Annotated in this window: 41 protein-coding genes (1 of these 41 cut by a window edge); 1 reads left to right on the top strand and 40 read right to left on the bottom strand. The window is 44.2% G+C overall.

Annotated elements, in window-relative coordinates:
• Nucleotides 1-144 precede the first annotated feature (144 nt).
• The 17 genes from ACJ28U_RS12310 to ACJ28U_RS12230 form a co-directional block, all read right to left on the bottom strand.
• Nucleotides 145-1,869 (bottom strand): hypothetical protein, encoded by a 1,725-nt coding sequence (locus tag ACJ28U_RS12310; protein ID WP_407619479.1) that lies wholly within the window; start codon nucleotides 1,867-1,869, stop codon nucleotides 145-147.
• A 19-nt stretch (nucleotides 1,870-1,888) separates the two neighbouring features.
• The gene (locus tag ACJ28U_RS12305) at nucleotides 1,889-3,448 is read right to left on the bottom strand and encodes a hypothetical protein (RefSeq protein WP_407619478.1); all 1,560 of its coding nucleotides are present in this window, start codon (nucleotides 3,446-3,448) and stop codon (nucleotides 1,889-1,891) included.
• Nucleotides 3,449-3,590: 142 nt separating this feature from the next.
• Nucleotides 3,591-4,163: a potassium channel family protein gene (locus ACJ28U_RS12300; protein WP_407619477.1), complete on the bottom strand. Its 573-nt coding sequence runs from the start codon at nucleotides 4,161-4,163 to the stop codon at nucleotides 3,591-3,593.
• 138 nt (nucleotides 4,164-4,301) lie between these two features.
• The gene (locus tag ACJ28U_RS12295) at nucleotides 4,302-5,093 is read right to left on the bottom strand and encodes a 1,4-beta-N-acetylmuramidase (protein ID WP_407619476.1); all 792 of its coding nucleotides are present in this window, start codon (nucleotides 5,091-5,093) and stop codon (nucleotides 4,302-4,304) included.
• Between the two features lie 158 nt (nucleotides 5,094-5,251).
• Nucleotides 5,252-6,214, bottom strand: coding sequence for an ADP-ribosyltransferase (locus ACJ28U_RS12290; protein ID WP_407619475.1), 963 nt, complete (start codon nucleotides 6,212-6,214; stop codon nucleotides 5,252-5,254).
• Nucleotides 6,215-6,350: 136 nt separating this feature from the next.
• Complete coding sequence (locus ACJ28U_RS12285; RefSeq protein WP_407619474.1) at nucleotides 6,351-8,201, bottom strand: hypothetical protein; 1,851 nt, start codon at nucleotides 8,199-8,201, stop codon at nucleotides 6,351-6,353.
• Nucleotides 8,202-8,344: 143 nt separating this feature from the next.
• The gene (locus ACJ28U_RS12280) at nucleotides 8,345-10,267 is read right to left on the bottom strand and encodes a hypothetical protein (protein ID WP_407619473.1); all 1,923 of its coding nucleotides are present in this window, start codon (nucleotides 10,265-10,267) and stop codon (nucleotides 8,345-8,347) included.
• A 149-nt stretch (nucleotides 10,268-10,416) separates the two neighbouring features.
• Nucleotides 10,417-11,976 carry a hypothetical protein gene (locus ACJ28U_RS12275; protein WP_407619472.1) on the bottom strand — a complete coding sequence of 520 codons (1,560 nt, stop codon included), beginning with the start codon at nucleotides 11,974-11,976 and terminating at the stop codon, nucleotides 10,417-10,419.
• 156 nt (nucleotides 11,977-12,132) lie between these two features.
• A complete protein-coding gene (locus ACJ28U_RS12270) occupies nucleotides 12,133-13,878 on the bottom strand; it encodes a hypothetical protein (protein ID WP_407619471.1) in 1,746 nt (581 codons plus the stop codon).
• Between the two features lie 174 nt (nucleotides 13,879-14,052).
• Nucleotides 14,053-14,802, bottom strand: coding sequence for a 1,4-beta-N-acetylmuramidase (locus tag ACJ28U_RS12265; RefSeq protein WP_407619470.1), 750 nt, complete (start codon nucleotides 14,800-14,802; stop codon nucleotides 14,053-14,055).
• A 33-nt stretch (nucleotides 14,803-14,835) separates the two neighbouring features.
• Nucleotides 14,836-17,115 carry an NlpC/P60 family protein gene (locus ACJ28U_RS12260; protein ID WP_407619469.1) on the bottom strand — a complete coding sequence of 760 codons (2,280 nt, stop codon included), beginning with the start codon at nucleotides 17,113-17,115 and terminating at the stop codon, nucleotides 14,836-14,838.
• Between the two features lie 102 nt (nucleotides 17,116-17,217).
• Nucleotides 17,218-19,659 carry a CAP domain-containing protein gene (locus tag ACJ28U_RS12255; protein WP_407619468.1) on the bottom strand — a complete coding sequence of 814 codons (2,442 nt, stop codon included), beginning with the start codon at nucleotides 19,657-19,659 and terminating at the stop codon, nucleotides 17,218-17,220.
• A 276-nt stretch (nucleotides 19,660-19,935) separates the two neighbouring features.
• A complete protein-coding gene (locus ACJ28U_RS12250; RefSeq protein ID WP_407619467.1) occupies nucleotides 19,936-20,580 on the bottom strand; it encodes a hypothetical protein in 645 nt (214 codons plus the stop codon).
• 156 nt (nucleotides 20,581-20,736) lie between these two features.
• Nucleotides 20,737-21,606 carry a hypothetical protein gene (locus ACJ28U_RS12245; protein ID WP_407619466.1) on the bottom strand — a complete coding sequence of 290 codons (870 nt, stop codon included), beginning with the start codon at nucleotides 21,604-21,606 and terminating at the stop codon, nucleotides 20,737-20,739.
• 127 nt (nucleotides 21,607-21,733) lie between these two features.
• Nucleotides 21,734-22,459 (bottom strand): PucR family transcriptional regulator, encoded by a 726-nt coding sequence (locus ACJ28U_RS12240; RefSeq protein ID WP_407619465.1) that lies wholly within the window; start codon nucleotides 22,457-22,459, stop codon nucleotides 21,734-21,736.
• Nucleotides 22,460-22,913: 454 nt separating this feature from the next.
• On the bottom strand, nucleotides 22,914-24,392 hold the full coding sequence (locus tag ACJ28U_RS12235) for a helix-turn-helix domain-containing protein (protein WP_407619464.1): 1,479 nt from the start codon (nucleotides 24,390-24,392) through the stop codon (nucleotides 22,914-22,916).
• A 560-nt stretch (nucleotides 24,393-24,952) separates the two neighbouring features.
• Nucleotides 24,953-26,749, bottom strand: coding sequence for a helix-turn-helix domain-containing protein (locus tag ACJ28U_RS12230; RefSeq protein WP_407619463.1), 1,797 nt, complete (start codon nucleotides 26,747-26,749; stop codon nucleotides 24,953-24,955).
• A gap of 210 nt (nucleotides 26,750-26,959) precedes the next feature.
• Between ACJ28U_RS12230 and ACJ28U_RS12225 the strand changes: the two genes are divergently transcribed.
• A complete protein-coding gene (locus tag ACJ28U_RS12225) occupies nucleotides 26,960-28,198 on the top strand; it encodes an aminopeptidase (RefSeq protein ID WP_407619462.1) in 1,239 nt (412 codons plus the stop codon).
• 59 nt (nucleotides 28,199-28,257) lie between these two features.
• Here ACJ28U_RS12225 and ACJ28U_RS12220 read toward each other — a convergent pair whose 3' ends face one another.
• From ACJ28U_RS12220 to ACJ28U_RS12110, 23 genes are all read right to left on the bottom strand, one after another.
• A complete protein-coding gene (locus ACJ28U_RS12220) occupies nucleotides 28,258-29,379 on the bottom strand; it encodes a CAP domain-containing protein (protein WP_407619461.1) in 1,122 nt (373 codons plus the stop codon).
• A 171-nt stretch (nucleotides 29,380-29,550) separates the two neighbouring features.
• Nucleotides 29,551-29,874 (bottom strand): DUF1828 domain-containing protein, encoded by a 324-nt coding sequence (locus ACJ28U_RS12215; protein WP_128735734.1) that lies wholly within the window; start codon nucleotides 29,872-29,874, stop codon nucleotides 29,551-29,553.
• Between the two features lie 158 nt (nucleotides 29,875-30,032).
• Entirely contained in the window at nucleotides 30,033-30,929 is an 897-nt protein-coding gene (locus ACJ28U_RS12210) for an RluA family pseudouridine synthase (protein ID WP_407619460.1), read from the bottom strand.
• Nucleotides 30,930-31,003: 74 nt separating this feature from the next.
• On the bottom strand, nucleotides 31,004-31,204 hold the full coding sequence (locus tag ACJ28U_RS12205; RefSeq protein ID WP_003610350.1) for a cold-shock protein: 201 nt from the start codon (nucleotides 31,202-31,204) through the stop codon (nucleotides 31,004-31,006).
• A gap of 252 nt (nucleotides 31,205-31,456) precedes the next feature.
• Nucleotides 31,457-32,209 (bottom strand): DUF4811 domain-containing protein, encoded by a 753-nt coding sequence (locus tag ACJ28U_RS12200; protein WP_407619459.1) that lies wholly within the window; start codon nucleotides 32,207-32,209, stop codon nucleotides 31,457-31,459.
• Nucleotide 32,210: 1 nt separating this feature from the next.
• Nucleotides 32,211-33,764, bottom strand: coding sequence for an MDR family MFS transporter (locus ACJ28U_RS12195; protein WP_407619458.1), 1,554 nt, complete (start codon nucleotides 33,762-33,764; stop codon nucleotides 32,211-32,213).
• A gap of 214 nt (nucleotides 33,765-33,978) precedes the next feature.
• Nucleotides 33,979-34,758 (bottom strand): LysM peptidoglycan-binding domain-containing protein, encoded by a 780-nt coding sequence (locus ACJ28U_RS12190; RefSeq protein WP_407619457.1) that lies wholly within the window; start codon nucleotides 34,756-34,758, stop codon nucleotides 33,979-33,981.
• A 375-nt stretch (nucleotides 34,759-35,133) separates the two neighbouring features.
• Nucleotides 35,134-36,078 (bottom strand): type I pantothenate kinase, encoded by a 945-nt coding sequence (coaA, locus tag ACJ28U_RS12185; protein WP_407619456.1) that lies wholly within the window; start codon nucleotides 36,076-36,078, stop codon nucleotides 35,134-35,136.
• 5 nt (nucleotides 36,079-36,083) lie between these two features.
• Nucleotides 36,084-38,366, bottom strand: coding sequence for an RNA polymerase recycling motor HelD (gene helD / locus ACJ28U_RS12180; RefSeq protein ID WP_407619455.1), 2,283 nt, complete (start codon nucleotides 38,364-38,366; stop codon nucleotides 36,084-36,086).
• 182 nt (nucleotides 38,367-38,548) lie between these two features.
• The gene (locus ACJ28U_RS12175) at nucleotides 38,549-38,803 is read right to left on the bottom strand and encodes a hypothetical protein (RefSeq protein WP_043708253.1); all 255 of its coding nucleotides are present in this window, start codon (nucleotides 38,801-38,803) and stop codon (nucleotides 38,549-38,551) included.
• 230 nt (nucleotides 38,804-39,033) lie between these two features.
• On the bottom strand, nucleotides 39,034-40,185 hold the full coding sequence (recA, locus tag ACJ28U_RS12170) for a recombinase RecA (protein ID WP_407619454.1): 1,152 nt from the start codon (nucleotides 40,183-40,185) through the stop codon (nucleotides 39,034-39,036).
• A gap of 84 nt (nucleotides 40,186-40,269) precedes the next feature.
• Nucleotides 40,270-40,746 (bottom strand): nicotinamide-nucleotide amidohydrolase family protein, encoded by a 477-nt coding sequence (locus ACJ28U_RS12165; RefSeq protein WP_407619453.1) that lies wholly within the window; start codon nucleotides 40,744-40,746, stop codon nucleotides 40,270-40,272.
• A gap of 135 nt (nucleotides 40,747-40,881) precedes the next feature.
• Entirely contained in the window at nucleotides 40,882-41,466 is a 585-nt protein-coding gene (gene pgsA / locus ACJ28U_RS12160; protein WP_010370489.1) for a CDP-diacylglycerol--glycerol-3-phosphate 3-phosphatidyltransferase, read from the bottom strand.
• A 25-nt stretch (nucleotides 41,467-41,491) separates the two neighbouring features.
• The gene (locus tag ACJ28U_RS12155; protein WP_043711292.1) at nucleotides 41,492-42,403 is read right to left on the bottom strand and encodes a helix-turn-helix domain-containing protein; all 912 of its coding nucleotides are present in this window, start codon (nucleotides 42,401-42,403) and stop codon (nucleotides 41,492-41,494) included.
• 56 nt (nucleotides 42,404-42,459) lie between these two features.
• Entirely contained in the window at nucleotides 42,460-43,746 is a 1,287-nt protein-coding gene (gene yfmH / locus ACJ28U_RS12150; protein WP_407619452.1) for an EF-P 5-aminopentanol modification-associated protein YfmH, read from the bottom strand.
• Complete coding sequence (gene yfmF / locus ACJ28U_RS12145) at nucleotides 43,739-45,001, bottom strand: EF-P 5-aminopentanol modification-associated protein YfmF (RefSeq protein ID WP_407619451.1); 1,263 nt, start codon at nucleotides 44,999-45,001, stop codon at nucleotides 43,739-43,741. Before yfmF ends, yfmH begins: the two co-directional genes overlap by 8 nt.
• Before the next feature lie 135 nt (nucleotides 45,002-45,136).
• Nucleotides 45,137-45,367, bottom strand: a complete 231-nt coding sequence (locus tag ACJ28U_RS12140) for a hypothetical protein (protein ID WP_407619450.1) — start codon at nucleotides 45,365-45,367, stop codon at nucleotides 45,137-45,139.
• Nucleotides 45,368-45,472: 105 nt separating this feature from the next.
• Nucleotides 45,473-46,975: a gluconate:H+ symporter gene (locus ACJ28U_RS12135; protein WP_407619449.1), complete on the bottom strand. Its 1,503-nt coding sequence runs from the start codon at nucleotides 46,973-46,975 to the stop codon at nucleotides 45,473-45,475.
• Between the two features lie 765 nt (nucleotides 46,976-47,740).
• A complete protein-coding gene (gene spxB, locus ACJ28U_RS12130) occupies nucleotides 47,741-49,570 on the bottom strand; it encodes a pyruvate oxidase (RefSeq protein ID WP_407619448.1) in 1,830 nt (609 codons plus the stop codon).
• 201 nt (nucleotides 49,571-49,771) lie between these two features.
• Nucleotides 49,772-51,151, bottom strand: a complete 1,380-nt coding sequence (locus ACJ28U_RS12125; RefSeq protein WP_010370468.1) for a gluconate:H+ symporter — start codon at nucleotides 51,149-51,151, stop codon at nucleotides 49,772-49,774.
• A gap of 123 nt (nucleotides 51,152-51,274) precedes the next feature.
• A complete protein-coding gene (gntK, locus tag ACJ28U_RS12120; RefSeq protein WP_407619447.1) occupies nucleotides 51,275-52,816 on the bottom strand; it encodes a gluconokinase in 1,542 nt (513 codons plus the stop codon).
• A 182-nt stretch (nucleotides 52,817-52,998) separates the two neighbouring features.
• Nucleotides 52,999-53,952: a 3'-5' exoribonuclease YhaM family protein gene (locus ACJ28U_RS12115; RefSeq protein WP_407619446.1), complete on the bottom strand. Its 954-nt coding sequence runs from the start codon at nucleotides 53,950-53,952 to the stop codon at nucleotides 52,999-53,001.
• A gap of 1 nt (nucleotide 53,953) precedes the next feature.
• Nucleotides 53,954-54,048 carry the 3' portion of an ATP-binding protein gene (locus tag ACJ28U_RS12110; protein WP_407619445.1) on the bottom strand. Its footprint extends 2,230 nt past the window's final position, so the window shows 95 of its 2,325 coding nt (coding positions 2,231-2,325); its start codon lies off the right edge, out of view; the stop codon is at nucleotides 53,954-53,956.

Genomic DNA, 54,048 nt, shown 5'->3' with positions numbered 1-54,048 from the left:
TGGCCATGAATATGACGAAAATGGCCATCATGGCGGGATAAAATCCCGTTATTTTTGGATAAAAAGAAAGAAGGAGAAGAAAATCCGTCGGATTTTCTTCTCCTTCTTCATTTTCAGCTAGAACTGTTCTGTCCCAGCCTCATCTCATTTCTTCATAAGCCAAATGGCAACATTTAAAAACACTGCAATCCACGCTATCAAACTTGCTACAATTCCCGCCATCGTCCCAAACATCGGAACGTAAGATATCGTAAGCTTATTAATTCCTTTTTTGTCCGGAATAAACAACGCGCCCACAACGTTTCTTCCAAGCATTCCTTCATTGACAGTTTTACCATTCATTTTCAAACGAGTCTGTTCATAAGCAACAACCGGAATTAGTCTCTTTTTGTTAGCAACATTGCTCTTCCACTGTAATGTCATCGTCCCATCACCATTAACAATGTGTTGGTAGGGACGCCATTGCTTTGAAAATGAGTTCATGTAGGCATCATAGGTTGGCTGGTGCGTTTCAGTTGTCGAATCAACCGGCACATAATCCGGTGTCGTACGATCAACATGATAAATCAACTTACCCATATCACCATCATGGAATAGCGGTTGAAGCTGCACAAACGTATGAATGTCTGGCGAGTACACATTGCGAGGCGTTGCCTGCAATCCCGCGTACAGTGGTGTCTTCTCGTTTTGAACATAGTAGACATTGTTCGCAACCTTCTGAGTCAGAAGTAGCACGGATACTACTGCAAGAATTACCGGCGTAAGGTGACGCACAACGTTATTATCCGGACGCACTTCCATAAACACCTTACCAACTACAACAATAGTTAGTGCATATCCCGTCAAGCTAATTCGACGCGGCATCTGCAAGAATGATCGTAATCCTGGGTAATTAGTTTCCAACAAGTGCCACGGTACAAGTGAAGTCCCCACCACCAAATAAACAATGGCGACAATAGCCATAAATCGAGTTACCACACTCAATTTTTTCCAAAAAGCAATTGTCATACCTAGCAATAGAAAGGCCATGACAGAAATCACGATGTCACTATTCGAATTAACCCCCGTATACATCGGCTGAAAAATTGGGCTTGTTTGTGGCACCATGTTCATCGCCACAGGAGAAATCAAAGTATTTCGATATACCTCAGCTAACGGCATAATCGTGTTCAAACTTAACACAATCGCCAATATCGCAGATAATACTATACGTCCCAATAATCGCAACTTAGCTTTTGTGAACCAGATACCGTGAACAAAGAAAGGCAACAACATTGGTAAGACAATCGCTACTGTTAACACTTGGAATTGTGCCAGCAAAGCAACGACAACACCCAAGTACACCGTTCGACGCCAATTAAAACGACCTTCAAACAAGTGCACCAAACTTGGAATAACCAGTGGCACAATCGCTAAAGCAATTGACTTCCAGGTCGCTCCAAAAACAAAACCATACACAGCAGCGGACGATGTGTATACGACACCCAAGCCTAATGCCCAACGTTTTGTTAATCCAATCTTTGTGGCCGCAAAATACATCGTCAAAATCCCCAATGCGTAGACAATGTATAACGTTAAAATTTGAAATTTATACCAAGTTCCTGCAACCAACAGTAACGCGCCGAAGAAATAAGTTACAAGCGGACTATAAACCTGGTTGACAATACGACCAGTTTGCTGAAATGTATATAAATTCAAAAAACTCAAATTACGATCTCGCAGCTGCATTGCTGCTTCAAAAATACGATTGTAATGAAAATAACCATCCACACCTAATAGTGCCGTACCATTAAATAAAATGGGACTCATAATCACCAATGGCACAATCAGTACCACAAGCATTAACTGCCAATTAACCTTTTTAAACATAACCCCTACTCCTAATGCCTTATTGGCCCTTCATTAACTCTGCACCACGATTAACAACTAAGTATGACTGATGCGTTGGACCCCAGTCCATCGCTTCAAATTCGCGTGTACCACCATCCTGCGTCGCATAAACACCCATATCAAAATCTGGATAAGTTAGACTGCCGACTAGCCATTTCGTCATTGGAATAGCTAAGTAAGCACCATCTGTAATGTAGTACAACTTCTGGTCCTTTTCATTAAACGACAAGAACTGTGTATAATACCCAGGCTTGCTGCGAATAACCGTCGGCGTTACCGAAAACTTAGGTTTGCCGTCAACCATCCTACCGTGATACAGCATCACATCCCCATTCTGTAGATTAGTATCTTTTTTTGTCTTATTTGTGACGACAGATACAATATACATGTTTCCGGTGTTATCAATCGAAAAATTACGTTCACTATTTATTTTGTCATGCGACCGTGGATCAGTAAAAGTAAAATCTGCAATTTCTACAGGTGCAAGTGTCTTCAAATCAACTTGTGTCAATGATTGCTTATAGGCGTCGTCCCCTTCAGCCATTAACCACAACCGCTTGGACTTGGCATCAAATGACAACGCCTGACCATGACCTGTATAAAATTCAGGTCCGACCTGCACCGAATCAAGTGCCTGTACCATCTTAGTTGAAATAAACGTTTGACTATTAACTAACTTTTCTAGTTCACGCAATCTATTTTTGCCACCACCAATTATGCCTGCTTGGCTTAATTTCTTTAAGTCAAACATCACTACACGGCCATACCTTTTTTTGGCGTTACTCTCGTAAACAATATATAATTTGTCGCCATGAATCATACTACCTTGCGGATTAGCCCAATTAACCAAATTCGTTGTTTCGGTCGGTAACAATAAATTGGTTTCAAACTTTGTAATTGGTCGAATTGAATTAGGCCGTGCAGTAATAACATTTGTTTCATCATTATCAGAACGATTCATTTGCATTGGCAATGTCGTTTGATACGCAATTTTATTTGTAAACGACAAGCCCGTCTTAGGGGTATTTACAATTTTGAAATTCTTAATTTCAAGCCGACTATTACCAAATGATATATCACCAAAGTTCTTTTTTATTGGTTGCGATACTGATGTCAGAACGTGCCATGCTGCAAGCTGAAAATCACTCGATTTATTTAAAATGTTTCCGTGTCGATCTAATAATTCAAACTTTATTCGAGCATCCTTATTTAGTTTCTCAGGTAAATTGAACTTAAAGTTCTGATTGATACGAATACTGTGCTTAAAAATAAGTCGTTCAGCATTAAAAACTGCCAAATCAACTGGTGAGTCCAAATGATAGCCCTTCGCACCAATTGCACCAGAAATAACGTTGCTATTATTTTTCATTGTTACATTGTCATAACTCACAGCGGTATATTCAGGCGTTGCTTCAAGCCTAATGTAGGTAATCCGCATATCCGGTAGAATTTTCACCTGATCAGGTGCTGTTACTTTCCCCGCAAAAAACACGTTTAATAATACCAACCAAATAACCGTCATTAAGGCAGCGATAATGCCCTCTATTTTGCGGTCCATAGTTCCTCCGTTCCAGATTAAAGAAAAAAGCAAGGCAATCGGCCTTGCTTTACCGTTTATTAGCGTCTATCAAATATTTTTCGATTCGATTCAGTTGTTGCTTCATCTCAGCAACTTCTTCTTGGAGTGCCTCATTCTCTTCCTAGAAATAACTGGTAATTGAAGATGTCAGCACACCAAACATTCCAACGCCACCAAGCGCCATCAGAATGGACAATAATTTGCCGAGCGTCGTATGCGCGGAAACGTCGCCGTATCCAACGGTTGACACGGTAATAATTGCCCAATAAAAACTATTCATATAGCTTTGATGCTCAACGAAATGGAAGGACACCGCCACCGCGATAACAATCGCAGCAACGACATAAAAAACGTTTGCAATATTAGTTTTCCGGAAAATCTTATTTAAGATATTGCCAATCAACGTTAGCACTTTCAATAAACGAAGCACCTTCAAAAATCGCAATGATTTGAACGGCGTCAATGCAATCAAATCGATTAGATGTGTTGCAAAATAACGTTTCTTGTCACGTGCCCGCTGCATGCCTCGAATATAAACAATACCAAAGTACACCCACAAAATATGGTCAATCCAGAACACCCAGGCCGGCACATGCATGATCATCTCAAAAATAGTCACTGCAATATAGGTCGTACTCAACACAATATTTAGATAAAACGTTGTCTTTTGTGGCAACCAAGTCGGCCGTACCATCTGTCTCACTCTCCCATTTCGAATAGCTAGACATATAGTACACTTATTCTTTATGCGTTTCAACGAAAGTTACCGCGAAAAGGACAAAAAAAAAGAACAGCTTCCCACTGTTCTTACTGACACAAATTGAATTTTTAATTAATACTCTGAAGGCCGGTATCCGGCATTACGCGCATCTTGTTCCGTCCAGAACCATTGCACGACATTCTTTGTGCGGTTGTAATAGCGACCACCTGGCACGTGGTAAATGTGATCAACCGATCCCTTAATCTGTCCATGTGCTGCTGGCGCCACTGGAGCAGTTGGTGCTGGTCGTTGGAAGAAAGTACCGTTATCACCGAAGTAATAACTCTTACCACCAATCGTTTGGTAGCCTTGTACCGTGCGACCGTCAGCACCAACGTAATACGTCATACCCCAAGCGTTTTCCCACTTGTTTTGTTGGCGCATACCATTTTGGAACCAGTAATAAGCGCCCATATAGTTACGGAAACCTGTGAAACGTTGTCCACCTTCGTACCACAGCCAACCTTGGCCAGCATCCATGTAACCAGATGCCTTACCACGCAAGAAGAATGTACCGTTATCACCAAAGTAATATGACACTCCGTCAATTACACGATTACCTTGAACTGCGCGTCCTTGATTATCCGTGTAATAAGTCATACCCCAAGCATGACGCCAACCTGAATCTTGACGGACACCATTAATAAACCAGTAGTACGTGCCCATGTAGTAACGGAATCCCGTATACTTTTGCCCATTTTCGAACCAGAACCACCCTTGTGGCGTACCCAAGTAGCCCGACTTGTGTTGCGCTTGAATCGTTTGCAATTCATCTGCATGCGTTTGTTGTACCGTACCTGATGCAACGTTAAACCCAACGACAGCTGCCACTGTAAGCATCACTGTCTTAAAAAACTTACCCATACCACGTCTCCTAGTGTAAAAATACGTACAAAAAATTAATACTTGTTTATTATAGACACATTTTCTTGGATAGTCATCTTCCATTTCAGAATAGAATTATATTCCAAACAAATAGCGAGGACATCTTCTTAGATAGCCTCGCCATTTCATTTAAATATTTACTTAACCATCGTCATTTCAACAACGTGGTACTTCTGGTTATAATTACCAGTCAATGTTGAAAAACCAGTCACTTTAAATTCTGAGTGATCCTTCACCAAGTATTCTGATTCCAAACCATATTCTTTTGACAACGGTGCGATATAGGCACCGTGACCTGTACCAGCTGGAATTGTCATTTGCAGTACGTAACTATCTGATGGATCCTTTGCAAAATCAAACGCGACACCCTTGTCAAACGACGTACTCATAAAGGCATTATCGCTGTACAATGCGCCGACTTGCAATGGTGCATTGTGCAATGAAATCTGCAGCCCCTTCGCACTAACCCCACGATAAACCACTGTAGTCTTTGGGTTGTTGTAAGTCGTCACCGCATTGTGAATGGCCGCTGTTGCAGCTGTTGTTTGTGCATCCGCAGTTGTCGTAATACCACGCAAGTAGTTATTAATCTTTACATAGCCATCATTTCCTGCATACCACGTAATCGCAGCTGTACTTGCAGCTGGAACAGTTGTCTTCCAGGTTTGAGAAACCTTTGCGAAAGTTGGTTCATCGACCGACATCCAAGGGTTTGCGTTAACTTTTGTAGCCGGCGTTACAGGCGCTGGCTTTTTGACAACCTTCGTACTCGTTGCTGGCTTCACACTTGATGTGGCATGACTAACGACGCTCGTCTTTGTAGAAGACTTTGCGACCGAAACCTTTACAGAAGAAGCCTTCACTGGCACAACTTTTTTAGGTGCAACGGACACCTTGTGTGCCTGAACTGCCTTTTTTGTAGTTGCTTTCTTAACAACTTGCTTAGACACAATCTTCTTGTGCGTTGTCTTCTTGACAGTCTTCTTTGCTGAAACATGATTATGTTGTGTTGTTTGCGCTGCAGATACTTCTACTGATGAACCTGCCAAGCTACCTAACACAGCAACTGTCGCTAATACAGAACCCAACTTAAACATCATAACCACCTCGAAAATATGTTTCAATTAATTTACAAATGTTATATTAACATGTCATTCGAAACGTGGTTAGAAAAAGGGAACTTAAAAACAGCAGTCTGACTACGCGTGTCAAACTGCTGTTCCTACTAATTATTTCTTAAACTGATGTACTGTAATCACCTGAATTTTCACCAGGCAAATTAAACGCATGTGGCTTTTCACCTAAATCAGATACCGAACCATATCCAACATAGCCACCATCCTCAATTAGCTCATCTGCATCATCCGCGCTAATTGAGAATGTCACTGAGTAGACTTGTTGATTCGTCCAATCCGTGGCCTGGCTGTCAGCCATGATTGGATGATCACTGTCACCCACAAACAAAGACGCCTTCTCCATCGTAAAATCACCCGCCTTAACAGGTACGTTCACATCTTTGTTAAAAGTAAACTTAACCACGGCATCATCGTAGATACCATTAATACCATATTGAATCGTATAACTATCAAGTGTACCGGTAACATCATTGCCCACGTAAACGTATGATCCCGTTAAATCAGATTTTTTCTCAACCTTATACGTGTAGGCATCTCCATCACGCATGCCTACACCGTCAGTAGTCAAAAGACTTTGCTTAATCCAACCAGCTTGCTTGGTTGTCTGGTCAACTACCCAATCATAATCACCTGACGCAAAATACGCGATGTAAACGTCGTTTGATCCGTCAGCCATCGTAATGTCCGAAGCTCCCATCTTCTTACCCGCAATAATATCATTTGAATTGTATGAATCTACAATCCGCATCGCTTGACCACCTAATGACTTTAACGTCATGGTACCCATGACTTGTTGCGCAGCTTGATAAGATGCCAACGCCGTGGCCTTATTATAGTCTGCTTTGTACGCAGCAAGTGCCGACTTCGCTTGAACTTGATTATCCACACCAGCAATTAATTTGTTGTACGCGTCATCTTGATGAGTTCGATCAATTTGGTAGACAAATGATACCGTCGTTGACTGATTAACAGTTCGGGATGTCGGTGTCACATAACCTTCGTAAGAGCCTGGTGTTACCTTTACGCCTTGCCCCGCTTGTCCTTGCATTGAACGAGTTGCCAGAACTGTCCCATCAGCAGCTTTTTCAGCGACATTAACCGTATAAAATTTTGGATACGTCAATGTCACTCTCATATCTTTAGTTGGTGTAACCTTTTGACTGACCGGCGTCGCGTAACCGTTATGTTTTTCCGGTACTAGCATAACCGATTCTCCGCTTTTGACTTTTTTGTTAATAGATTGCCACTTAGTACCATCAGAGCCAATTGCATCAACCACCACGTTGTAGTACAACGGTTGATAATTAAATGTGGCTGTTATATCTTTATTAACCTGAACCTTTTGCACAGCTGGCGTCACGTAATTTGCGACTGGATTTGGTGTTAACGTAACTGTTTGACCTCGTTTTACAGTCTGACTACTCGTACCAAGTGACTTTTTAGTATCCATAGCGACCGAATTTTGCGTCACCTTAAACAATTTGTCATACGTAAACGTTACTGTGCTATCTAACTTAACATTTGCCAATTTCTTAGTTGCTTTACTGGTTACTTGGTAGCCAGTAACACTTACTGGTGTAAATGTTGCTGTCTTACCAACCGGCACCATTTCAATCTTAGCTGGTTTGATGGTTGCATTATTATAACGATCAACATACTTAACTGTCACTTTGCGAGAAGTGGCCTTCACTTTCAACGTGATTGTACTTGATTTTGTTACCTTATAAGACAACTTCGCCGGTGTTGCGTAGTGCTTAATCGCCACCGGCTTGTAAGTATAAGTTTTATTCTTTGAGCCAGTTGTTTTAACCGTCTTCAACGTTTTATTCGTCGTTGCATCGACATATTTAAAAGTGGTTGTATAACTTGCAGTCGCTGCATGTGCTTGACCAACGGTTACCAAACCAAATGACGTTGCTGCCAACAACGTCAGGACCATAGTCTTCCTCATCTCATTCTCCATTATTTCTCTTTACAGAAAATAAGTATACTCGTATTTAGGACTAATTTATATGAGATTTGCGGTGTTTATCGGCCATTCCCAGAATCGAGACAAAAATCCCGACACTTACGCATCTGCCTTCAACAAATTATTTAGTTCAGTGACATCGACTTTTGACCATATCCCTTATTTGCATACTGTGGTAACCACCAATAGGTTGCATTAGCAATATCATCATCTGTGTATTGGCCAGGAATTACAAACCAGCTTGCCCAATCACCGTTTTCGGTTGCTGACCAGCTGTCCTGCACCATCAAGTCATTATAGTAACGGCCATCTAATTGAAGTTGCGTACTTGATGACTGCAAAACCTTCATACGTGTTGCATTAGCACCAAGAACATTTGGCGTTCCGACGCTCTTATACGTCATGTACACAATATTATTACCCGATCCAAACACATTATGATAAATCGTGTAACCTGCAATATAAGCGTGGAAACCACTATCAGATGCCAACATCTTTTGGCGCGTGGTTAAGTCAACCGTTGTCTTAGCCTCGTAGGCAATCATCGACGTTGCCCGCAAAGCATGCATTGACGTATCCGCATCTGTAATTGATGTTGATACCGGCACATTTTCAACCGTACCTTCAGTGATTTTAGCTGGATCAATCCACCCTGAACCAGCCTTAGCACCGCTTACCCATACTTTACGATTTGCACCATTGTACATCAGCCAAGCATGCAACTGTGTCTGCCACAAATTAGATTGTGTAAATTGGTTATCATTCGTGACTGACTTAGCCAACGTTACCCGATCAGAAAGTTGTGGGCGTCCGTCACTTTCGCGCGCATTCATATCATACACGTTCAAATTCATCACCGTGACATGTTGCATCACATCATTAAAGTTGTTCCATGCCTTCTTAAGGGCTGATGCACTCGTGGCTGACTTCATTTGCGTGTAATAAATATCGGTAGCAGCCTTCAACTGCGTCGTGTGCGCTGCATCAAAATGCTTATTCGTAATCGCTTGATTGTACTTGTTCAAATATCCTTGCTTATTCAACTGATAGTTCAAAACAATTGTCCGGTTACCCGTTACAGTGATGTCTTGTGCTGCTGGCATAATGTAATCACCATTCTGAACTGGCGCAATATGTAACTGCTTACCAATCACACTCGTATAGGTCTTCGCATTCGCAATATCCGTCCACTTTGGATTCAACTGCGTCCCTTCGTTCGCTTGGTACTTCACCGTAATCGTGGCAGCCTTGCGATAGGTCATTGACATGGTTTGATCCAAGTTAACCCGCTTTGCATACTTGGCGGCTGAATAAGCTTGGTACCCCTTCACGGTTCCCGGCTTAACCAGTGGCGTCGTGCCAACCTTAACCATCTTCGTCTGCGTTGAAATTAACTTACCGGTATCGAAATCGTAGTTCTTGATGGTCAATTTACGATAAGTTGCCTTGTAGTAAATTTTGAAAGTCCGATTGCTATTCAGCTTATAATTAACACGCTTCGAGCCTTGCAACTGATAATATTGGTACCCGTTACCTGGCTCAAACCACCAATTTTCCGCAGCTGGCGACTTCACATGCCAGTCCGTACCAATCTTCTTTTTTGTCGTGACATCGATGTGTTGCACCGTCGCCGTGAAATACTTTCCTAAGGCTGCATCCTTTGACCGATAAAAAATCGTTGTGCCTGTATCTTGACCCGCCAACAATTTCAATGTCGTAAAGTTACCATTCAACCCTAAATACATTGACTGGAATGATAGATTGCCGACACCTAAATAATAGCCGTGCTCATTGGCGTTCCAAAATGCTGTATACTTTGGATTCAAATTGAATGTATGATTCCGTCCGTAATCTGTATATCCCGTACCCGTCACATGATTCTTTGTCACGTTAACGTGGTACCAACGCCCATTTTGGTGCGCATACCAATTACCTTGATATTGTGTCTTGATTGAATCTGCTGAAACTGATGCATTACTTTGCCCAAAAGCAATTGCACCAACCATCGTCAAACCCATAATCGCTAACTTACTCAAACGATTCTTCAACCTTCTTCATCTCCCGTAAAATATTTAACTTAAAAAGTTTACGCCTATTTTTTTGATAAATGGTTAGCAAAAGTTCCAACACACAAAAATATCTGTTGCGAAAGTGCAACAAAAAAGCACGAGCGAATCATTCTCTCGTGCTTTTTAAACTATTTCAATTCAAACAACGCCCAATTCTTGGGCTTACCTGCCAACAATTGATAGCCAGTATCAATCAATCGGTAATTTTTCACCAATGGTGCCTTGTTGTACGGGTGAACGCCATTCAAAGCATTCCGCATATCAATCGCCAATGGCTGATTACCAGGTACAAATACCACAACATATTGGACACGTCGATGCGTCATTGTATCTGAAAATGAATGATACATTTCAGGGAACTCATCATACGTCATGTTCATTAAGTGGAAGTACCGTATCACCGGATGCGTATCCGCCGCCAAGAAGAACCCGGAATCTAATGAATTAACCATCAAGATACTTGGGTGCTTTGATTTTTTATGCATATCCGCTGCAAAACGTTCTTGTACGCTTTGATCAGTCGGCTGACCATGGCGTGCCAAAAATGGCTGATGGGCATCGCGCGGAGTTGCCGTTTTAATATAAGAATTTCCATAAAACGGTATGACAAATATGCCAATCATAACCAACAACATAACTGGCCGCAATAATTCTTTCTGCCAATTAATCAACCAGGCAAATACTTGGAATAACGCAACCACAAAGAATGGCATCAACAATAGGACGTAGTACTCTCGCACAAAATGCGTTAAGACTAACATCGCCACCGTACCGAAAAACATCATAAACAACATGCTTCGTTGGCGACCAATCTTTGTCAGAACCAAGCCAACTGCTGTAATTGCTGTAATGAGCCAGTGTTGATTAATCGGTTCCGCAAACAAGCCCAGCGAATTCACCAACTGTGAGATCATGCCATTTTGATTTTCGCCATACGCCATCATATTCATTTTGAAATATACATCAATCAACGATTGCAAGGCATGGTGTTGGTAAAAGACACCCAGCATCACCGCCGATGGCACAAGGAAGCCAATTAACGACAGACCAACTGCCATGAATAGGCCACGCCAATTTCGATCAGCTAACAAACCAAAGCCTACGTATAGGAAGAAAATAATCAATGCACCAATCATGGCGTACTTGACCCAAAAGACATAAAACAAACCAAAGCCGGCAATCAGGTACAGCCATGGGCGCAATTGCTTGTTTTGGCGTTGCCATAAGAACGCTAAATAAATGAAGCCCATGATAACCGGGAAGGCAAACTCTTCGGGAGCGCCACCTAATTCAAAGGCGTGCGTACCCACCATCACCCCTGGTCCTAACAAGCCCAGTACGCTAGCAACGTTCTTATTATCAAAATAAAACGCAGCGATTTTGCTTGCAAAGAAGTACACAATCAAAGCGTTAATCACTTCGATAACAAACACGCCGATAAAGCTCGTTTTTGAAATAAATGATGCGATAGCAAACAAACCAAACATCAACGGACCACGTTGCTCAACAATGTCGCGATACGGCACCATCCCCGAAGCCAACGCCCGGCCCATTGAAAACATTGCATTCGTATCCACCCACTGATTGGTGCGATACAGTGGCGAGGCCGACATCGTTACCAACGACAAGCCAATCACCAACATTATCATTACCACAATCAGAATGATACGTCCGATTTTTTTAGTCACGTTTCTCTTCTCTCCTGAATAAAACTAACTCTAAAATTTTGCACTTTCACTGAGATTTAGTCAACTGATTGTGACACTTGGGCAAAGATTGCACTGCTATTGCGCATGAAAAAACTCCGGAAGATTAATTTTCCGGAGCCTTAATCTATTAAATTTTTACTTACCACCCAAATAATAGTAGCCGAATGCGCCACCCTTAAATCCTGTTGATAGATATGACAACGGTACATATCCAGTAACCAGCTTTGTTTTTGTTATTTTATAATGTTCATCACTAGTCTGGAAGATCACGGTTGTCTTAAAGTAAATCTTGCCATGATACTTAATTGGCGCCGCTGTACGCTCAGTCAGAATTGTACCACCAGTTACTGGCCAGCGACCGTTTTGATTTGTTTGGTACTTAGCATGCCAATTAATCAACTTCTGACCAGCTTTAATTTTAATTGTGTCAATTCCGTATTGACCATGCATCGCGGCAATCGCAACGTGAGTCTTTTGTTGCGTTTTTAGATTTTTAATAACATCGAATTGAACCAATCGGTCGTCAACTGCCATCAAGTACAGGTCATGTACCGGTGCCTCTGGATAATAAAATGTTGAAACAACATTCGGTCCAAAATCACCTACCGTTTTTAGACCCGTATATCCATCCTCTGCATAACCCAATCGCTTACCCGCCATTGTCGTTACTAACATGCCATGTTGCGAACCAGAATAGATGATTACTGACGTACCGGCCTTCAAAGTACCAATTTGCTTGCCTGCTACGTTGGTTAGTACGGTATTTTTAACTGGAAATGCCTTACGACTAACCAGCGTCAACTTTTGACCTGCTTCGTACATGCTCTTATGGTACGTACCTGTAAACAAACTGCCATTACGGAACAGCTTTGATGCATAGTTAACGGTAGCAAAATGATAACCCGCATACTTCCGGCCAGCCTTGTAGAGCTTATTATTCAAGACCCCCGAAAACGCCTTACCACTCTTGTAGTAAACGCCATTGCGCGTACCCGAGAACAAGCGGCCATCTTTAAATAGTGTTATCACGTTATTAAATTTCGATGTATGGTAACCCGTGTATCGACGACCGTTGTGATAAAGCACGTTACTCATCACCCCGGAGAAAGGCTTACCGGCTTTATAATAGACACCACCGCGATTCCCAGTGAACTTCAAACCATCCTTGTAGATGACACCGTTCAAATTACCCGTGAACAACGTCCCCATTTCGTAATGGCGACCATTCAAATCGCCATAGAACGAAACACCGTTCTTGAAAAGAAAACCGTTACGCGTTAGGCCAGTCACCTTAACGCCGTTTTCGTAGTAATAACCGTTGAAGTAACCACCATCCACAAATTCACCGTGTTCGTCGTATTGCTTACCTTCGTAAACGCCTTGCGACAATTTTCCACCAACGTAATACTTGCCATTCACTAACTGCTTATTTGCAAGTCTCCCTGCAACATACATCAAATTTTTCTGAGTCCCATTAAATGGCTTACCATCAGTACCATATACTACCCCTCGATAAGTACCAGCTGCTGGCTTATCGTTCAAATAATACACACCCGCCACGACCACATTATTTTTGACCGGTGCAACTTTTGTTGGCGTCGTTGCAGCCGGCTTAGACGATACGGTTGTAGTCGCAGTCGCACTTACCGAACTAACTGAACTAACTGAACTAACTGACGCATTTTGCTTGACGGTCACTTGCTCAGACGAACTACTCTCACTCGATGAAGTAGTCTGCACACGATCACTTGTCGATACTGACTGGCTACTTGTTGACACTTGCTCAATGACCGTTGCACTGTCATCAGCAGACGTAACCGGCACTGCAGCAACTAACCCAGCTAAAACACTTGCTGCAATCAACCACGATTGCTTCTTCATAACTCATTACCTCTCTCTTGTGGCTAACTAAAAATACAACAAAATAGTATAGTCCTATTTTCATTATCGTGGTGAAATATCCTTTATATACGACAAAACGGCATCGCAGAATTGGATGCCGTTTTGTTTGCTATTCAAATTTAGCTTGGGGCCTAATTGATTAAAATTGGTTAACTAGTTATCCCAATAAGCCGTTCCTGGTATTGGGTGCCCGTTTTTATCATAGTCAAATTCCAGATTTGTCACAGGCTGCATGAACCGACGCGGATCATCCCCTGGGTTTGCACTCACACCATCAAAGTAACGGAGATAGAAGGTATTATCGTCACCAAAATTTAGGGTTTGACCGTCAATTGTTTGTTCGCCTTGCAATGCCCGACCATCCTTACCGGTATAGTAAGCGAAGCCCCACGCAAAGTGCCAACCATTGTCCGCGCGTACACCGTTTTCAAACCAGTAGTACGTGCCCATATAATGACGGAAGCCACTGAACATCTGACCATTATTTACCCAGCGCCAACCAACACCAGGAACATTAACATACGCGTCCTTAACAATACCGCGCGAAAAGAACGTGCCATTATTACCGAAGTCATACACCTTGCCATTAATTTGTTGGACGCCTTGCACAGCACGCCCTTCAGCGTCTGTATAATACGTCATCCCCCAAGCATGGCGCCAACCTGAATCTTGACGGACGCCATTAATGAACCAGTAGTACGTTCCCATGTAATGACGGAAACCTGTATAACGTTGACCATTTTCGAACCACAGCCATTGACCATCCGCATTAAGATAACCTGATTTGTGTTGCTTTTGAATGGCTTTGACAGTATCAGCGTGGACAGCCTCTGAATTAACGGCAAAGGCAGTCGCACTAATCACTGCTACTAACATTAAAAGTGATAATTTTAATTTTTTCATGACTTACTCCTGATTAAAAGAACAGTTGTTCATTTATCCAACCACGCGACGCACGATATTATCTGAAATATTTCGCCAAGAATCCTTGTACACTAAGTTCCAACGATCGACAACATCATCTAGATTAGATACGCCAACACCACCCGTTGGTGAATTGGGAGAATCGTGCAAGAAATACCCGCCACCGAGGTAGATACCAACGTGGTCAACGTTATCCATGAAGAAGATATCCCCACGCTTAATGTTGTTCCAATTAATTCCCCGGCCTAAATTCACTTCTGAGTACGTAACGGCCGTGCGATAATCTCCTAGCTCAACGCCTGCACTTGCATATGCCCAGTGCACAAATGATGAGCAATCAAATTGACGTAGCGCAATTGATTGCGGTGTGCGGCCACCACCCCAGTTATACGGTGACTTACCAATAATGGTTGAACCGGTCGCAATCGCCGTTTCAATTTGGGCATTACCTGATGTCACGACACCATTTTTATCGGCCCAGTAACGGTTACCATTTTCATAAACGTACTGGTTCGTTGCTTTCTCGTACGTCCCCGGCTTGAAGTAGTACAACTGACCATACCAATACTTGTAACCACTAAAGACCTTACCATCCCCGCCAAACATGTACCATGTGCCCCAACGCGACTTATCATACGTGTTCTTGTGCATCAAATACGTTTTGTGATCGAAATAGTAGTAAGTACCATTCATCTTAACCACGTCAGTGCCGATTTTTCCGTCAGCCCCAAAGAAATAGTAGTTACCCCATTGCGACTTAACATACTTATTCTTGACCATCGCCCCACTGTTCAGATTAAACATATAGTACGTGCCATTGACCTTTTGGACGCCCCTTTGTTTAGTCCCGTTATGGAACAAATACGTTGTCTGACCAACCGTCATCTTACCATTGGCTTTTCGGCCCTTCGCGTAGTATGTCGCACCAACATACCCCGTTTTCACACCGCCGTTATTGTACAAAATACCCTTATATGAACCCGAGAATCTTTGGCCATCACGGTAAAGCTTACCACCCATTTGACCGTTAAACGTCTTACCACCGGTATAGTAGCGTTTTGCTTGCCAGCCATTAAATGCCTGGCCATTTTTATAGAGGCGACCAGCTAGCGTCCGATTTGCCAATTTCCCATGATCATACATTTTACCGGCCTTCAAGCCACTGAACACGATGCCGTTTTTATATAGTGTGCCTTTAACTGTCGTGTTAGCTAACTTACCAGCTACATAAGTCTTCTTATTGGTGGGATTTTGCCCTGTAAACGCAACGCCGTTTTTATAGAGCACCCCATTCACCGTTGCATTCGCTAATTTACCAGCCACATAGGTTTTCTTGCTCTGCTTATCAACGCCATTCAACACAATACCGTTTTGGTAGCGCACGCCCTGCACACTTGTATTGGCCAACTTACCGGCGACGTACATTTTCTTGTTCGTTTTATTCACACCTGAAAATGCCAGCCCGTTTTGATACAAGACACCGTTTACCGTCGTGTTTGCCGGCACACCTTTGACATAAGTCTTGTTGGTTTTACTATCAAAGCCAGTCACTGGCTTACCATCTTGACCGTACAGCACATTTTGAAATAACCCAGCGGACGGTTTGCCATCAGTGTAATGAACACCGTTGTCAACACCATTCAATCCACTCTGATTGGCTGGGGCTGGTTGTGCCACAATAGCTTGATCTGATGCGGGCTGTTGTGCATCAGCTGAAGTACTAGCAGCTACTTCAGCCAAGGCATACGCCTTATTTTTCGTACCATCTGGTTTAACTTCATCTGTCACTTTCACAGCGTCAGATGGCACTTGCGCGTTACTAGCATCACTTGACTTAACGCTTACGGATGACGTGACTGATGAATTGGCATCTGCTACAACACTTGAACTGACGATAGACGCCGATGTAGACGTAGATGCACTCGCCACGCTACTCGTGCCAACCAAGTTACTTGATTCAGCTGTGATAGTCAGTGCCGAACTGCTGGCCACCGATACGGATTCACTCACGACACTAGCCGATGTGGCCACACTGTCGCCTTCACTACTAGCCACCACATTCGTATACTCATCTTGGCTGATCGTTGCCACCGAAGCAACCGGTGTCTGACTAATTGACGTGACCGCTTCTGCTTCAACTTGCTCAGTCGTAACAGCTGGCGCAACGCCGCCATCGGCTGAAGCAATTGTTGTTAAGCCCGCCGTCATACCGAAGAAGGCAATCCCTGCTACGACCCAATGTTTACCCGACTTATACAACTTTTTCCGTAATTTCACTTTCTGTTCACTCATAATTCCTACTCATCTCTCTATTTCTTGTTCTTATTAATTGTAAACGAATTTCAAACCAAAAGGACCAGCGTCCAAGATACCAGACACCAGCCCTTTTACTAACTATTTATGGTAACCAATTTCCATAACGGCGATTGTCGTGCCGTTAGCTGTCTTGGCATAGCCAAAACCAACCTTGTTTGCCAATGGCGACACTTCAGTTAAGTAGTGACCGTAGCCTTGTGCCCCATCCTGTAACTCACTCGCCCACATGCTAATTGGGTTTTGCGTGCTACCTGACCAACTAGCCAGTGCTTCAGGTCCATTAATGTAACTTCCCATTACATAAGCCGGTGATGCGAATAAGCCACCATCAACCTGATCGCCATTCACCGCCCATGTTGGCGCACCATTCTTCATATCCGTGTGCGAAATTGACCCTTGCGCAGCCAACTCTTCGGCACGTGTTTGCGCCCACTTCGTCAGCTCAGCATCTTGCGTCAATGCGTCAAGTGACTTACCTTCATCAGAACCTGCTCCACCCTTTTCTGACACCATATCAGAAGTCAAAGGTGTACGTTCCTTCGCACGCAACGCATTCAAGTCATTCAACCATTGGCTAGTAACAGCTGAACTGTCGGATGCACTTGAAGAAGCGACTGAACTTGATGACGTCACTGATGAACTAGCCACTGCGCTTAAAGATACACTTGAAGACGTCACTGAACTTGAAGATACCGCAGACGAACTACTTGATGGCTTCACACTAGCACTCGACGCTACTGATGAACTTGCTACACTGCTGTGGCTAGATGACACATTATATTGTGACTCCCAAGCTGCCTGACTTGATGTAACGTAGCTACTGTACGCTGATTGTGTCTTGTTGGCTTGGTTAGAAGCTGATGATGCCAACGACTTAAACTGTGAACGCTGGGTTGCCGTGTATGACATGTACGAATTTGTCGCCGCATCAGACATAACTGACGCGAAGCCCGTTTCAGCTTCAATTTCAGCTCGATAAGCATCTGACTTCGTTGCACCATACCACAAGTACCCTTGTGAACCGGCACTTGCGACTGTAGTAATTGTATTATTTGTCTGCCCTATACCACCTCGTGAATAAACCCCGTTACTAGTTGGCAACTTAACATCTGCCTTCTTATAAAGACCATTCGTCGTTGGCAAATAGATAATATCCATCGTCGAAGCGCCCTTGGTATAGTTGAAGTAAACAGTATTCTTCTGCGTACTCAAATCTAACTGGTTATTATACTTCACAACAGTAAAGTATCCTGCCTTCGCTGGTATCGTGAAGTTAAGCCGATCTGCATAATACAGTGACTTCTTCACATCTGCACCAGCCGACTTGCCATTTGCATACATGTATCGAATCGTTACCGGGTACTTTTTCGCGTTGGCTAATAATGACTTTACCTTGCTGACAGCAGTGGTTGTCTGCGTCTTCGAAGCGCTAATTGCTTTTGTATAGCTTGAAATATTTTGTCCATTCTTTTTAGCCATTGAAACCGCATAGGTATAGTCTGTGTTTTTACCAGTCAAACTATTCGCATATGACGTATAGCTATCTGCCCAAGCACCATAACTTGCAGGGTGCTCACCGTTCTTCACAGCGCTCGAAACATACGACACCATTGAAGTAGCTGCCTTCGCATAGCTAGCCGCTTGTGACTGCATATACGACATGGTTGCATTAACCGATTCTTTTGCAACTGTTTTGGAAGTTTTCAATACCAGCTTGGAACTTGGTACCAATGCGTACTTATAAACATTCCCCGTTTTGTATGTCAAACCATAATATGCCTCTAATTGCCATTTTCCTTTAGCAATTGGCGTGTAGTACTTTCCAACTGCATTCGCATAAACAGCTGGCGACTTCCCGTATACATAAGAATATGACCGATAAGTTTTACCAGCAAAACTAGTTAGTTTACTTGCAACACCACCATTGTATGAATTATAAATTGTCGCATTCTTGGCACTAGCTTTAACAGTCAGCGTGCTTTCGTTCAAACGCCATTGACCACTGCGATCTGTTGCATCGTAGTATGCGCCTTGCTTGTAAGCCAATGCACTAAGCGTCTTAATATTTGGCTTCGTGGTAGTCATTTGACCATTGATAACGACTAACTTGCCGTTATATCCCTTTGTAACACCGCGATACACAGCTACCTTCTTGCCAGCCACCGTTACATAACCACGTTGAACATACACTTTGTGGCCATTTGCATCTGTTCGTGATGCGACATTGCTAAAGGTCACATTAATATATTTACTTCCTGTGGTCTTGTATGTCTTTTGATTATAGATCGACAAATACATCCGACTACCAGCGTATTGGAAAGTGTCATACTTACCGTCCTGTTGCAATGACACGCTAGTATTACCTACTGTCCAATGTGTGTTCGGGAAAATCATTGGGCCAGCCGATGCATCGGCACTTTGCGGTACAGCCAATAAAGCACCGCCTGCTACCAAAGCCGCCGCAACCCACATCTTGCCGGACTTATACAACTTTTTGTGAACTTTAACTTGATCACCCATATTAAAACTCCTCTTACATGTTATAACCTACTCGTGATACGTGATGATTTTAGCAAAGTAACCCGCTAATTCAGGATTTCGTCTTAAAATTGAGTAATTCAGCATAGTTTTCGACAAAAAGTAAGTAAAAACCGCAAAAGTATGCTTGTTCAGCTCATTATTGGGAATAATCTTGCTTTCCGGACAAAAAATAGCGTGACCACGATGTTAAACATCACGGACACGCTATCTGACAATTTAATTTATTTTTCGTATTACACCCGATTTGACACATACTTAAGACTCCTGTTTCTCTTTAGCAAAATAATTATAAACCTCGCTCCGTAAAGGATCGCCAGACCACACGATTTGTTCGCCATGTTCACGTAGAAACGATGCGAAAGTTCGACCAAAAACAACAATCGTTTGCGCATCATTTTCGTTACCGTTAACATTATTAACCGTGGTTTTTACTGCCATGGGCCAAGTTCGAAAACGTTCAGGTACTTTTGAATGCAATTCGTGTTGGTGGATATCAGCGTGATATAGCTCAAGTTCATTGGCTAAGTACTCCACACTATGTTCCTCCGCAATCAAATGACCAACTTGAACCACATGTTCAAAATACGCCGTCCAAAAATCGCCAATTTCATTTTTAATAAATCGTTGAATGGCTGTATTCGCAACAGTGGTCCAATATGGATTAAACTCCTCTTGCCCATGGGACGTTGTCGTATAGATTCCTGTAAGCATGCGCACTGGTCCTTCAGTGAGGGTTAATGATAACCCCACAAACCATCGAAACGACTCACCCGAGCGTAAAACAATGGTATCAACACCGATTTTAGGGCCATAACTGCCAATCCGAAACGACATTTTAAAATTTTGATAGCCTTCCGCTAGCAAGTCCTGTACAACGGCTACCGCTTTATCAATGATCATTTTTGCTCCTATTCTATTTCCAGCAAGAGACATACCCTTGTTATTCTACATCATCATTATTGCGACATAAAAACATTTCAAAAAGTGTCCGATTTACAGGATACAAAAAGCACTTTGTGCGCCGCATACAATCGATCACAAAGTGCTTTTCAAGGACTAGTCGCCCCAACTGTCTGACATGGCATTGAAAGCGTATTGCAGTACCATTGCCGTCAACATTTTTTCTAACTGTTTCTCTGTTTTAACATGCTTGGCGGCTGGCATCGCCACCGTTTGACCCGCTTGACGTGTACCAACAACTGTGGCTCGGACATAACTTGTTTGATCCGATGTGGCACGCAAAGATAACTTATGGGCATCCTTCGCGACACTCACAATTACTTCCGGCTTTTTCATATCATCGATTTCATCACGGAGCTTGTCCCAACCGTCAGCCTTTAACTGTTTAGCAGTTTCCGTTTGACCAACAACTGTTACCAAACGCTTCAAGTCTGCCCGATTGAGCTTAACTTGATAACCCGCACCAACTTTACTGAATTTTTTCCCATCTAAGTCGGTAAACCACTTAGCAACTTGCTTAGCGTCAGTCTGAACCTGTTCTGATTCAACCTTTGAGTACCCCTTATTGTCCGCTTTCATCCACACATTTTGTAGGACCGTTGAAAAATCAGGAACATCCTTGACATCAGCCGATTGGAACATATCACTCAGGAATCCTGCTGACACATAGGTTGTTTTGCCATTCTTCTTGATATCGTATGTTAATTTGTGGTCGTCATCAGCGACCGTTGTTGATACCATCACTTTTTGACGATCCTTAGCATCTAATTTAGCCAATCCGTTAATGCGATACTGACTGTTGTCTGGCATCGATGCGTTATATTGATACCGATTATCGTCCGCTTTGACCATTGCCAATAGATGCGTCCCAAATTGAGCCTTTGGCGTGTGCAATACAGTATAGCCAACACCGCCAGCCACGACAACAACTGCTACAACGCCCCCAACAATTACTTTCTTATTCATCCCCATCACCTTTCCTTTGCTTCCAGTGTATCAGACGAATTTACAAATTGGTATTTTCACAACGCAATTAAAGACAGTCACCTAGTTGGGTAACTGTCTTTAACTGCGTTTTTATTTAATTAGCTCATTAACTTGTCGCAACACCCTGATTCTGTCGCTGAAAGTCCGACATTATCCGTTGCAATTGCGCGGTTAACGCCGGTACTATCACCGCTGTCTTCAGGCGCATATATGAAACAAGCAACGGCAATATTTCAGCTGGTACCCGTGGATTCAAATCCGTTAACTGGGCAATTTTATCTAATCGATATTGCACCGTCCGGCGGTGAACATGCAAGGTATCACTCAATTCGCTCATTGAATGACCCAACGTGCCGTACAGCCATAAGGTAACTTGCACTTCCTCATCGACCCGATCCTTTAAGAATTGTTCAACTTGCGGATAGGCGACGCCCGCTTCCACAACTTGTGCCAAATCAGCGATATCTTCGTAAAAGACAATTTTCATTTCATCAATCACTGGACTTGTCAACGCTAAGGCAAACACCGCCTCCTTAATACTCTTTGTTAAATCAAAATGCGGCCGACTAACCCCCACTAAGGCATGTTCCGGCAACGTTGCCAAAAATTCATGTACCCCCGTCAACGGAAAAATATAAACGCGCCGTAAATGATCCAAGTCAAAAGCTAAGCGCTGATTTGGCAATTGACTGCGGTTCCCCTCGACCACAATTGCCACATATTGTTCACTAAAATCCACACCGTACGCCCGTGCTTTCTGAACAAACCGATCATCAACGGTGTAATCATAATCTGACATGATTAACCATTGTTGTATAAATGTCTCAAGCATAGTTGTGCCCTCCATAGATTTTCTTTGACCTGTCACTGCTTACTATTAAGTCTACAGTGTTAACAAAAATTCAGCTGACTAAAAATTAAGCGCTTACATGAAAATTAGTTTGTGTTGGATGGGTGGTGGTTGTGTCGTCGCGTTGCGACGAGGCATGGGGATTGGGTGGGGTGTTGTTCCGTCTAGCTGAATTAGAAGGCTGGGACACGGTCCCGATCTATCTAAGTGCTCGTCCATTTTGACCCCGGAGCGAGGTCAAAATACCCAACCACTAAGATTTATTTGGTGCCGCTACCTACCTCCCTTGAACGCCTACTAATACAGCATGAAATCCACAACACCCCACCCAACCCCCATGCCAGCAGCCAAGATAGGCTATCGTTAGTTTGATATCCATTCCTGACGAACACGAAAAAGCGCCGTCCTGACAACTTAGGATGGCGCTCTTATATACTTATATCTTGCCGGTCAATGCTTGGAAACGTTGCACAGTTAATTCGATTAACTTTTCATGCAGCGCTTTTTCTTCCGGGTTTTCTGGGAATGACCGCCAGGCAAATCCTGGCACTTGACTGTCGAGTTGCACATCAGAAATGTATAGGTCCGTCTCTGATGTAAATTCGGTGGTGATATTTAGGTTAACTGATCGCCATTTTGCAAGACGCTCAATAATAATTTGTTCGAGCGCCGGCATATCAATCATATCGACGGTGACATTAATTACCGGCAAGATTTCACTAGTATTTAATACCAGTACAAATGTATTCAGATACTCATTAAAGATGGCCGTTGATACTTCTGCTTCTGATAAGCCAAAGTGTGGTGCAATTCGGTCAACGACTTGTTCTGTAAACGCCGTGTGAATTGGGAACGTACTCATCGAGAATTCACGATTAATTGGGTGCGTAATCCCATTTTGCCTGAAGAACAACATCCGGAAATTCAACGAGAAGAGTGCTTTTTGAATTAACTCTAATTCTGGTTGTGATAACGACAGGCCAAAAAAGTCCTGATAAACTTCGCAAACATCATCATAAATTTCTTGGAACTTTCGGCGGACATCCGGTGCCAGATTGGCAACTCGGTATGAACCGGAACCAATGCCTAGTGAATACATTGATCCTAAGCCAAAACGCAACTCTTCGTCACACCACGGTGCCTGATTATCAAAGGACAGCGTAATCGCTTCACGTAACTTGTCGATAATCATGCGTGCATGTCGTGACAACTCAGCGTCTGGTTTGAAAAGCTGTCGGTGATAATCACCAATAAAGTGCCCATGTTTCAACCGCGTGTACCAGATACCAAAAAAGATACGAAAGGCTTTCTTCACTGTTGTTCGAATTTGCGTTTGCTCTTCAATAATCGACTCAACCTTTTCCGTGGCCGCTTGCACATCTGCTGGGAAGGGCGTTGGTTGATCGGCGTAGGCGGTATACAACATTTCGAATAGCAAAATTCGAATATTGCGTTCATCGCCAACCAATTGATAATCGTCAGAAATCTGGATACCAAATTTTGCCAGTTCTTCGCCCACTTCTACTTTGGTCACACGAGCGACCGTTGTACTTGACGAATGACGTAAGGCAATCATTTCATTAGACTGCGCCACTTCTAAGAAAATATCCATTAACACATCGAAACGTAATGAATTTCGAATATACGCGCCTAGTAAAGCTGTGTCACTAATTGTTTGTAACTGATCAACTTGTAATGCCCGGTTCGAATCAACTAAGCGGAGGTACATAATATTACCGTCCCCAACTTGTTGGCAATCAACACGCAATGTTTCCACATTTTGCAAAACCATATACCGTGACCACCCCAAATCAGCCATGATGTCCTTAATTAGGACAGCATGGCTTGACTTGCTCGTCAAATATCGATGTAATGCTAAACGCTCTTGATCTTTCTTAGGTAATAGCCACTCCATAATCGCATTCTCTCACTTCTATCTTCGTTCAATATGCTTAAGTTTAGTCTGTTATTGTTTTTGATTTGGCGGGATTATTTTTGCGTATGAAAAATATTAGTTAACAGTGTCATTTATTTTATCTCACAAAAAGAGCGATTCATCCGAATCGCTCACAAACCAATCTCACATATACCATAGGGGTTACTGACGGTACAAGCTTATCTTACCGAAGAGATTGGCAATGCGCCGACGTAACATTTTTCTTTTTTTAATTATTTAGCTAAATCGAAAATATTCCCCACCACTCGTTATCGTATCAAACGCACACTGGACAATGCAATTATCGACTCTCGATTCGCTGCGACAAATCGACTGATGCGCTAAATGCTTGCTGACTACTTAAAGTAATCCCAAAAACAACCCCGACCAACGCCAATCTGAAAAACTTTTTCATGACCTCACCTCAACATACTGCTGTATTCTCAACATGACAAATCTTATCATGTGAAAAAACGCACAGTTGACGAATATTTTTGCCTGTAAAAAATTTTCAAACGTTTCATCCGGTTATCCGGACGCTAACGGTATTGTTGCCACAATGCATCATACAGTCTTTGATAATACTGAACTAGCGGGCCATCACCCAGAAGGACAGCATAATTATTGTAGAGCCCTTTTAATTGGCGAATCGTTTCCAATGGATTATCTGCAAACTGTTCGTATAGCCGATATGATTCAACTCGCCAACGCCAAGCAGTATAGCGTAACGTATTAGCTAACGATGGATTATTCGTTACAGCCAGATGTACAAGCTGACGTACACGGTCGAAATCCCCCTTGAATAGTGCACCGAAAATCGCATACTCTACCGCATCGATTTGGCGATCTGTATAAACCCGTGTCACCCGGTTATCCCGGTGATCTTGTCGAATTCGCCGAAACCACATCGCCAACTCATCATCATTCGTCACCACCATCAAGCCAACTTTAACGAGCCGATATTCCTTTTCGCGCCACTCATCTAACTCACGTAGTAGATTAGCAACCACCGTCGCGACCTGTTTGGCGCGTTCTGTGCCAAACCAAGTCACGTCCGCCCGAACAGCAGCGTAGACTTCATTCTCGTAATAATCTTCGATATCAGTCGCACTTTGCCGTAAGACATCTGGCGATACGACACTGTGCGATGCGCCATATAAATTTGTCCGTTCATTTTGTTCGTCTAACGGGAACCACATGAGGACCGCATCGATGTCCCCGGTCTCAAACCCGATAATGCGCATCAAATCTAACATCTCATCAATCATCAGGGTGCCCACATCGTCAAACACCCGGTACAACTTAGACTTTGAAAACCCTAGGGCTTCTAAACTTCGTACTCGGATATGCTTGTCTTTCAAACGCCGGCGCAACGCCTCGCCAAATGATTGACTTCGCGGTTGCAGCGTCAAATCAGCGATAATAGCTGGCAATGTCTCGGCCATTTTTTGTGCATGCAACTGTTGCTTGTTTAATTGCAGCCGTGTCCAAACCGCCACCAGCGACGTTTGGACCGTATTCATCGTCATTTCACGCACGCCCATTTGCTGCGCAGCCATCAAAAAAACGCCAATTTCAGCTGCAACCACCTCTGAATCCATGGTTAAGTAGGTGCGTAACAACCCGGTAAAGCGTTGCAGTAGCAGAATTTCTACATTAGAACGGCGTGCTGGCTGGCGCATAATACCTTCTAGCGTCAACCAGACATCCGTCACGTTTAATTTTTTAGGCCAAATAACCGCCTGATTAAGCGCAGTCATATGAATCATTAAACTTGTTTCAAATAAATTACCCGGCATATAATCGCGGAAAACTTGGACATCATGGGCGAACTTCCGATAAAGTTTAAAAAATCGTTTTGGTGTTAGGTCCATAGCAATTAATGAAAAGACACGCATTTCAAAAATTGTGAATGCCTGAATGCTATTCAGCCGATCATATAGACGTTGTGTTTTGTCACGATAATCAACACCAGTACGACGATCGATGATGATGTCAATCACAATTGCCACCATTTCAGCCGTCGGATACCCAACCGATGCGGCCGTTTGTTCAATTTCAGCCTGTTTTTGACGTAATTCAGCTTCCGTACACTTTGCTAAGTCACCAATACTCAGCTGATACGGATCGTCAATCACACCAGCAAACAATTCTGAAAATGACACTGCTAATAACTTTAACAAGCGAGATAAATCCACCACTGAAATTTGCGTCTCACCGCGAACAAACCGATAGTACCGCGACCTTGAGATACCGGCTCTTTCAATATCTTCAACCGTTATATTTTTTTCATCCCGGAGCGCATTAATCCGTTCCGCCATTAGTACCTGTGACATTTTCAATCCCCGTTTTTCTCTGTCAGGTTACTTACTAATAATTCATTATATTAGAAAAATACGATTATTTGTGGAAACGGCTTCAAACATTTAGTACAGAAGCCTTTAGCTGACATGTTGCGATTTCATGAACAACATCCCTTACCTATTTTGTATTCCTAACTTTTCAGGTAAAATGAGAACATCTTAATAAACAACGGGGTGCAACAGATGACACTAGAAAATTTTGATTTGTTATCACAAAAGTACGCTGACTTAATTACGTCAGTTGGGGTTAATGTCCAGAAGGGGCAAGATATTGTCATCTATGCAGATGTGGCACAAGTGCCTTTGGTTCACAAAATTGTGGACTCTGCCTACAAGCGCGGCGCAAACAACGTCATGATTGAATGGCAGGACATTCATGTGCAACGTGAATTTTTGCAACACGCCAACAACGATTCTTTGACGAACATCCCCACTTGGGTATCCGTTCGCGCTGAAGAATTAATGGCAAAGCATACGACTCGCATTTCACTAATTTCTGCCGATCCAGATGGTCTTGGTGCTGTTGATGGCGATCGCGTCTCAGCCTACCAACAAGCTTATCAACGCGCTAATCAAGCCGTTCGCAAGGCCACAATGAATAATGATGTGTCATGGTTAGTTGTGGCAGCCGCTGGTGAAGCCTGGGCTGAAAAAGTTTTCCCTGATTTAAAGGGTGAAGCTGCTACTGACCGTCTTTGGGAAGAAATCTTCAAGATCACTCGCGTCGGGGTTGCAAACGACGTCATCGCTGACTGGATGGCCCACGTGAATACTTTGAAAGAAAAGGCGCAATGGCTCAACGATTTAAACTTCAAGGAGTTACATTACACCTCACCAATCACTGATTTGACAGTTGGATTGGCCGAAGATCACGTGTGGGAAGCTGCCGACTCAATTGACAAGGCCGGTAACATGTTCGTGGCTAACATGCCAACCGAGGAAGTCTTCACCTCCCCTGACTACCGCAACATTCACGGTACCGTGACGTCAACGAAGCCCTTATCATACGCAGGCGTTTTGATTAACGATATCAAGCTAACATTCGTTGACGGCCATGTCACGGAAGCACATGCCTCAACCGGTGAAGCAGTCCTACAACAATTGATCAAGACCGACGAAGGGGCTTCATCTTTGGGTGAAGTGTCATTGGTACCAGATCCGTCACCAATTTCACAATCAGGTATCGTTTTTTACAACACTTTGATTGATGAAAATGCTTCGGATCACTTGGCACTTGGTGCGGCATACCCATTCAATTTGAAGGGTGGCACCCAAATGGACGTCGCCGCGCGTCAAGCAAAGGGCCAGAACGAGTCATTGGTTCACGTTGACTTCATGATGGGATCAGCCGATATGGATATCGACGGTATCACGTATGACGGTCAAGTCATCCCCGTCTTCCGCAATGGTGACTGGGCATAATCGCACACAAAAAGAAAAGCATCTGGTATTTGCAAACACCAGATGCTTTTTAATTATCATTAATTTGCTTCACCAACGATGACGTTGCCAACAATCGCAATCCCAACACGTGAGTAGCCCGCATTCATTTCCCAATCACGGTGACCAGTTGTACCAACCGGCATCATGTTCGTCTCATTAAACCAAGCGTTTACAACCGACGTACCCGGGGCATAATCAATCGCTACGACTTCACCAGCGGTGCTGTAGTGATCACTCGCAACACCACCCAAGTTAGCCATTTGTTGTGCTCGAGCTTGCGCACGTGCAGCCAGATCATTGTCAAACGTCAATGGTGCTAAGCCATGTGATTGACGCAAAGCATTTAAGGCATCAAATGTTGACATATCTGCGCTACCAACCGTGGCTACCGTTGCCTCATTCTGAACCTGTGACTCAGCCGTTACTTGCGCTTGGGCGGTACTAGCTGCAGCTTGTTGTTGCGATGACGCTTGCTCAGCCGCCACCTGAGCGGCTACAGCAGCTGAAGAAGCCGCTGCAAGTGCAGCCGATGCTGTTTGTTGCGCCGCAGCTTCAGAAGCAGCCGTTGCTTGTGACTCTGCAGCCGCCATTGATGCAGCGTCAGCTTGTGATTGTGCGACGCTAGCTGCGTATGACGCTGCTGCCGCTTGACTAGCAGCAATTGAAGCCGCTTCGCTCGCAGCTTCAGAGGCAGCCGCTTGACTGGCAGCGACCGAATCAGCAACCTGACTCGCTACAACTGCATCTGACGTTGGTGTCACAGCGCTGGTCGCCACGACACCTTGCTCAGGCGTTGCTGTTTGCTCTGTAACAACTTGAGGTTGTACAGACGTACCCGTCGTCGTTTGTGCCATAAAGCTTTCGTTCGCAAACAATACATCAGGGTTTGCAATTCCAAATTGGTTAACAAACGTATCCAAGTTCTCACCATTTGCTAAGGCCAATGCCCAAACAGTATCCCCATACTGAACGTTGTAGTTTGCCAAACCACCCGCTTGTGCCAGCTGATTGGTTACTTGTTGGACGCCGTTAGCTTGCCACACATCAGCAGACGCCTTGTCGTTTGTCGTGATGGCCACGCCAGCGACCGTTGCCACTGTCGCTAGTGCTACCCATTGCTTACCTGATTTGTACATCTTCTTACGAGAAACCGTGTTCATATTTAATAAATCCCCTTGATAGTCATATTCAAACCCGTTTTCTCTTCCTCTAACAAATATCAAGTTTAGCAACTCGCCTTAACAAATTCATTACAAATATAAATATTTTTTATATATTAACCTTAAAAAAGCACTTAACCTCTCAGCGAGAAGTTAAGTGCTTTTTCCGGCCTACTGTTGTAAGCGTTGAATCGTTTCGCACAACCGTGCAACATCGACATCATAATCTTCAAATTTCGTCTTCATATATAAGGAAGCATCGCGCTTGTCGAGTCGAACATCAGTCCCTTTCAACTGCGTTTTTACATCATTCAACTCCGAACGTGTTAACTCGCCACGACCTTCTGCCAAAGCTAGATCTTCCGTCACATAGCCACCATCTGAAATCCGCAACTGCGATCCAAAAAGACTTGATTCCTCATAAACATAAAGCGTAATTGGCAACCCTTCGACATCCAAGTACGATGTCTCAATTTTTACAATATCTGCTGTCATCTTTTCAAACCTCGGTTTTGGACCATTTTCGCTACGCCACGCATTCTCTAGTTGCGTGATATCAATCATATCGACCTGTCCAAAATTTTCTCTCTTACAGAAGTATAGCACATTCCGGAATATATGAAAAACTTTGCATTCTCAGCACCGTACACGGATTATTTTTGTAGATTGCGCGGAAATGTCGGCGGTAAAGGCGCCCCAACTGATTTCACATCGTTAGTGAACGGAATTGGTAGTTGAATCGCTGCCGCGTGCAGTAATAGACCACCTGAATAATCACTGTCTGGATTATAGAGTGGATCACCAACTAACGGGTAGCCGAGGTACTTCATATGTAAGCGAATCTGGTGTGTGCGTCCTGTCGCTAATTCAAGCCTCACGAGCGTATTTTGATAGACCGTATGCACCTTGTGCCAGTAGGTGACCGCGTGGCGCGCATTAGGGCCATTGACCGTCCGTGTGCGGGAGTCTGCTGGATTATCACCGATTGGTGCATCAATGGTGCCGCTCGTTGCGTTAATGTTGCCACATACCCACGCAAGGTACGTCCGCTTGATTGTCTTGTCACGCAACATTTGATTTAACATTGGCACAACATATGGATTTTTCGCTATAATGAGCGCACCTGTCGTGTCGCCATCCAATCGATGAACCATATACGCCGATTTGCCCTGCTCTGCTAAATAGGCTTGCGCAAAATTCATCATGGTGCCATCTTCACCAGGCGAATTCGGATGGGTCTTGATGCCTTTCCGTTTATTCACAACAATTAAATCATCATTTTCAAACAGCACCTCTAATGGCTGACTGTCATCCGGTACATAATGTGAATCCGCCACTTCAAAATCTGCCGGCACCCAGGTCATATCGAGAACGTACCCCGGCTTTAACCGCGTCGAGGTTGGTTGGTAAACACCATTCAATAAGATACGCCGGTCCATTCTAAAATTGCCTCTGATGCGTCGTGGCACTTGCCAAGCTGTTAGCTGTTCTTTAATCGAAATTGCTGATTGATCTGATGGTAAAACAACACGCTTCGTCCAAACTGTCATCACACCCACTGCTCCTTTTATAACTGCAAACAAAAAGGCAACCTGATGATTACCAGGTTGCCTTTAAGCCGTTATTACAACTTAGTAACGTTAGCAGCTTGCAAGCCACGGTCACCTTGTTGAACTTCGAATGATACAGCTTGTCCTTCTTCCAATGACTTGAAGCCGTCACCTTGGATAGCTGAGAAGTGAACGAATACATCGTCACCTGACTCACGTGAAAGGAAACCGAATCCCTTGTCTGCGTTAAACCACTTTACTGTTCCTTGTTCCATGTCTGAAACCTCCTGGCAATTATTGCCGAATTTTTTAATAATCTAAATATGACGATGCCAGATATTTCTGTGAAACATAAAACAAAATCCTTTAAACTATGTAGATAAGTATAACACGCTTATCCAAAGAAAGATACCTAAAGTTTTAAATTAAATATTTTAATCTTATCCAAAAAAAGCCGTCGGTCTATGATTGGTATAAATTTTGAAACAAAAAAGGACATTCTGACCGTGCCAGAACGCCCTTCTAATTTACTTTAACATCGCCTTCATGGCTTCAGCCGTTAGTTGAGCCGTCACCTTTGTGGTGTACGCCTTAACGTCATCTTGTGAAGCCTTAGGGTTAGCTTGCATGTAAGCCGCAATCTTTGCAGAAGCCGCAGCCTTTAGTTGTTCTTGTTGTGCTTGCGCAGCAGCAGGATTAGCCGCAGCTGCCTTTTGCTTCGCTTGCACAGCCTTTGATTGTGCTGGCGTCATGACTACCCACGTATCCTTAGGCAACTTAACAACTGTTTGTTGCTTATACAATGAGTGGCCTTCACCACCAAACCCAAACATCAACTTAAAGAAAGCATTTTGCCACTCCCAACGAGTCGTCTTAGTCGTGACCGTTGCCTTATCAGTATCGATCAACTTATAAGTCGCCGTCTTCTTGACAGCCTCCACAATGTGCTTCTTGTTAGGTACAAAGTGAGCTGTTGGCTTAGCGTTTTCTTTATCGGCATAAATCATAACATAGTTGTTTGACTTTGTGCCCAAAGCTTGGGCAATCATCATACCAGCTGGCACCTTGGTACCACCGGCAGAATAAATTGTCTTGGTTTCCGTCTTAGTGACCTTCTCCATACCAAAATGGTTGTTGAAGTTCGCCACCAACATCAAAACTGTCCCCAGGAGCAATCCACCTGAAATCAATCCAGCTACAACGCGAGCAGGAACATTTTCAATCTTAATCCAAGAAATAAACGTCAAAATGGCGAAGACTGCCAAAAGGATAATAACCATCTTATTCGGCCTCCTTCATTTGTGGGTCAACGGGCTTGTGATTTGAAAAACCGGCTGCCTTAATGGCCCCACCCTTCAAGAACATTGCAACGACGATACCAATGATGGCAAATCCCAAACCGATGGCAAATGATACGTGGAATCCCTTCATTGAAGCGTCCAAGTAATCCGCCCCGTACTGGAGTGGGTTCGTCTTTGACAATGCCTTAGCAGGCTCATTATTTGAAATTACATTTTGTGTAACTGATGACAACAAGGCCACAACAACGGCTGACGCAACTTGGCGGGCCGTGTTATTAGCAGCTGTTGCGTGTGGTGCCTCAGCTGGTGGCAATACTGACATGGCCATCGCCGTCAACGGCATCATGGCCATGGCGATACCAAACATACGAACCGCGTACAAAGCGGTAATGAAGTGCGCTGGTGTTGACGCCGTCAAGAATAAGAATGGCACTGTTCCAATGGCCAAGATTGAGAAACCAGTCAAGGCCAAACGCTTAGCCCCGATCTTATCGTAGGCTGAACCAGCGATTGGCGCCATGATACCCATCATCAAAGCACCAGGCAACAACGTCAACCCTGATTCCAATGGTGACATGGTGTGAACGTTTTGCAAGTACGTTGGCAACATCATTTCGACACCCATCATCGCCATCATTGCCATCATAACTGACACAGTCGTCAACGCGAATTGGTGGTTCTTAAAGACCTTCACGTCAACAAATGGTTCATCCAACTTCAATTGGCGTACGACGAACAAAACGATGAACAACAAACCAACAATCATTGGCAAGATAACGTTCTTGAAGTCGCCCCAACCATCAGTCGCTACATTCGTAAATGACCACAAGAAGATTCCGAACCCAAGGGTTGAAATAATCAATGAAGGGATATCCAACTTCATCTTACGGTTAGGGATAACATTCTTAATAAAGAATGGTGATGCGATAATCACCAATGCCAAAACAAACATTGGCAAGTAGAAGATCGTCCGCCATGAGTCAGAAATCGTCAGACCCAAGAAGTGGTGATTCTTTTCCAAAATCCATCCAGACAACGTTGGTCCAATGGCAGGTGCCAAACCAATGACAATACCATTAATTCCCATGGCTGCCCCACGCTCTTCGGCTGGGAAAATGTTCACCATTACCACTTGCATCAACGGCATAGTCACACCCACCGCGATGGCTACCAGGATACGTCCCAGCAAGAACATCCACCACATATCGTGGTGTGCCGGCGTAAAGGCCGTTGTAGCCATTCCGGCAAACAACATCAAGTACGCGAAAATGTACAAAGCCTTAGATGGAATACGCGTTGAAAGGTACGCAGAAACTGGCATCATAATACCATTGGCTAACAAGAACCATGTTGTTGCTTGTTGGGCCGTGGCTAACGTGATATCAAAATCGCGCATCAAAGTTGGGATTGCGGTTCCCAACGAGGTTTGCATTAACACACCAGCGAAAGTACCGATCAAGAGCACTGCCACCATGGCAGAGCGACTAAACGGGTTTCCGTTGATGTCCATAGCAACACTTTTATTTTTTGCCATGTCATCCTCCAATTGTTCTATTTAATTATAAGTGCATCAATTTGACAAGAATTAATTGTAAAGCTACTTAACAAACTTTGCAAGTGTTTTTGTCAACTTTTTTGACAAAGATTGCCGATTGTTTCACAAAGAAGCCCCATCATAAGACACAAAAAGTGCTCGGCCATCAAAGGACCAAGCACTTTTTTAATCATCTATTTAAATGCGGTAAATCTTACCACCAACCGTTAGCGGCACGGAATTGTACGGCACCGTCAACTGAACCGTAACGTGAAACGGCGTAGTTAACCAAACCGTTAGTTTGCGTGGCAACGTCACCCGTTCCCCAGCCTTCCTTAGTTTGACCCAAGCCCATGTAACCGTTTGGTGAAACGGCGTTAGGGTTACCACCTGATTCAGGCATTACGATGTTTTGCCACAAGGCATCAGTACCACCGTTAGCGATGAATTGGTCATAAACTGAACCACCAGCGGCTGGTGCAGCTGCAGGCGCAGCTTGCTCAGCAACAGCAGTATCTTGTGCAACTGCTTGTGCTTGAACTGAAGCAGCAGCGGCTTCTGACTCAGCAGCCTTTGAGGCAGCAGCTTCTGAAGCGGCAACTGATGATGCAACGGCCTCTGAAGCGGCGGCAGATGATGCGGCTGCTTCTGATGCAGCAGTCATTGAAGCAACAGCTTCTGACATTGCTGATGAAGCAGCATCTGATGCAGCGCTGTTAGCTGATGATGCAGCAGTCGTGTTCAACGCATTTTCGTTAAGCTCTTCTTGCGTTGGCACTTCGATTTGTTGATCAGCAAAGATCATGTTTGCGTCAGTAATCTTGTTAGTCTTAACCAAGTCTTCAACGGTCAAGTTAAACTTGTTTGCCAATTCTGACAACGTGTCGCCCTTTTGAACCGTGTATGTTGAAGCGGCGTTTGCAACAGTTTGGCCTGCAACCAATACTGAAGCCAAACCGGCGATCGTCAATGCTGTTTCTTTCATCTTACTCATAATCAGTTAAACACTCCTAAGGATTGTATCTATATCGTGCGAACCCTATTGCTCAAGCACGTTCTCTTATATGAGGCTTCTTCCTTGCCTCAACCACAAGACATAGTTTACCAAGCTGAGCAGGCTTAAAATTACACATTCATTACATAACATGTCTAGAAACAATATTATGACCACTTTTCATGTCATATTAACGTTACATAAGGCGTGTTACACGTGTAAACCATTGATATATAGGCATTTTTCGTTATTTGTTTAACCGGTTAAGTAGCTCGTTTTTTGTAACTTAAATTGATAAATAAAAGCCGGAAAACGTTGATTTCCCGGCTTTTGTCTATTTTTGTCACATTCATGACACGTTGAAAAGTAATGAAATTAGAATTTACGTAACCAAATCTCGTTAATTCCGTGTCCAGTCGCCTTATGAAGAATCAAATCGGCTCGTTCACGCGTTGGTAAGATATAGTCCGTTAAGTTTGGTAGGTTAACCGTTTCCCAAACGCGACGCGCACCCGCCACCGCTTCAGCGACTGGAATTTGCGTATAAGGGAAGAAGAAATTCGTTGGATCCGCCTCTTCCTTTGCTTGTTGCAACAATGCCTCAAATCGATCAATGTACCAATGCTCAATTAATGACGTCTCTGCATCCACATATAGCGATAAATCAAAAAAGTCTGACAAGTAGACTGGTGAATTAGGTGCCGCTTGTAAGGTATTGATTCCTTCAACAATAAAAATCTCTGGACGCTTAAACGTGTCGAATTCATTCACTAAGACATCTGATATGTCGTGCGAATAGCGCGGTGACCGAACAACTTCATCACCATCTTTAACGTTATTCATAAATTCAAGCAGCGCTGGCATATCGTACGATTCCGGGAACCCCTTCCGATCAAAAATGCCTTGTGCTTGCAATTCTTCGTTAGGCAACAAGAAACCATCAGTTGTCGTTAAAGCAACGTTATGTTCACCATACTCCGCTTGTAACATGTATTGTAGCAACCGAGCTGTGGTTGATTTACCAACCGCCACAGAACCAGCGATGCCGATAACAAACGGACTTGGCTTAATTGTTCGCCCTAAAAAGCGCTCACGTTCTTCGCGATCACGCAAATATTGCGCATGACGCAACTTAATGTAATGAACCAACGGATCATAGACATCAGCAACATCACTCATTGAAATTTGGTCATTAAACGCTTTAATTTCTCCCAATACCTTTGGTGTAACGTGAGATGTATCTCGGTCAGCTGCAGGCACGACTAATTCGTGCCATTCATCACGCTGAAATACCGCATAATTAAACGGTGCCTCACTCATGGTTCTTACCCCTTTTCGTACAAACGCTCGTCAACTTCAGCAAGCAATGGCGTCAATGTCGTTACCGCCAATACTGTCAATTGGTGCATGGCACGTGATGCAATTGTGTAGACCAACTGACGTTCATCATCGCCGTGGTAAACGCCTTCAGAAGCATCCCACATAATCACAGCATCAAATTCAAGTCCCTTAGCCAAGTAGGCCGGCACAATAATTGTGCCCGGTACCAGACGTTGGTTCTCAGTCCGGATAATGGTCACGTCAGCGTGTTCACGGAGCGCCTCGTACGCGACTTCCGCATCTGCCAACGTCTTGGTAATGATTGCAGTTGTTTCATCAGCTTCATCATTAGCGACCAATTGCATCAAGGTTGCTTCAACCATCTTATCTTGCGATGGCAAAATCTTAACAACCGGCTTATCACCCTCACGTTCAAAGGCATCAATTTGCGCACCGTTAATCAAAATGGCCTTTGAGTAATCGGTAATTTGTTGCGTTGAACGATACGTTTGCGTTAATTGCACGTATTCTGACTTTTCTGGATCAAACAAACGTGACAATTCGTCCTGCAAACTGACGGCGTTTTCTTTCGTGAAAATGGCTTGGTTCAAATCACCCAACATCGTAAAGCGGGCACGTGGGAAACTGAACTTCAAAAAGGCCAATTGGAACGGTGTGTAGTCTTGGATTTCATCAATAAAGACAAAGCGAATGTCACGCTCACCGCGACTACCCTTAATCAAGTCGAATAACAACATAAACGGTGTCATATCGGCCATTGGTAATTCACCGTTCTTCATCTTATTCACTGTGTATTCAACCGACTTGGTCCAATCCGCTTCAGTGATATCATAAGCCGCCAAATTAACCAACTTTGGTACAGAACGCAAGAAGTGAATAAATTGATTATTAATATTGATAAAACGATTTCGGTTAACACCCTTGGCGATTGGCGCCAAGGCATTCGTTACAATGATTTTAGCCAAATACTTGGTTTCTTCTTCATCAGACTTAAACTCACGTGGGTTATCACCCAACATGGTGTCATACTGTTCTTTCGTCAAGTTTTGAATTTCAGCTTCAACCCAATCAGCTTGCATCTCATTGCCAATTCGACCTTGCAACATCTTCATTAGTCGTTCCTTCGTACCTTGAAGACGGTTACCAAGCTTATAATTCTCATTGAATGAATAATAGATGTCGACAATCTTTTCCTTAGAAATGATTTCCTGACCGCGGAACTTAATCGGGCGGACCTTAATGTCAGCCTTATTCAAACCATCGGCATAACGTTGCATAGCATCAAAGTAGACACTCGTGCCCTTCAAGTCAATGATGCGCTTTTGAGCACCGGCTGGTTGCGCTTCAAAACGTTCTTGTAACGTTTCAAGTTGCAACTTTGGCAAACGGCGTGATGCGTATTGGTAATACGTCATTTGAACCATGTTTTGCTCACCCAATTCAGGCAAAACCTGGTCGATATAATCGTTAAACAGTTGGTTTGGTGAGAACATAACCACTTGACCAGACGTTAAATGACCACGGTAACGGTAAAGGAGGTATGCCACACGTTGCAAAACAGCAGAAGTCTTACCGGAACCTGCTGCTCCTTGTACGAACAACAATTCAGCTGCCGTGTTTCGAATAATCTTGTTTTGTTCCTTTTGAATCGTTGTCACGATTGACTTCATCTTGGTTGTTGATTCTCCAGATAAAGCATTCAACAACATTTGATCACCGACAGCTTCATCGGTATCAAAAATCGTCACAATCGTGCCATCTTCAATTTGGAATTGACGCTTCAAATGAACATTTGCTTCCTGCTTGCCATCTGGCGTTTCGTAGGTCACATTACCCAAGCCCGCATCATAATAAATAGAAGAAATAGGTGCTCGCCAGTCGTAAACCAAGAAATTATCTGGTGAGTCAGAGAACGAAGCCAAGCCGATATAAATTGGTTCAACCGTCTCCGAACCAGCTTCTTGCACATCAATACGAGCAAAGTATGGTCGCGCTTGTAAACGATCCAAGACAACCGCTTGGTGCTCAACTGAATTCATCGCCAATTCGCGTTCTTGTAACATCTGTTGCTGTTGACGTACAGACATCGCAGTTTCGAACAAGCTGCCGTATGTTGATGACTTGAAGCGGACATCGTTCCACCCGTCCTCAACGTCAGCCTGTTTTTGTTCAGCATTTTTTCGATCTAAATCATTTTGTACCTTCGCGTCTTGAATCTTCTCCAAGACGGTATCCAAGCGTTGCTGCTCGGCTTCATATGGTTCCATAAACAGGGGTCCCCCTACGTAAATTTAGTGATTCCATGGTACTACACTTTGGGTTCAATTACTACTCTTTTTCAAGTAGTCGTTTTTTACCTAACAACAAATCCCAGCCCTGTGACCTAATTAGTCAGCAAAGCTGGGATTTGTTAGTTTTTACCAGGCAAGTCACTGGCTTGCCTATCGTATTAATCTTCTTGAGCGTAATCTGTCACGATAAGGTGTTCTAGGAAATCACGTGCGTCAGTTTCATCAGTCGTACCTGCAGCGATTTCAGCTTCCACCGCTGCGTGAATCTTAGCCGTAATTGCTTCACTTTCTGCATCTGCGGCAATAACGTGCACGCGGTGGAATTGGTCTGACCAGTAAACCTCAGTAGGTCCCCAAGTGTTCAAATCCAACTTCTTTACCCAATCTTGTACTTCTTGTCTAGTGTATGCCATGATGACTACCTCCAACTGCTTTCGCAGTGATTAACTTCCTTTTCCTTTTTTATTACATGATTAGTATAGAACAACTATTTTGTTGTGGCGATAAAAAGGCCTATTATGACGAATAAATTGCGGCATTCAGCGTCCCAATCATGACATACCATCATAACCTGAAAATCGGCATCAAAAAAACTCGTACCACGCTACATCGCTGTACCATAATACGAGTTGTCGAAAATTAATTAGTTTTCATCAATTTCGAGTTCAATATCATCCACGTTATCAGCCGAGGTATCGTTATCATCAGCTGAAGCATCAGCGCCATCATGGCTACCGATGTAGGCTTCACGAACTTGGTTATACACATCATCGTAAATTGCCTTGTGTTCTGGGTCTTCCAACCAACGAATAACATTGACCTTTCCTTGACCAATCTTTTCGCCATTATATGAGAACCATGATCCTGACTTAACGATAATATCTTTATCAGCCGCCAAGTCAATCATTTCACCAGTCTTAGAAATTCCCTTACCAAACAAGATCTCAACTTCCACTTCACGGAATGGCGCCGCAACCTTGTTCTTAACAACCTTAATACGTGTCAAATTACCAACCGATTTGATATCATCCCCATCAGCCTTCGTCGCATCAATACCACCCTTACGACGAACATCCAAACGCACTGATGAGTAGAACTTCAACGCACGTCCACCAGGCGTTGTTTCTGGGTTACCAAACATGATACCAATCTTTTCACGTAATTGGTTAATGAAGATGGCTGTTGTACCAGTCTTCAAAATAGCACCTGACATCTTACGCAAAGCTTGAGACATCATTCGCGCTTGCAAACCAACCGTTGAATCACCGATTTCACCGTCAATTTCAGCCTTTGGCGTCAACGCAGCAACAGAGTCGACAACAACCATGTCAATCGCACCTGATGTAATCAAGGCATCAGCAATTGCCAATCCTTGTTCACCAGTATCTGGTTGTGACAACAGCAACTCATCAACGTCAACACCCAACGCCTTGGCGTACTCAACGTCCATCGCGTTTTCGGCGTCAATATAAGCAACAATTCCACCGTTGCGTTGGGCCTCAGCGACTGCGTGCAAAGCCAACGTCGTCTTACCTGATGATTCAGGTCCATAGATTTCAATAATACGGCCCTTAGGGTAGCCACCAATACCAAGAGCCACGTCCAACTTCAATGAACCAGTTGACGTTGATTGCACCTTCGTAAATTGACTATCACCAAGCTTCATAACAGATCCCTTACCAAAAGACTTTTCAATCTTCTTCAAGGCTTCGTTCAATGCATTTTGACGTTCCTTAGGATCTGCAATCTTTCCTTCCAACTTCTTATTTGGGTTAATGTTTTTTCCTGATGCCATTTTTATCGGCCTCCACTTGTTAACTTAAACTTAATGTAAATATAGTGTAACCTAATCACCACAATAATTCAAATGTTTTCCCAACTATTTTGCCAACTCGGCGAGTTTCGTCGCAATCGCTGCGAAACCAGCTGCGACACTTGCTTCCCGCACGGCTTGCCGATCACCGGTAAAATGGTGCTCCATTGCGATTACTGAGCCATCTGGTGCCGCGACACCAATGAACACCGTGCCAGCCGGATGCCCTTCCAGCGCGTCTGGGCCAGCCACTCCGGTGAAGCTAATTCCCCACGCCGTCTGCAACGTTGCTTTCGCACCTGTTGCCATCGCCTTAGCCACCTCTGCCGACACCACGCCATACGTGGCAATCATGTCAGCTGGCACACCGACAAGTTGCGTCTTGGCAGCTGCGGCGTATGTCACAAACGCCCCTGGCAAAACAGCTGAAATACCACTAACACCCGCCAGCGTACTAACAAACATTCCCGCCGTTAAGGATTCTGCCGACGTAATCGTCTCACCTCGTGCAATCAACGTCCGGCCAACTTCTTCATTCGTCATCTGCAGCCTCCAATTCATTTGTTATCCAATATAGACGATATCATGGCCCGTTTGTCCACTTTCTGTCACTACTTATTTTAATACAAAAGGAGGCAGGCTAACACATCAGGTGTCAACCTACCTCCTAATTATGATTTACTTAAAACCATCCGAGAAAACATCACGGTTCTTATAGAAATAATCAATTCCTGAATAAATCGTTGCTAACAACGCAATCCAGATCATAATCATGGCAAATGGAATATTGGCCATTGCAAACACGATATCATGTAGCAAGAAAAATGAAATAGCAACCATTTGAGAAGCTGTCTTAATCTTGCCCGGCATTGCAGCAGCCAATACCTTACCGTTGTTTTCAACAATCAGCGTGCGCAACCCAGTAATCGCCAATTCGCGAATAACGATAATGGCAACCATCCAAGCAGGTACCCAGCCAAATTGCACAAAGAAAATCAATGCGGTCATTACCAATAGCTTATCAGCTAAAGGATCGGCAAACTTACCAAAGTTCGTCACTAGCTTATACTTACGAGCAATCTTACCATCAGCTAAGTCAGTTAATGACGCCACAATGAAGATAATCGCGGCAACCAAGTGCGTCACTGGCAATTGTGCGCCCGCAACTTGCAATGTCCCCCAATCCAATGGCAATGCCAACACTAGCATAAACACTGGAATCAAAATCATACGGAACACCGTAAGCTTGTTAGGTAAATTCATGACTGTTAACGCTCCTTACTATCTTTTAGCGGGCAAACGTCATTGCAAGGTTCCAGACCGTTGCATTGTTTGCCATCAAGTCAACTGACTTGCCGTCAAGTGATACTGCTGTCGCAGCCGCGTTACCGATTGAAACACGCACTCCAGGAACGGTTGCTGGAATCTTAACATCTTGATTACCGTTTGCTTGCAACGTACCATTCCACAAAACGGCACCTGATGCATCGCTCACTTGAATCCATGAAGCACCAGTTGTCTTCAAGTTCAACGTCAATTCCTTGTTAGCAGGGGCCTTTACAGTGCCGTAGTTAACTGTGTTGCCAGTTGCTTGACCAGCACCCAAATCAACCGCATCCTTATCCTTCTTCTCAGATGATGCAGAAGAAGACTTAGCAGCTGATTCCTTTGAAGCGTCCGTTGATGACTTTTCAGCATCCGATGACGCTGATGATGACACCTTTGACGTTGTGACAGAAACTGATGACGTTGTGTTTTCTTGCTTGGCTGAACCAGCAAATGACGCAACTAGTGCCCAAATAATACCAATAATTGCCACCACGGCAACCCCAATTAAAATCTTTGGTAACATTTGGCGCGTCTTTTCAGCCGTTGACTCTTCAACTTGGTGCATACCAGCACGCGTCACATTATCTGAATCCACACGTGCCCCACTCAAGTCTGGTTCAACTGTTTGCGTTTGAATATCATGATTTTGCATGAATTCCGTCACGTCTAAGCCAACTGCTGATGCATATTGGCGAACAAACGCGCGTTCGTAAAAAGCGCCAGGCAACTGGTCGAATTGACCATTTTCAATGGCTGCTAAGTAGCGCTTTTGAATTTTTGTTGATTGTTGAATATCGTCAAGGGATAGCCCCTTATCAAGACGAGCATTTTGTAGCTCTTGTCCGATTACGCTGTTGCGCTCTTCGTTCATTAGTCTCTCATCCTTAACTATTTATTGTCATTATAATTGCATATAGGCTTATTCTATCACATGTCCAAAGCATTTGGCGTTGCAATTACGGTTGTCAATGCACTGACTTGGGCATTTCTTAAGATTTCTAATACATCTGTAAACGTCAACGCTTGCAAAATATTAATTTCATCACGTAATGTCGCAAAATCAAAGGTTGATCCTTCAAAGCGGGTAACGATTTCTTCAAGTTGATTCAACTTGTTAATTAAGCGACCCAAGGCATCTTTCTTAACTAATTCGAAATCTGCTTGCAAAGACTCAAAACGATCAGCCATATTCTCCAATTCATCAGCGACCGCATCAATTAATTCATCAGCCTCTGGTGTTTCGGCAGCAATGGTCAAGAATGCCACGCCGCGCTCCCAGTCAAACTCTGCACTGAACGAATCGTCAATCATGCCTGAGTCATACCAGGTCATGTAGGTTGGTGAGAATTCGCCAAAGACCAAATCAACCGCCAAACTACCGGCAATCGCAATACGCAATGCCTCCCGACCTGTCGGCATATTGATGCCATCATACCAACGTTGTCCCATCGCTACCTTAGGGCGAACGACATCCATTTCAACCTCTAAAACATCATCGCTTACTGGTTGCAACTCGTGGGTTGGCACTGTAACCGGCGCCACGGCGGGACGTTGCCCAGCTGGCGATGCGTTAACTAGGTCACGGACAGTTGTTTCATCAAAAGCCCCCGCAATCACAACGTCCATGTTGTCTGGTCGATAGAATGCGTCAAAGGCCAACTGTAAATCTTGCGGCGTAACGCTATGAACTGATTCGGTCGTACCTGCAATGTCGTCAGCCATTGGATCATCCTTAAACAATTGGCCTAAAATCAAACGATACAACCGCGCATTCGTATCATCTTGATACATATCAACTTCTTGCGAAATGATATCCTGCTCACGCGCAACGGATTCTGCCTCAAAATAAGGTTCCTGAGTAAACGTTAACAACTCCTTTAACGCCTCATACTCATTTGCTGGTGCCGTTAAAAAGTAACTGGTCCGGGTCTGAGTTGTAAACGCATTGGCATTCGCCCCCAGCTCACTCAACCGTGAGAACGCATCATAACCAGGTTGTGCAAATAATTTATGCTCCAAAAAATGGGCAAGGCCGGCTGGTTGTTGCACGAGTTGACCGTCCTTTTCAAAGCTTTGATCTCGTGCACCAAAATCAACCGTCACCATGGCAACCATTTGATGGAAGTCTGGGCGTGGCAGAAGATGGAGACGTAGACCATTCGATAACGTTTCATGACGCTCATTGGGCGCAAAACGTGTCACAGCATCAGTCATTCTGGGTCCCTCCCACTAATTCATAATGCAGTTGCTTTTTGACTGCGTTCGCAACTTGTTGTACTTGTTGTGCAGTAACCGACTCAACAGCTGCCAACCACTCTTCAGCCGTGGTGTGATAACCGATTAACTCCTGATTCTGCAATCGCTCTGTGATGCGACCTGGTTGGTCTAAGGAGGTCACATAGTCTGCCTTCATCAAACGTTTAATCATGGCAAGTTCATCGTCACCAACTAATTCCGTCTGTAGGCGGGTCAGTTCCGCGTCAATTCGTTGCTCAGCTTCACCTAATTTGGCATGATCCACCCCGGCCTCAACCATGAGTAACCCGGTGTATGGGTTGTAATCTGAATAGACAGAATAGGCCAAACCGGCTGACTCACGTACATTCATAAACAAACGCGAGACAGCTAAGCCACCAAACAAGGCATTAAACACAAAGCCTTGGAAACGATCCGTCTGCGCAATATGCAATTGATAAGCCAAAATCAAGCGAGCTTGGTTCACCTTGTCAAGCTCAACCACCTGCTTGACTGCATCTTTTTCTGGTTGCTCATAATAGGGATTCCCGACAATAGCACGACCTGTTAGTGGCAATTGTTGTACCGCCTGCGTAACTGTCGCAACGTCAACATCACCCAAAACAATAATATCAACGCGATCATGTTGCATCGTATCAAACCAGGCATCCCAGGCTTCCTTGGCAGTGACCTTTTTAAGCAAGTCAACAGTACCGTAAGCCGGCAATGCCTGCACTGGATCATCGAAATAAGCATTGATGGCTTGCCGAGCCGCATAGAACGGCTTTTCTTCCTGTAAGCCAGCGATTTCATCAAGTGAGATTTCACGCTGGCGTTCAAAAACAGTTGGATCAAATCCCTGCTCTGCATCACCGAGTGGCGCGCACATCATCTCACGGATAAAGGCAAAGCCATCAACCAACAAACTTTCTGAATCCGGTGCAAACGAATCGTGAACCAACGTCATTCGTAGCCGTAATGTGTGCAATGCACCGGTCTTCAAAACATCTGTGCCAAATGACGCACCATAGAGTTCACTCAGCGCGCGGGCCAAAGCTGTTTGTGAAGGATATTTTTTAGAAGCCGTTTCCAGCATATTGCTGGCAAGGACACGGCCGCCCAAAGAAGTCGCATCATGTTGGCGCGTGAAATTAACGAGAATTCGGGTTGTGGCAAATTGCTGGCTAGGCAGTACGTGTAAAAAAACGCCTGGCTGTACAGTTACGGTGGTCAATGGCAATACCTTCTTGTTTCCAAACTAAAAGCGCGTAATTGAGACGCGCCCTTGTTTTGTTGTAGTCCGACTGTGTCATACAGACACGCTAGTTACTTTAAGTATACCTTTCCGGACCATGTTTTACCATCGCTTTTATGCCTGAGTATCCTGCTCTTCTGGCAGCACCATTTGGAAACTACGCAAATGACGCAAGAGCGTTGAAATCATCATCAACACGGCAATCACCAGCATGCCAATTGTTAACAGCGTGACAATCCAACCACCGATTCCCAGCACCGAAACATGAAAAATATAAAGTAAACAGAAAAGTCCCGTTGTGTTATACCAGACCCAACGGACCCACTTATTATGCCAAACCTTCATGACCTATCCCCTAAAAGTATCTTAGAAAAAATTATTATAGACATAATCGCAAATAAAAATACCCTAACTTTGACTGAAGTTAGGGTATTTTATGACATGTGTAAATTATGAGAAGATGGCTGACAGAATCAAGATAACAATCAAACCAACAACTGAAATGATTGTTTCAAGAACAGTCCAAATCTTCAATGTTTGTGGTACGTCCAAGTCAAAGAATTCCTTGAACATCCAGAAACCAGCATCGTTAACGTGTGAGGCTGCCAATGAACCAGCACCGATAGCCAGCACAACAAACGCTGGATTAACCGCGGTTTGGTTTGCAACCAAAGGTGCCACGATTCCGGCCGTTGTCAAACCAGCAACCGTAGCTGACCCAACAAAGACACGCAAAATAACTGCAATCAACCATGCGAAGATGATTGGTGACAATGATGTGTGTGAGAATGCCGTGGCAATCGCAGTTGAAATACCACCGGCCGTCAAGATTCCCTTGAAGGCTGCACCACCACCGATAACCATCAACAAGTTAGCGATTGACTTCAATGCTTCTGACATTGAGCCACCAACTTCTGCCATCGTACGTCCTTGCTTTGGTCCCATTGACCAGATAGCAAAGGCCATTGCGATAACCATGGCAATTACCGGGTTACCAAACATCGCAATCACACGGTCAAGCGTTGATGGATCAGTCAAGTAACCGTGACGAGCTGAAGCGGTCATCGCCTTCCAAGCTGCATCACCAACCATACCTGAGTAAACCTGCTTACCACCGTTGTGGGCCAACGTGTAAACCGTTGAAATTAACATGAAGAACACGGGCATCAATGATGTCACAATTGACAAACCGAATGATGGTGTCTCTTCCAACTTAAACGTCTTGACTTCACCGATTGCATCCAAGTGCTTCGTAATCTTGAACGCCTTTGGCTCAATCTTACGCACGAAACGAGTGAACAAAGGTCCTGCTACAATCAACGCCACAATCGCAACGATGATTCCGTACATCAAGACAACCCCGATGTTAGCACCCAATACGTTCGTCACAGCCGTTGGTGATGGCTGTGGTGGCAAGAATCCTTGGGCTGCTGACAAAGCAGCGGCCATTGGAATTCCAAGATACAACAATGATACGCCGGCTTCCAAAGCAATTGTGAAGACGATTGGAATCAAAACAACCAAACCAACTTCAAATAGCAATGAAATTCCGATAATAAATGAGGCACCCGCAACCGCCCATTGCAACTTTGACTTACCAAACTTGTTAATCAAAGTTGTTGCGATACGGTATGAACCACCAGCATCAGAAACCAAACGACCAATCATTGACCCGAAACCAAAGACAATGACTAACTCACCCATTGTGCCACCGATACCATTCTTAAGCGCATCGGCAATACCAGCTGGGTTCATTCCCAAACCAAGGGCCACAAGGATTGATGTAATAATCAATGACACAAACGTGTTAACCTTGGCCTTGAGAATCAAAAATAGCAAAATAGCGATACCCACCACTAGGACCAAGAATGGCCAAACGTTCAAGCCGTTTGACATCCATTGGTACAACCCTGTTGAAGGATCAGTAGTGAGGCCTGCAAGTACAGAAAACATTCCAAACACCTCTACAAATAATCTCAAAAAAATATCTCTTTAAATTTCATGAAATCGTTTTCATAAAACCAACTTTACTAGTATACACCCTAAGTAAGCGTTTGCGCACAAAAAGTTCGTGGATTTTTTAATAAACGGTATTCCAGTTGCGTGTTCTGTTTTCGTCCGACATTTAGGAATGTATCTGTTGGTCGCCGCTTTGCGACGAGGCATGGGTGTGGGGGATTAGCTTCGACAAAGATGGCAGGTGGAAAACGCCGCCTGCGCGAGCACCGGCTAGCACCCAAATAATTGTGCTAAGGGTCCGGCTCCCAGCACCTTATCTATCCGGCGGTCGGCCGAACTTTGCATTCCCCACCTGCCATCGCTACGCCAATCCCCCACCCCCATGCCAGCAGCCGAGCGCATCTCGATAATGTTTGCTTATCATCCCATTGGACCAGCAATTTATTAATTGCCCGCTTAGCAGCCGGCTTTGGTCATCAGAGAACAACTTGACTGCCGCAACAGGGACGGATTGCACCCGGAGCGTTCAAAAGTTGGCAACATGCCGCATGGCCGGCGCTATTCAGGAAAGCCCACACAGACCACGGGGCTTTAGGGGGAATTATTTGCCCCGCTGAATGGCGTCCGCGCCATTCGGTTGCCAAGCTTTTGAACAATGGCGTAGGGCGCAATCCGTCCCTGTTGCTCGTGCGAAAGCACGACACGCACTAAAAAAGCACCCACACAATGGTAGGTGCTTCATATTTATGAACTAATTAATTAGAAGTTGTACTTCGTGTCTTCGTCGTTAACCTTAACGACTTGTGACTTAAGTCCCTCTTCTTCAAGGAACTTACGGAATGGTACAAGTTCTTGCGCATCAAAGCGCTCCTTAAAGGCCTTGATTTCTTCTTCAGTTGCAAGCGCTGGATCAAGCTTCAAACCTTCAACAGGAATTGGACGCTCCTTCGTGATCTTAGCATCAACGACTACGACACGACCTTGCTTGTAGTAATCAACAGCTTCTTGCATCACCTTATCGATGTCATCAATGCTGTTAACCGTCAAACCAACAGCGCCTTGGGCTTCAGCAATCTTAGCGTAATCAACATCACCAAAGTCCACGATTTCATCGTTACGGTACGTGTTGGTATCCTCGTACTTGTCCTTGATGAAGCCGTATTGCGTGTTCGTCATTACCACATTGATAACTGGCATGTTGTAACGAACTGCCGTTACGATATCTGAATCAGTCATCGCAAAGGCGCCGTCACCGGCAATGTTAAAGACTTGTCGATCTGGGAAGACGTTCTTAGCACCAATTCCACCAGGGATGGCAATACCCATCGTAGCAAACAATGGTGACGTACGCCACATGTTCTTAGGCGTCATGTGCAAGTGACGAATTGACATTTGCGTCGTGTCACCAACATCAATTGAGAAGATTGCGTCTTCATCAGCATACTTGTTGATAGCGTTGTAGACTTGGTATGCCTCCAATGGGCCTTCCGTCTTCGTCTCAATCTTGTGCATGTAGTCACGCCAGTTTTGTGCATCCTTCAACGCAGCATTCCACCATGCTGACTCAGCAACTGGTTCAACCTTCTCCAAAAGTGCCTTAACTGCCAAACCAGCGTCAGCCAACATCGCAACGTCAGCCTTGTGGCGACGGCCAAGACGAGCTGGGTTGCTATCGATTTGGATAAAGTGCTTTACACCGGCCATAAAGTTCTCAACTTGTGAGAATGGGTAGTTGTTACCAATGAACAAAACAGTGTCTGCTTCAAAGATGACATCATTTCCTGACTTCCAAGCAACACGGCCAGCTGAACCCATCAAACCTTCGAAGTCATAATCGAACGCTTCATAGCTCTTAGCAGTCGTCAACACTGGTGCCTTCAACTTACGAGACAACTCTTGCACAAGCTCACCGTGACCGATTGTTCCGAAGCCAGCGTAAATAACTGGACGCTTAGCATTCTTCAAAATTTCAACGGCTGCATCAACATCAGTTGCCTCTGGTGCAACAGGCTTGTACTCCTTGTAGATATCACCAGAAGAGTAAATTGGGTTAGCATAGTTCATCTCAGCGTCAATTTCAGCAAAGCCGAAATCAGCAGGCACTTCAAGAACCGCAACTCCCTTCTTTGAAATCGCTGTACGGATGGCATCATCAATCATGTATGGCAATTGCTCAGGTACCGCAACACGCTTGTTGTAAACCGCAATGTTGTTGTACATAGGGTTTTGGTTCAATTCTTGGAATGAATCCATGCCCAATTCACGTGATGGCTTTGAACCCAAAATTGCCAAAACTGGCGTTGCATCCATTGCAGCATCATACAAACCATTAATCAAGTGCGTGGCACCAGGGCCACCAGAACCGACAGCAACCGCCATCTTACCACTAAACTTGTATTGCATAGCGGCAGCCATACTTCCAACTTCTTCGTGCTTTACTTGAATAAACTTAATGTTGTTTTCAGGGTTACTCATTGCGTTCATCAAACCGCTCAAAGTACCAGAAGGAATACCGTACATCGTATCGATACCCCAACCTTCCATAACCTTCAATGCTGCCAAACCGGCAGTAATCTTCTTATCTGACATCGAGATAAGCCTCCTGTTTTAAAAAAATCAGTAAAATTTCATTTCCTAATCAATGCAACCAGGTAAGTGAATGATATCTAATAATTTACAATTATTAGTCTGACACTATCGCCCATTTAAAACAAATAAAAAGGGCCATTTTTCAGGATTTTAGCGTGCTAAAAACCCCATCAGCGAACTGATGGGGTTAATAAGTGTTAATTAAATCAAAATCATGGCCATGATTAGGATGACAACCATACCAACTAGGGAAATGATTGTTTCCAAAACCGTCCAGATTTGGAACGTTTGCTTAATCGTCAAGTCGAAGAACTCTTGGAAAATCCAGAAGCCAGCGTCGTTAACGTGTGATGCAATCAATGATCCAGCGCCAATTGCCAAGGCAACCAAAACGGCCAACGTTGGGTTGTTTTGTGATTGCACAATTGACAATACGATACCAGCTGCCGTCATACCAGCAACCGTTGCTGATCCAACAGAGATACGCAACACTGCGGCAACTGCCCAAGCGAAGATAATGACTGTGATAGCTGACATGTGTCCGTTAGCTTGGAACAAGCTAGCAACCTTATCTGACAAACCACCAGTAACCAAGACACCACGCCAGGCACCACCACCACCGACAATCAACAAGATACCGGCAACCGCTGACATACCATTGTTCAATGAGTCACCAATTTCCTTGGCTGACTTCTTTTGCCAAACACCCATTGAGAAGATGGCGAACAACAAAGCAATCGTCATGGCCACAGCTGGTGTTGCCATGAATTCGATAACCTTGTCAAAACCACTTGGATTCTTTGGCGTCACACCACCCGTGTAGATCATCTTGTAAACCGTCGCAATGATCATAAAAATCAATGGGAAGACTGACGTGATAACTGACAAGAAGAATGATGGCGTCTTGTCCAAATCATATTCCTTAACTTCGCCGACAGCCTTAATTTCTGTCTTGAATTGGAATGCGTCTGGTGCATACTTTTGTGCCAACTTCGTGAACAAAGGTCCGGCAACCACGGCCGTAATGATTGATACAATCAACCCAAGAATCAACGTCAAACCGATGTTAGCACCCAATGATGTCGCAACGGCCGTTGGTGCGGGCTGTGGCGGCAAGAAACCTTGTGCTGATGACAAGGCAGCCGTCATTGAAATACCAAGGTATAGCAATGGCACACCTGCCTCAATCGCAACCGCAAAGACGATTGGAATCAACAAGACCATGCCGACACCGAAAATCATTGAAATTCCGATGATAAATGAGGCAATCAAAACAGCCCATTGTAGACGCTTGATACCAAACCAGTTGATCAACGTCTTCGCGATGCGGTATGAACCACCCGCATCCGCAACCAAACGTCCAATCATACCACCGAAGATGAAGATAACGGCGTTTGATCCCAAGATATTACCCATACCTTGGTCACCCAAGACAGCACTTGGGACATCCATTGGGTTCATCCCCAACAACAAAGCCAAGATAAACGCCGTCACAACCAATGATACGAACGTGTTCAACTTGAACTTAACAATCAAGACAAGCAATATCAGAATTGCAATTGCCAACATAACGAATTCCATCGTTCAAACTACTCCTTAAAATAGGTAAATTATGCCATTCAAAACAAACGCTCACAGCACGGGCATAAAGTCACGTGCTGTGAGCAACGTTTTAATTGTTTATCTGTTTAGTCGAAAACAAGTTTACTTGTCTTCCTTCTTGACGTGCTTACGTTGGAAGTTCGCAATGTTTGCGTACTCCGTTTGCAATTGACGTGCCAAACGAATAAAGATTGGCGTCAACTCACGGTAAACTTCGTAGTTTTCTGGGTTTGGTGCATAAGTGTTTGACTCACCAACCATGTCGGCAATAACATCCAAACTATCGACCATTCCCAAAGCCTTTTGTGCCATAACCGTCGCAGCCAAAGCACCTGACTCGAAGGCCGTTGGCACCGTAACAGGTTGCTCAAAGATATCGGCCGTCATTTGACGCCACAAAGCTGAACGGGCAAAACCACCAGTTGCTTGCACTGACTTCAAGTCACCAACAACTTCTTCCAAGGCCAAAGCAACCATGTAGATGTTGAAGATAATCCCTTCAAGCACGGCACGAACCATGTGGGCACGCGTGTGATTGTGTGTCAAACCAAAGAATGACCCCTTGGCATTGGCATCCCAGATTGGGGCACGCTCACCACCCAAGTATGGGTGGAACAGCAAACCATCAGCACCAGCTGGAATCTTTGACGCGATTTCCGTCAACAAATCGTACGTATCGACACCCATCAAGGCAGCCGTTGACTTCTCGGCATCAAACATCTTGTCACGGGCCCAACGGAAGACATCCCCACCGCTGTTAACTGGTCCACCGACAACCCAGTGATCCTTGTCCAAAGCATACGTAAACGTACGTCCCTTAGGATCAATCTTAGGTGCGTCAGTCACAACACGGATGGCACCTGATGTACCAATCGTTACCGCGGCAACACCTGGTTGCACAGCGTTAACACCTAAGTTTGACAAAGGACCATCACCAGCACCGTAAATGAATGGCGTATCAATATCCAAGCCCATTACAGCGGCATACTCGGCAACCATGCCCTTTTCCATCTCGTAAGGTTCAACTGCTTGTGGCATTTGTTCCTTCTTGATACCAGTCACTTCAAGTGCTTGCTCATCCCAATCCAAATTGAAGATGTTGAACATACCTGTTCCCGAAGCAATTGAGATATCCATCTTGTTGGCACCAAACAAACGGTGGAACAAGTATTCCTTAATTCCCAAGTAGTGAGCAGCATTGTTGTAAACGTCTGGCTTTTCGTTCTTCAACCACAACATCTTTGACAATGGGGCCATTGGGTGAATTGGTGTACCCGTCTTGCTGTAAATCTCTTGGCCCAAACCAGTTGACTTCAACTCTTCCGTGTACTTAACTGCACGCGTGTCAGCCCACGTGATAACACGTGTCAAAGGCTGCCAATCAGCGTCAAATGCAATCAATGAGTGCATTGCTGAACTGAATGACACACCCAAAATCTTGCCACCGTTTGCGCCGCGCACAACTTCTGTCATTGCGTCGACGAAGGCTTCCCAAATTTCGTTTAGGTCCTCTTCGGCCATGTCTGGCTCATCACGGTACAACTTGTAACCTTTGTTGGCACTGGCGATCACGTGACCTTCAGTGTCAAACAAAACTGCCTTAGTTGACGTTGTTCCCAAGTCAACTCCGATCAAGTATTCCATTGTTAAACCTCTCGTATCTCAAAAAAATCCACAAACTTATGAATAGTACTTATCTATTTTATGTAAAAACCTTTCACAATGCAAACGTTTTCCACGAAAAGAATTTTCTAATATATCCCAATGCCGGAACATTTGACGCACAATAAAAAGCGCACCGTCTCACAAGAGGTACGCTTTTCACATTATTTTAGATCAGGTTTGTATACAGTTCGGTTATCTAATGCCCACTGGCGTTGTGAAAACTCGCCTGGTTCTGTTTCGGCTAGCGCGTTATCAAAACTTTGCATATTGGCATCCAATTCATCCAACTGGTGCAAAATATTCGCTTCCTTAATCAACGGACGGACAGGTGACCCATACTCCATCAACCCATGGTGAGCTAACACAGTATGGCGTAGCACCAACATATCTTCGCTATACAAATCCAGATGGAGTTCATTGGCTGCCAAAACAATCTGTTCATCGATTAGGACAATGTGGCCAATTAAGTTACCTGCCGTCGTATACTGCGTTGCAATTGGGCCGGTTAGTTCAATCACTTTACCCAAATCGTGCAACAAAGCGCCCGCATATAACAAGCTAGCATTGACCCCTGGATACTGCTTCACAATTGCTTGGGCCAAACGAGCAATCGACAATGAGTGGAAGCCAAGCCCACCAGCAAAGGCGTGGTGATTGCTCTTAGCTGCTGGGTACTTATAAAACTCATCATGATACTTTGATAACAAGTGGCGCACAATCCGTTGCCACGTCGCGTTAGTAATTTGGAAAATCAACGCCGAGACTTCTTCTTCCATCTCGTTTGCCTTCATTGGCGCTGCATTCATGAAATCACTTGGATCTTGCGGTTCGCCCACTCGGGTTGGTCGCATTGATAGAATTTTGAGTTGTGGCTTATCCTGATACACTTGCCGAACCGCTGTCATAAAAATAACCATGCCGGCTTGCAATGTATCCGCCTCTTCTTGTGTTGCATCCCACTTCATGCCGCGTATTTCCATCGACCGATCCGCAACAGAAACAGCCAGATACCGTTTACCTTGTTGCGTGACCCGCGGATCAACTTCCTTCAATAACACAAAGATGTCCATGCGTTCATCAACTTGATAATCGCGCAGTTGTTTCACTTCTGCCATGTTACTTATCCCCCTTTAGCTCATTCAAATCCAAGATATGGTGTCCTGTTGTTCGTCGTGCCGTAAAGTACAAAATTTGTTGCTCATTCGTTGCCA

Source organism: Weissella sp. MSCH1 (assembly GCF_045799135.1).
Classification (GTDB): Bacteria; Bacillota; Bacilli; order Lactobacillales; family Lactobacillaceae; genus Weissella.
Note: the sequence above shows the minus strand (reverse complement) of the source record. Positions and strands in the feature narration are given on the sequence as shown.

Coding starts and splice junctions, on each gene's coding strand:
- spxB (WP_407619448.1), bottom strand. CDS start 49,570: ATGTCAGATAAGAAGATTACTGCCGGTTTGGCAGCATTGAAGGTTATG.
- ACJ28U_RS12115 (WP_407619446.1), bottom strand. CDS start 53,952: ATGGCAGAAGTGAAACAACTGCGCGATTATCAAGTTGATGAACGCATG.
- ACJ28U_RS12175 (WP_043708253.1), bottom strand. CDS start 38,803: ATGGCATACACTAGACAAGAAGTACAAGATTGGGTAAAGAAGTTGGAT.
- ACJ28U_RS12205 (WP_003610350.1), bottom strand. CDS start 31,204: ATGGAACAAGGAACAGTAAAGTGGTTTAACGCAGACAAGGGATTCGGT.
- ACJ28U_RS12260 (WP_407619469.1), bottom strand. CDS start 17,115: ATGAGTGAACAGAAAGTGAAATTACGGAAAAAGTTGTATAAGTCGGGT.
- ACJ28U_RS12245 (WP_407619466.1), bottom strand. CDS start 21,606: ATGAATAAGAAAGTAATTGTTGGGGGCGTTGTAGCAGTTGTTGTCGTG.
- helD (WP_407619455.1), bottom strand. CDS start 38,366: ATGGAACCATATGAAGCCGAGCAGCAACGCTTGGATACCGTCTTGGAG.
- recA (WP_407619454.1), bottom strand. CDS start 40,185: ATGGCATCAGGAAAAAACATTAACCCAAATAAGAAGTTGGAAGGAAAG.
- ACJ28U_RS12270 (WP_407619471.1), bottom strand. CDS start 13,878: ATGAAGAAGCAATCGTGGTTGATTGCAGCAAGTGTTTTAGCTGGGTTA.
- pgsA (WP_010370489.1), bottom strand. CDS start 41,466: ATGAATTTACCTAACAAGCTTACGGTGTTCCGTATGATTTTGATTCCA.
- ACJ28U_RS12265 (WP_407619470.1), bottom strand. CDS start 14,802: ATGAAAAAATTAAAATTATCACTTTTAATGTTAGTAGCAGTGATTAGT.
- ACJ28U_RS12155 (WP_043711292.1), bottom strand. CDS start 42,403: ATGAACGAAGAGCGCAACAGCGTAATCGGACAAGAGCTACAAAATGCT.
- ACJ28U_RS12285 (WP_407619474.1), bottom strand. CDS start 8,201: ATGAGGAAGACTATGGTCCTGACGTTGTTGGCAGCAACGTCATTTGGT.
- ACJ28U_RS12190 (WP_407619457.1), bottom strand. CDS start 34,758: ATGAGTAAGATGAAAGAAACAGCATTGACGATCGCCGGTTTGGCTTCA.
- ACJ28U_RS12310 (WP_407619479.1), bottom strand. CDS start 1,869: ATGTTTAAAAAGGTTAATTGGCAGTTAATGCTTGTGGTACTGATTGTG.
- ACJ28U_RS12235 (WP_407619464.1), bottom strand. CDS start 24,392: ATGGAGTGGCTATTACCTAAGAAAGATCAAGAGCGTTTAGCATTACAT.
- ACJ28U_RS12240 (WP_407619465.1), bottom strand. CDS start 22,459: ATGCTTGAGACATTTATACAACAATGGTTAATCATGTCAGATTATGAT.
- ACJ28U_RS12290 (WP_407619475.1), bottom strand. CDS start 6,214: ATGATGTTTAAGTTGGGTTCTGTATTAGCGACAGTTGCTGTGTTAGGT.
- ACJ28U_RS12250 (WP_407619467.1), bottom strand. CDS start 20,580: ATGATCATTGATAAAGCGGTAGCCGTTGTACAGGACTTGCTAGCGGAA.
- ACJ28U_RS12230 (WP_407619463.1), bottom strand. CDS start 26,749: ATGTCACAGGTACTAATGGCGGAACGGATTAATGCGCTCCGGGATGAA.
- ACJ28U_RS12165 (WP_407619453.1), bottom strand. CDS start 40,746: ATGACGAATGAAGAAGTTGGCCGGACGTTGATTGCACGAGGTGAGACG.
- ACJ28U_RS12200 (WP_407619459.1), bottom strand. CDS start 32,209: ATGGTTATTATCCTTTTGGCAGTCTTCGCCATTTTGACGTTTATTTCT.
- ACJ28U_RS12140 (WP_407619450.1), bottom strand. CDS start 45,367: ATGAAGGTTTGGCATAATAAGTGGGTCCGTTGGGTCTGGTATAACACA.
- yfmH (WP_407619452.1), bottom strand. CDS start 43,746: ATGACTGATGCTGTGACACGTTTTGCGCCCAATGAGCGTCATGAAACG.
- ACJ28U_RS12220 (WP_407619461.1), bottom strand. CDS start 29,379: ATGAACACGGTTTCTCGTAAGAAGATGTACAAATCAGGTAAGCAATGG.
- ACJ28U_RS12225 (WP_407619462.1), top strand. CDS start 26,960: ATGACACTAGAAAATTTTGATTTGTTATCACAAAAGTACGCTGACTTA.
- ACJ28U_RS12135 (WP_407619449.1), bottom strand. CDS start 46,975: ATGTTTTCTGTACTTGCAGGCCTCACTACTGATCCTTCAACAGGGTTG.
- ACJ28U_RS12195 (WP_407619458.1), bottom strand. CDS start 33,764: ATGGCAAAAAATAAAAGTGTTGCTATGGACATCAACGGAAACCCGTTT.
- ACJ28U_RS12210 (WP_407619460.1), bottom strand. CDS start 30,929: ATGACAGTTTGGACGAAGCGTGTTGTTTTACCATCAGATCAATCAGCA.
- ACJ28U_RS12305 (WP_407619478.1), bottom strand. CDS start 3,448: ATGGACCGCAAAATAGAGGGCATTATCGCTGCCTTAATGACGGTTATT.
- ACJ28U_RS12295 (WP_407619476.1), bottom strand. CDS start 5,093: ATGGGTAAGTTTTTTAAGACAGTGATGCTTACAGTGGCAGCTGTCGTT.
- ACJ28U_RS12125 (WP_010370468.1), bottom strand. CDS start 51,151: ATGGAATTCGTTATGTTGGCAATTGCAATTCTGATATTGCTTGTCTTG.
- ACJ28U_RS12300 (WP_407619477.1), bottom strand. CDS start 4,163: ATGGTACGGCCGACTTGGTTGCCACAAAAGACAACGTTTTATCTAAAT.
- gntK (WP_407619447.1), bottom strand. CDS start 52,816: ATGGAATACTTGATCGGAGTTGACTTGGGAACAACGTCAACTAAGGCA.
- ACJ28U_RS12215 (WP_128735734.1), bottom strand. CDS start 29,874: ATGACAGCAGATATTGTAAAAATTGAGACATCGTACTTGGATGTCGAA.
- coaA (WP_407619456.1), bottom strand. CDS start 36,078: ATGAGTGAGGCACCGTTTAATTATGCGGTATTTCAGCGTGATGAATGG.
- ACJ28U_RS12255 (WP_407619468.1), bottom strand. CDS start 19,659: ATGGGTGATCAAGTTAAAGTTCACAAAAAGTTGTATAAGTCCGGCAAG.